The 57,671-nt window shown below is 52.8% G+C and carries 40 protein-coding genes (2 of these 40 cut by a window edge); 25 read left to right on the forward strand and 15 right to left on the reverse strand.

Going from position 1 to position 57,671, the window contains the following annotated elements:
• From SH668x_RS12390 to SH668x_RS12405, 4 genes are all read left to right on the forward strand, one after another.
• Nucleotides 1-421 carry the 3' portion of a hypothetical protein gene (locus tag SH668x_RS12390; RefSeq protein ID WP_437185375.1) on the forward strand. 158 nt of this gene lie to the left of the window's left edge, so the window shows 421 of its 579 coding nt (coding positions 159-579); its start codon lies off the left edge, out of view; its stop codon occupies nucleotides 419-421.
• 381 nt (nucleotides 422-802) lie between these two features.
• The gene (locus SH668x_RS12395; RefSeq protein ID WP_437185376.1) at nucleotides 803-4,147 is read left to right on the forward strand and encodes a hypothetical protein; all 3,345 of its coding nucleotides are present in this window, start codon (nucleotides 803-805) and stop codon (nucleotides 4,145-4,147) included.
• A 342-nt stretch (nucleotides 4,148-4,489) separates the two neighbouring features.
• The gene (locus tag SH668x_RS12400) at nucleotides 4,490-4,933 is read left to right on the forward strand and encodes a hypothetical protein (RefSeq protein WP_437185377.1); all 444 of its coding nucleotides are present in this window, start codon (nucleotides 4,490-4,492) and stop codon (nucleotides 4,931-4,933) included.
• Nucleotides 4,911-5,213, forward strand: a complete 303-nt coding sequence (locus SH668x_RS12405) for a hypothetical protein (RefSeq protein WP_437185378.1) — start codon at nucleotides 4,911-4,913, stop codon at nucleotides 5,211-5,213. Before SH668x_RS12400 ends, SH668x_RS12405 begins: the two co-directional genes overlap by 23 nt.
• Nucleotides 5,214-5,421: 208 nt before the next feature.
• Here SH668x_RS12405 and SH668x_RS12410 read toward each other — a convergent pair whose 3' ends face one another.
• From SH668x_RS12410 to SH668x_RS12425, 4 genes are all read right to left on the reverse strand, one after another.
• A complete protein-coding gene (locus SH668x_RS12410) occupies nucleotides 5,422-6,807 on the reverse strand; it encodes an NAD-dependent succinate-semialdehyde dehydrogenase (RefSeq protein WP_437185379.1) in 1,386 nt (461 codons plus the stop codon).
• Between the two features lie 146 nt (nucleotides 6,808-6,953).
• The gene (locus SH668x_RS12415) at nucleotides 6,954-8,675 is read right to left on the reverse strand and encodes a hypothetical protein (protein ID WP_437185380.1); all 1,722 of its coding nucleotides are present in this window, start codon (nucleotides 8,673-8,675) and stop codon (nucleotides 6,954-6,956) included.
• Between the two features lie 274 nt (nucleotides 8,676-8,949).
• Nucleotides 8,950-9,225 carry a hypothetical protein gene (locus tag SH668x_RS12420; RefSeq protein ID WP_437185381.1) on the reverse strand — a complete coding sequence of 92 codons (276 nt, stop codon included), beginning with the start codon at nucleotides 9,223-9,225 and terminating at the stop codon, nucleotides 8,950-8,952.
• Between the two features lie 179 nt (nucleotides 9,226-9,404).
• Nucleotides 9,405-10,547: a formylglycine-generating enzyme family protein gene (locus SH668x_RS12425; RefSeq protein WP_437185382.1), complete on the reverse strand. Its 1,143-nt coding sequence runs from the start codon at nucleotides 10,545-10,547 to the stop codon at nucleotides 9,405-9,407.
• A 172-nt stretch (nucleotides 10,548-10,719) separates the two neighbouring features.
• On the opposite strand from SH668x_RS12425, the gene SH668x_RS12430 reads away from it, so the two are divergent.
• The 3 genes from SH668x_RS12430 (at nucleotide 10,720) to SH668x_RS12440 (ending at nucleotide 15,619) form a co-directional block, all read left to right on the forward strand.
• Nucleotides 10,720-11,931 carry a HEAT repeat domain-containing protein gene (locus tag SH668x_RS12430; protein WP_437185383.1) on the forward strand — a complete coding sequence of 404 codons (1,212 nt, stop codon included), beginning with the start codon at nucleotides 10,720-10,722 and terminating at the stop codon, nucleotides 11,929-11,931.
• 71 nt (nucleotides 11,932-12,002) lie between these two features.
• A complete protein-coding gene (locus SH668x_RS12435; RefSeq protein WP_437185384.1) occupies nucleotides 12,003-13,382 on the forward strand; it encodes an amidohydrolase family protein in 1,380 nt (459 codons plus the stop codon).
• Between the two features lie 485 nt (nucleotides 13,383-13,867).
• On the forward strand, nucleotides 13,868-15,619 hold the full coding sequence (locus tag SH668x_RS12440) for an isochorismatase family protein (RefSeq protein ID WP_437185385.1): 1,752 nt from the start codon (nucleotides 13,868-13,870) through the stop codon (nucleotides 15,617-15,619).
• 187 nt (nucleotides 15,620-15,806) lie between these two features.
• Here the strand turns inward: SH668x_RS12440 and SH668x_RS12445 are convergent, their stop codons facing one another.
• The 5 genes from SH668x_RS12445 to SH668x_RS12465 all read right to left on the reverse strand — a co-directional run bounded on the left by SH668x_RS12445 (nucleotide 15,807) and on the right by SH668x_RS12465 (nucleotide 20,461).
• Nucleotides 15,807-16,592 carry a (Fe-S)-binding protein gene (locus SH668x_RS12445; protein ID WP_437185386.1) on the reverse strand — a complete coding sequence of 262 codons (786 nt, stop codon included), beginning with the start codon at nucleotides 16,590-16,592 and terminating at the stop codon, nucleotides 15,807-15,809.
• Nucleotides 16,593-16,782: 190 nt separating this feature from the next.
• Nucleotides 16,783-17,232, reverse strand: a complete 450-nt coding sequence (locus SH668x_RS12450; protein ID WP_437185387.1) for a hypothetical protein — start codon at nucleotides 17,230-17,232, stop codon at nucleotides 16,783-16,785.
• Entirely contained in the window at nucleotides 17,229-17,699 is a 471-nt protein-coding gene (nrdR, locus tag SH668x_RS12455) for a transcriptional regulator NrdR (protein WP_437188545.1), read from the reverse strand. Before nrdR ends, SH668x_RS12450 begins: the two co-directional genes overlap by 4 nt.
• Before the next feature lie 179 nt (nucleotides 17,700-17,878).
• On the reverse strand, nucleotides 17,879-18,670 hold the full coding sequence (locus tag SH668x_RS12460; RefSeq protein ID WP_437185388.1) for a hypothetical protein: 792 nt from the start codon (nucleotides 18,668-18,670) through the stop codon (nucleotides 17,879-17,881).
• A 21-nt stretch (nucleotides 18,671-18,691) separates the two neighbouring features.
• Nucleotides 18,692-20,461 carry a DUF1598 domain-containing protein gene (locus tag SH668x_RS12465; protein ID WP_437185389.1) on the reverse strand — a complete coding sequence of 590 codons (1,770 nt, stop codon included), beginning with the start codon at nucleotides 20,459-20,461 and terminating at the stop codon, nucleotides 18,692-18,694.
• A 318-nt stretch (nucleotides 20,462-20,779) separates the two neighbouring features.
• Between SH668x_RS12465 and mutM the strand changes: the two genes are divergently transcribed.
• Nucleotides 20,780-21,631 (forward strand): bifunctional DNA-formamidopyrimidine glycosylase/DNA-(apurinic or apyrimidinic site) lyase, encoded by an 852-nt coding sequence (mutM, locus tag SH668x_RS12470; RefSeq protein ID WP_437185390.1) that lies wholly within the window; start codon nucleotides 20,780-20,782, stop codon nucleotides 21,629-21,631.
• A 123-nt stretch (nucleotides 21,632-21,754) separates the two neighbouring features.
• Here mutM and SH668x_RS12475 read toward each other — a convergent pair whose 3' ends face one another.
• Together SH668x_RS12475 and SH668x_RS12480 are read right to left on the reverse strand one after the other, a co-directional pair.
• Complete coding sequence (locus tag SH668x_RS12475) at nucleotides 21,755-23,572, reverse strand: GTPase (protein ID WP_437185391.1); 1,818 nt, start codon at nucleotides 23,570-23,572, stop codon at nucleotides 21,755-21,757.
• 201 nt (nucleotides 23,573-23,773) lie between these two features.
• On the reverse strand, nucleotides 23,774-24,877 hold the full coding sequence (locus SH668x_RS12480; RefSeq protein ID WP_437185392.1) for a Gfo/Idh/MocA family protein: 1,104 nt from the start codon (nucleotides 24,875-24,877) through the stop codon (nucleotides 23,774-23,776).
• Between the two features lie 327 nt (nucleotides 24,878-25,204).
• On the opposite strand from SH668x_RS12480, the gene SH668x_RS12485 reads away from it, so the two are divergent.
• Nucleotides 25,205-26,422, forward strand: a complete 1,218-nt coding sequence (locus tag SH668x_RS12485; RefSeq protein ID WP_437185393.1) for a PQQ-binding-like beta-propeller repeat protein — start codon at nucleotides 25,205-25,207, stop codon at nucleotides 26,420-26,422.
• Nucleotides 26,423-26,480: 58 nt separating this feature from the next.
• On the opposite strand, the gene SH668x_RS12490 is transcribed toward SH668x_RS12485, so the two are convergent.
• Both SH668x_RS12490 and SH668x_RS12495 read right to left on the reverse strand, forming a co-directional pair.
• Complete coding sequence (locus tag SH668x_RS12490) at nucleotides 26,481-27,449, reverse strand: prepilin peptidase (RefSeq protein WP_437185394.1); 969 nt, start codon at nucleotides 27,447-27,449, stop codon at nucleotides 26,481-26,483.
• Between the two features lie 151 nt (nucleotides 27,450-27,600).
• Nucleotides 27,601-28,719, reverse strand: a complete 1,119-nt coding sequence (locus SH668x_RS12495; protein WP_437185395.1) for a serine hydrolase domain-containing protein — start codon at nucleotides 28,717-28,719, stop codon at nucleotides 27,601-27,603.
• Nucleotides 28,720-29,006: 287 nt separating this feature from the next.
• Between SH668x_RS12495 and SH668x_RS12500 the strand changes: the two genes are divergently transcribed.
• The 9 genes from SH668x_RS12500 (at nucleotide 29,007) to SH668x_RS12540 (ending at nucleotide 47,556) form a co-directional block, all read left to right on the forward strand.
• Nucleotides 29,007-29,978 (forward strand): glycosyltransferase family 2 protein, encoded by a 972-nt coding sequence (locus SH668x_RS12500; RefSeq protein ID WP_437185396.1) that lies wholly within the window; start codon nucleotides 29,007-29,009, stop codon nucleotides 29,976-29,978.
• A gap of 206 nt (nucleotides 29,979-30,184) precedes the next feature.
• Nucleotides 30,185-31,720: a SpoVR family protein gene (locus SH668x_RS12505; RefSeq protein WP_437185397.1), complete on the forward strand. Its 1,536-nt coding sequence runs from the start codon at nucleotides 30,185-30,187 to the stop codon at nucleotides 31,718-31,720.
• Nucleotides 31,721-33,257: 1,537 nt separating this feature from the next.
• On the forward strand, nucleotides 33,258-33,668 hold the full coding sequence (locus tag SH668x_RS12510; protein ID WP_437185398.1) for a hypothetical protein: 411 nt from the start codon (nucleotides 33,258-33,260) through the stop codon (nucleotides 33,666-33,668).
• A gap of 227 nt (nucleotides 33,669-33,895) precedes the next feature.
• A complete protein-coding gene (locus SH668x_RS12515) occupies nucleotides 33,896-34,720 on the forward strand; it encodes a hypothetical protein (RefSeq protein ID WP_437185399.1) in 825 nt (274 codons plus the stop codon).
• 250 nt (nucleotides 34,721-34,970) lie between these two features.
• The gene (locus tag SH668x_RS12520) at nucleotides 34,971-40,343 is read left to right on the forward strand and encodes a PVC-type heme-binding CxxCH protein (protein WP_437185400.1); all 5,373 of its coding nucleotides are present in this window, start codon (nucleotides 34,971-34,973) and stop codon (nucleotides 40,341-40,343) included.
• 75 nt (nucleotides 40,344-40,418) lie between these two features.
• Complete coding sequence (locus tag SH668x_RS12525) at nucleotides 40,419-41,483, forward strand: prenyltransferase/squalene oxidase repeat-containing protein (protein ID WP_437185401.1); 1,065 nt, start codon at nucleotides 40,419-40,421, stop codon at nucleotides 41,481-41,483.
• A gap of 904 nt (nucleotides 41,484-42,387) precedes the next feature.
• A complete protein-coding gene (locus tag SH668x_RS12530; RefSeq protein WP_437185402.1) occupies nucleotides 42,388-42,750 on the forward strand; it encodes a hypothetical protein in 363 nt (120 codons plus the stop codon).
• 120 nt (nucleotides 42,751-42,870) lie between these two features.
• Nucleotides 42,871-44,310 carry an efflux RND transporter periplasmic adaptor subunit gene (locus SH668x_RS12535; protein ID WP_437185403.1) on the forward strand — a complete coding sequence of 480 codons (1,440 nt, stop codon included), beginning with the start codon at nucleotides 42,871-42,873 and terminating at the stop codon, nucleotides 44,308-44,310.
• Nucleotides 44,311-44,451: 141 nt separating this feature from the next.
• Nucleotides 44,452-47,556 carry an efflux RND transporter permease subunit gene (locus SH668x_RS12540; RefSeq protein ID WP_437185404.1) on the forward strand — a complete coding sequence of 1,035 codons (3,105 nt, stop codon included), beginning with the start codon at nucleotides 44,452-44,454 and terminating at the stop codon, nucleotides 47,554-47,556.
• A gap of 103 nt (nucleotides 47,557-47,659) precedes the next feature.
• Here SH668x_RS12540 and SH668x_RS12545 read toward each other — a convergent pair whose 3' ends face one another.
• Together SH668x_RS12545 and SH668x_RS12550 are read right to left on the reverse strand one after the other, a co-directional pair.
• Nucleotides 47,660-48,214 carry a hypothetical protein gene (locus SH668x_RS12545; RefSeq protein ID WP_437185405.1) on the reverse strand — a complete coding sequence of 185 codons (555 nt, stop codon included), beginning with the start codon at nucleotides 48,212-48,214 and terminating at the stop codon, nucleotides 47,660-47,662.
• 100 nt (nucleotides 48,215-48,314) lie between these two features.
• Complete coding sequence (locus SH668x_RS12550) at nucleotides 48,315-49,736, reverse strand: flagellin (protein ID WP_437185406.1); 1,422 nt, start codon at nucleotides 49,734-49,736, stop codon at nucleotides 48,315-48,317.
• 573 nt (nucleotides 49,737-50,309) lie between these two features.
• Here SH668x_RS12550 and SH668x_RS12555 point away from each other — a divergent pair.
• The 7 genes from SH668x_RS12555 to SH668x_RS12585 form a co-directional block, all read left to right on the forward strand.
• Nucleotides 50,310-52,607: a chemotaxis protein CheA gene (locus tag SH668x_RS12555; protein WP_437185407.1), complete on the forward strand. Its 2,298-nt coding sequence runs from the start codon at nucleotides 50,310-50,312 to the stop codon at nucleotides 52,605-52,607.
• A gap of 11 nt (nucleotides 52,608-52,618) precedes the next feature.
• Nucleotides 52,619-53,083 (forward strand): chemotaxis protein CheW, encoded by a 465-nt coding sequence (locus SH668x_RS12560; RefSeq protein ID WP_437185408.1) that lies wholly within the window; start codon nucleotides 52,619-52,621, stop codon nucleotides 53,081-53,083.
• 122 nt (nucleotides 53,084-53,205) lie between these two features.
• Entirely contained in the window at nucleotides 53,206-55,080 is a 1,875-nt protein-coding gene (locus SH668x_RS12565; RefSeq protein ID WP_437185409.1) for a methyl-accepting chemotaxis protein, read from the forward strand.
• 216 nt (nucleotides 55,081-55,296) lie between these two features.
• On the forward strand, nucleotides 55,297-55,677 hold the full coding sequence (locus SH668x_RS12570; protein WP_437185410.1) for a response regulator: 381 nt from the start codon (nucleotides 55,297-55,299) through the stop codon (nucleotides 55,675-55,677).
• A gap of 167 nt (nucleotides 55,678-55,844) precedes the next feature.
• Nucleotides 55,845-56,321 carry a response regulator gene (locus SH668x_RS12575; protein WP_437185411.1) on the forward strand — a complete coding sequence of 159 codons (477 nt, stop codon included), beginning with the start codon at nucleotides 55,845-55,847 and terminating at the stop codon, nucleotides 56,319-56,321.
• A gap of 47 nt (nucleotides 56,322-56,368) precedes the next feature.
• Nucleotides 56,369-56,902, forward strand: a complete 534-nt coding sequence (locus SH668x_RS12580) for a CheB methylesterase domain-containing protein (protein WP_437188547.1) — start codon at nucleotides 56,369-56,371, stop codon at nucleotides 56,900-56,902.
• A 78-nt stretch (nucleotides 56,903-56,980) separates the two neighbouring features.
• A protein-coding gene (locus SH668x_RS12585; protein WP_437185412.1) for a CheR family methyltransferase crosses the window boundary here: on the forward strand, nucleotides 56,981-57,671 show its 5' portion. It continues 128 nt past the right edge of the window; the window shows 691 of its 819 coding nt (coding positions 1-691); its start codon is at nucleotides 56,981-56,983; its stop codon lies off the right edge, out of view.

The following is a 57,671-nucleotide window of genomic DNA, read 5'->3' on the forward strand; positions in this document are numbered from 1 at the left end:
CCATGATCACCACATGACGGTGACGATGGAGGAGTACCACGGAACATCGGTCAACGTCAGTGTGCTCGACAGCGCGACGATCGATGGCCTGTATTGCCGAAAAATTCTGTTGTCACGTTCTGATAACGGAAAGCCTGTGCAATTCGGACTGATTCGGTTCAATTTCGACTACGTGACAACTGCAGTCAGGGACGCGATTCTCTCAGAACAAATACCATTGGGACGCGTGCTGATCACCCACAATGTGCTTCGCCATATTGACCTGGGAGCGATTATCAAAGTCGCCGCAGGGCCAGAATTGGCCAGGTTGCTGCAGATGGAAGAGAACGCAACGACCTACGGGCGAATGGCCACAATTTTTTGCAACGGTGCCCCCGCGGTCGACCTACTCGAGATCTCTTCTCCTCTGGAAGCTCAATAAAAGCTGCATTCCGCATCAACAAAAACTGAGCTATTCCCGACGGAGTTCGCTCCAGTTTGCCGGGGATCTTGCATATTTCAGGGAGAGATATTCAATCGTTGTAAACAATCAATTCTGACGGATGTGTTTGACTAGATTGTGGTTCCGTCGCTCGAATCGTTTTCTGGCAATAGCTATGATGACTTCACAATCGAAAAGCGCCGATTTGAAACCTCAGGTTAGAAAACACTTTCCACTATGGATGTCCAGCTTTCACTTGGTTTTCATTCGTTTCAGTCAGCTGATGATCGCGAACGTCATCGCAGCGAACTCCGCCGGTATGTGAATCTCAGATTGGCGTCAAAGGGCCTGCCAATTGCCCCGAGTGCTGGAGGGGCAGAGATGGTCCATCTCGCCTCTGGACTTCTCGCAAACTTTCGAGAGAAGTCGCGTCTCCTGGAATCGATTGAAGGGTGCCCGGTCGATACGCGAATTGAACGCTTCCTCAATTCTCACTTCGCTGACCTGAATCTCCGAAATCCCATCCGCCTGCCTGATAATTCCTTGATTCTGGACCGTCACGGCATCGCCCGCGAACTTTCTCTCCCTGCGGACAGCGACCTCTACGTTTCCGAGTACGTGAATTCCTATCGAATCCGAAACGGTGTCCTCCACAATCCCCGTGCTGACCGACGCACAACAGAAGGAACATTTCACGTCGTGGAAGGAGGACTTCCAATCCCTGGCGATAAGCGTGCAGTTCCCCGAAATGCATTCGTCAAGATGCTGGAATGTGCGTTCAATCCGCCTGAATCTCTCCTTCAACTTCCATTTACATCAGAACAGGCGGAACAAGCCCGCACGTGGGTTTCGTTGTTGTTGCGTCCGCTCGTTTCTCCGGAAGTACCAGGCTGGAGCCCTGCGAAATCGATGGAAGTTCGCTTCTTCGCCCCGGGATCGCTGGTCAGCAATTTGGACTTTGTTGAGTCAATCTTCGGCAATGCGGGTGATCCATTCATTCCTTCGAATGACGCTGCGTTGGATGTCGAGCACTGGACAGGTCACACTGGCTGCGTGATTCTCGCTCCACATGTTCTGCAACTCACCAAGAAAGAGTTGGGACTTCCGCACATCAGCGAGGCGACAGAGCGCCAGAAACAAGACAAGATGTGCTGGGAAAAGGAAACCGAAACTTACAACAACGGGGATGCGTTCAAGGTCACCTGCCGCACACTCGAAGGAGTGATTGTGACTCTGATTGCAGATAACTACTACGGTTACTGCAAAAAGGAAGTGAAAACCCAGATCAGCTTTTCCACCAATCTGATGGGAGGAGCGGAAGAGGAACACGCAGGGGGAGCTTTCGTTGCACCAAGCTGGAGTCTGGGAGAAAACTTCCAGTTCGACAGTCAGCGATACAATGGCGCTTCGTTCGCAGACATCCAGCGCGACTACGCGGATCTGATCGACTTTCAGCCTGAAGGGTACGGGATTGATAGGCAATTCCCGGACCTGCTTTATATTCCAGAGAATGCGCGGGCAGACCTGCGACAGCAGAACATCACTTGGAAACAGGGAGATCAGCAGCAAGAAATCCCCCTTCTCCCCGGTCAAATCTATATGGGACCGAGTGGATACCGCGTTCGTATGGAGAAGCACCCGTCAGCTCCTTCCTGGCGTCTCATTGGGACCGCCGGGGAAGGGATCGTCTGTCACAAGCCATGCACCGTATCTGGGGGTGGAAAGAGCGAAATCAGCAAATCGCTGACAGACTACATGGAATACGGTTCCATCTTCATCTCCGACTACACGACAGACATGAAGCTGGTACAGGAAATATTTGATCGCGACTACAGCTCACGATGGCACAAGGATTCCACTGGTGGTGCCCATTACTCACAGACTGCCAGCCGTCCAATATTGAGCCCGCGTCGCTCTCTGGGAAGCGTCATTAAACTCCTGACCCCCTCAGACGAGTACAACGACGAATACAACGGATGGCTGGCAACGATTCCGAGCCACGTTTACGCAATTGTCTTCGCGATTAAACGATTCCAACTGCCCGACTGGGGAGACGACTGGAAGTCTCACTTCACAGTTGACTTCATGAATGGCAGCCCGGGTCATGAACTCAAATTCGATAATCGAAAGATCGTCGGAACCTATCTGCGAGTTGGATATGGGAACCAACAGCAGTGGAGGCTCTTCAAAGTTCGACAGGACTTCGCAGCGGCATTCAAAGTTCAGACAGAAGACGACATCACCGCTTCGACGCTTGTCCCGACTCGAAACGTGCAAGGGCTCCCTGCCGATGTGCAGGGAAGCGATACACTTTCGGTGAAGTTCCTCGAGAACTGCGAGTTCCGTCTGTTCCAGCGTCCAGATGATGCCATCCACCGCGGATTCGATAAGCAAGCGGAAGCTGACCTCGCGCGGGAAGGGGTGAACTTCGTTTCGAACTTCGAGCCTCTCGGGATTGAACAAGTCAATGAGATGCTGGAGAAAGTCGTCGATTTCGACGCCTTCACCGCTCCCATGAAGAAGTTGATTCGATCGGTTCGTAAAGCGGACAAAGGCTACATCGTCTGTTCTGACAACCCGCGCCGCGTCGGTGGCCTCCCCAGCAAGAATCCTCGTTATCTGCAGGATCGGCCAGATATGGTCAATCCGATGTCCAAATATGTTGCTCAGATGGGAACACGGCTATTCCGCCGAATTCCTGCTCACGAGTTTGTACCGACTCCTGTCACAGCAATCATGTCTGGTCGGCGCAACAATCCGCCAGAAGCGGAAAGGGGAATTCGTAGCCTCGCGGTCTACAATCCAATTCACTATCAGGAACTTCCTGAATTGTTCATGGATTATACCTGCTCTCTCACTGGCAAAAGTCCATCTACGACTGCGGCCGGAACAGAAGGGGCGCTGACCAAAGGGCCATTCAACGCTCTGCTGACCACCGCAGACTTGAACACCGCCCTCGTAAGCATGATTCTCTCGGGACTTCCCGGATTCTCTTCAGCCGCTGGTCACATTGGTCCAGATTGGAGATTCGACCACGACATCTCCCTGCTGATTCCTGAAGTGTGGTGTCGCTTGAGCGCATCAGAGCGGGATCCAAATTTCCTGATTCAGGAGCGCCTTCTCGAACCGGTCGCGGACATTCCTCAAGCCGATGGAACAGTCATTCCTGCCCGTCGTCTCGGTTATCGAATCACGAAACGATTCGTTCGCCGTTACTTCGGTCGAGTCTTCGACAACCCCGCTACTGTGTTCGACGAATCGATTCTCAAGCCAGAAACACAGGATCCAGCTTCCTACGCAGATGGAATCAAGTACATCATGGAAGCCTACGAGCGGGTTGCTCGACGCTACTTTGATGACGGTTCAATCGAGCAGGCGTGTCCACCGCTCAAGGTCCTCCTCCACATCATGGCGTATGGGCAATTCGAGGGGAAAGACGAGCGAGACCCTGCGATTCGCGCCATGTTTACTCGGGAATCCCTGCTTGCCAGCGACTGGTATGCAGCTCGATTGAAGACAAAGCAACGACGCGATATCGCCACGTGGGAACGCCATCTGTCGACAGTCCGAAACTACCTCGAAACACAGAAGTTCCTCCCCCAGGCGTTTGTCAGCGAACTCAAATCGCGGGAAGCCATTGCGGAGCAGAAACTGGCAGAAGTCTCCAGCCCTGAGTATCTCCAGACATTGGTTGGCACACTGGGTGCCGACCCAATGGGTGAATAATTTGGATTGTTACCGAATTTCGGCCCGCATCGGCACAGTCAGTCGATGCGGGCCGTTTTCATGGATCCAGACCTCTCATCGATTGAGGATGTTTCAATGCTCCGAATGGACTGCTGCAATCTGCTCTCACCAAAACAAGTAAGCATAATAGGCTGTCGCACGTACCTTGAGACGCTTGCAGACTCTCGCTGACGACCGAAGCCGATCTGGGGCGATTGCTTCCTGAATTTTAATGAAATGCGATCTCGCTCCTTCATTTTTGTTCTTCTGTTCTGGAAAATTGACCGGTTCAATGCAAGAATTTCCAGAGAGAATTCCCTGACTCCTTGAAGAGTGTGATTTATGGACAATCCAATTCCAGCAATTGCATTCGGCTTAATACTTGTCGTCATCGCAGTGACAATGATGCGGTCGCTACGGGGGAGCCGACAGGAAGCGGAAAACAGTCTCAATAAAGATGAACGACGCTATCTGCTCAATCGTGCTCGCAGACGTTCGCAGGTTGCGGGGATGATTCTGATCATTGGAGTGATGATTCCTATTGGGGATTCGCTCATCGATTGGAAGGAAGCCCCTGGAACATTCGCTGTGTATTGGATCATCGTCATGACTTTGGCCCTGTGGGCGGGTCTGCTCGCCATCGGCGACATGACTGCCACACGTGCGTTCATGGCAAGAGAACTCAATCGCTTGCACCGCCACCAGATGGATTTGCATGAAATGGCAAGACAGGCTGCTTCTGCTCAGAATGAGACCGAATCCAATGGAAGCTCCACGCATGGATGAAGCTGCCCTCCCCATGCCTGAACCAGAAAAGCCCGCTGCAGTTGAAGATTCCAGGCTTTACGTTCCCGAGACTGAGCAGTGGACGGCCCACATTTTGAAAAGCTGGGATCGATTCTATTGCTTCTCAAAAAATCCCGGGGAGGACTACTACCACCTCGTGATGCACGGTGAAATTTACCTGCAGCGGGGCGACGAGGTTTATTGCGTGAACTGCGCACTTCGCGACGGCATCATCACCAGAAATCGTCTCTACTGGCAGAACAGATCCGGCGGATTTTAGCCCCCTGTCTTCAGGGTGGGTGATAGCGAATGATGCCTAAAATTCGTTCAGCCGGTGCCGTTATCAACGCCAGAACGCCCCACTTTCGTGAGAGGCGCTCTCTGTCAGCGTTTCGAATTTTGCTGACGCCCATCGAACGTCAAAAGCAATCGTAAGCAGCCATCTGCACGGTCAAATCCTCAGGAGCAACATTCGCGAGTAAACAGTCTTACTTCTTGAGTGAAACCGTTTTGATATTCACGAACTCGTGGATTCCGAATTCGCCCAATTCTCTGCCGTAGCCTGAGCGTTTGATCCCTCCGAACGGGATTTCCGGTGACGATTTGGTGTAGTCGTTGATGAACACCATTCCTGATTCGATTCGACCTGCCAGTTTTTCAGCGAAGTCCAAATCAGTGGACCATAAACTGGCCCCCAATCCAAACTCGGATGCATTCGCAAGCTGAATAGCCTGCTCGATGCCGGAGAATTTCGTCACACTCGCGACTGGGCCGAATGTCTCCTCATCGAAAGCGGTCATCCCCGGCATCACGTCAGCAATGAGTGTCGGTTCGTAGTACCACCCTTTTCGATCCACAGCTTTCCCACCAGTGCAAAGGCGTCCCCCTTGTTCAATGGTCTTCTGCACCTGTTCGTGGATCTCGTTCCGAAGGTCTTCACGGGCGAGAGGTCCGAGTTGCGTTGCCTCCTCAAGCGGATCTCCGACTTTCATTTCCTTGAGAGCCGATTCCATCCCGTCAATAAACGCGTCATAGACCGATTCATGCACCAGAAATCTCTTTGCAGCGATACAACTTTGCCCGCAGTTTTGCATTCGAGCTTCGACTCCCTTACTGATCGCCAGTGGAAGATCAGCATCAGCAAAGACAATGAACGGATCTGATCCACCGAGTTCCAGCACGGATTTCTTCAGGTTCCTGGCTGCGACTTCAGCAATTGACCGCCCAGCCTGTTCGCTGCCCGTTAGCGTCACCGCTCGGATTTCCGGCCGACTGATCAGTTCCGGAAGCTTTTGAGAACCGACGACAAGCGTCTGAAAGACCCCGCTTGGGAAGCCAGCAGCAGTCATCAGGTCCTCAATTGCCAGCGCGCACCCAGTGACATTGGAAGCATGCTTCAGGAACCCGATGTTCCCCGCGAGTAACGTCGGCACAGCGAACCGAAACACCTGCCAGAACGGATAATTCCACGGCATGACCGCGAGCACACCGCCGATCGGATCGAAACGCACCGACTGACGAATCGATGGAAGATCTGAGATCTGGCGTGTGGCCAGTTGGTCCTCTCCGTGCAGCGAGTAATAGTCACAAAGTACAGCGCATTTTTGTATCTCTGCCCGGGCTTGAGCCAAAGGCTTCCCCATCTCGTTCGACATGAGCAGCGCGAGGCGCTCCTTTGAGTCTCTAATGACCGCCGCCAAGCGATGCAATCGCTCTGCTCGAAATTGAATTGGCTGACGAGACCAATCTTCGTAAGCAATCGCGGAAACGTTCAACGCTTGCTCGATCTGCACGCCGGACATCGGCTTAAATGTCTCGATGACCTGTTCGGTCGCTGGGTTCACAGACCGAAATGACGCTGCGTGATTTGACATGGGTCCCGCCTGGGAGAAAAAGAGTCGACCGTGAGTTCAGCCTCGGTCATCATATCACACGAGAGATCGGTGCAACAAAAGTGGGGCGACAGTATCGCATCCTGTCGCCCCACTTTTGACTTGTCGTGATTCGGATTCAAATTCGTCTAGAGTTGCGATTCATCGTACACAGTGCCGAGAATGCCTCCGAGAACTTTCACAAATCCGTCAGCGAATATCAGCGAGACCCGTACTCCGTTTTCGGTTGGAACCATTTCCAGTCGGATCTTGTCATTCCCGGCATTTAAGGTTTCTTTAATCAGCGACAACTTCGGGTCTTCCAGATCCTTTTCGTCCGCAAACTTGAGCCACTCTGAAGCGTGTAGCGAGATTTGCATCGGTGCCGCTGTACGTTCATCCCCGGAGGGTGGAGTCGCATGAACCTTATCAATGGCCCCTTCCATCGTTGTCAGAACGGAATCCCCTCCGAGGCCGATCCAAAGTGCTTGTGAGTCCGTCCCATAGTAGAAATCCGGAAGTCTACCAAAGACCCTAATAGCGCCTTCGTCGTCGTTGTCCTCCGGGAGCAACTTATGGAGCGTTGCCCCGTTGTAGGTGTGAGCATTGACCACCAATTTCGCGGTCGGATTCTTCCCTTGAATCTCCACGGTCAGATCACGAATCGCCGCACCGACGGCGTCTCCTCCTGTTACTTTGATCCCACCTAGCAGCACGAGATGGTCACTTGGCTGTTTGAGAAACTGAACGAACAAATCGATGTGTCCATCTTTCACGGTCGCTTGGAGCGCATCGATCAAACGGTCGGACGCGACGCCGCCAAGTTCTTTTTGGAGTCCCAGGCGCGCAGCTTTGAGAGTCCCCATCGCGGCCTTCTTCTCCCGTTTGTCGAGGTTGTAAGAAATTGACGCCTGAATCGGGGCCCCTTCCGAGAGGAGCGCGTCAAAGCTGGATTTTGTTCCCGGCATCGCCTTCAGGAATTCGGCGTATTCGCTATCAGGTGTCGCTTTGATGTCCATCTCGATCACGACATTTCTTCCGTCTTCGGTCGCGTCGAGTCCGAAGGTCACAATCTCAGCATCGCGGATGAATTGCTGAATGCCTTCACTCGCGCTCTGGTTATGGGCGCGCCTCATCTGGTAGGCGGCATCCGGTTCACGATCCCGTTGCTGCAACTGGGCAGTAAACTGCTGAGCCAAAAATGAAGACAGGACCTCTCGAATCAGAGGGGGCACACCACGCATGCGGGCGGAAAGTGCGACGTCGTATCGCTGCGTCAAATCGCTGGCGATGGTTTGAGGATTCGGAAGCAAACCTTCATTCAGGAATGTTTCGCCATTGGGAAACATGTAGGCAAAATCGTCTTGAAAAACGAGCGGTGTCGGTGACCGCTGTCCGGGATTGGCGATCTCGTAGCGATGCTCTTCTACCTCGGTAATGGGGGCAGGCCCTTTGCGCAACGTCTCGACGAGTTCAGCCTCGTCTGCGACAGGAAAATAGAGAACCATACGCGGGCGAGGCGGAAGCGATGGTTCCAGAAACAACATGTAGCCCATCGGACGCGTGCGATCGAGCCCAGCTAAGTCGCGGACGTGATCCTGCAGGATCGTATTGACAAACTCGATCATGTCCGGACGCCCCGCGTACTCGAACATATTTGAAATGTCTTTGAGGCTGCGTTCCGCACTCGCGATATTGAAGATGACCACCGGAATCAAGTCCGCTTTGACCGGCTTGTCGGGCACAGCAGCATCTGAGTCCTGGGCGGTGAGGGTGCGAGTCGCCCCAAAGCTCAGCAACAGTGCGAGTGCAAGGAAGAGAGTCTGAAACCGCCGGAGTGCGATGGGGGAGAGGTGCGACTGCTTTTGCATTGCGCATTCCATACTTGATCCGAGTTACGGACTGGTAACCGGACAGAAAGGGAATTCACTGAATCCGGTCAGCGAAAGTAACCGGAATGACTTCCAGAAATACCCCTCTCAGACGGACAGAGTTGCAACAACTGATGTTTTTTTGCGGAATTGTCTGAGACAAGAGAAGTGCTCAGCCAATTTAGATCGGCCTTGTGTCGGAGTCTGAGAAAACAAGGCGATCCAGCACAGTAAATACTACTGAGGGAATCCTCAAACACTCAGGAAATTCACACTAATTGACAACTTGCACATCGGAAGCGGGCAAGCAGGCCATGGTGTACAGTAGGCCCTGTGAATCGCAGTGAGCCTGGTAGCTTGCGGGGATCAGGGCAGCTGTCGCTTCATCCCACTCCAGAATGATCTTCAATTTTGCCCCTGTTCCGGAGGTTTCCAGAACAGTTCCTTTCCATCCACCAATCGGAAGGTCATCAAATTCTGGCATGTTCACACCAGCTAGAACTTGCACAATTTGACCAGCAGTCGGCTTGGGAGTCTTTCCCGGAGGCATTCGAAATCCTGTAACGAGAACTAGATGTGTGCAAATTGAATCAGTCTCAGCGGCGAACCGCTACAGCAGGGTAGCGTTCGCCCAAACCATACGTCAAACGGAGAACGGTTTTTGAATATGAAATTTCACAAATCCATTCAAGTTTCAAGACTTCCGTCTCGCTGAAGCTCTTTGCGTTACTACTTCCCCTTCTGCTCCAACTGGGCAGCCTCATATTCTGCAATCATCGTTGAATCGAGTACACAGCGAAATCCGTTATGGTAACTGCTGGAAGCCACATCACCATGACCTCTGGCCTGAGTGCGATATCCAGTGCAGTTGTTGACATTGCAGAGGAAAGACCCCCCACGCTGCACACGCTGCACGATCCCCGGTTGATAGGGATCGAAACTCTCCGCAGGACCTTTGGGGTTCCGACGCGGAGATCTCGAGTAGTAGTCAGGTGCGTAGTAATCGGAGCACCATTCCCAGACATTCCCAGCTAAGTCGTAGATTCCGATTTCATTCGGAGGAAATGACTTCACAGGAGATGTTCCAAGAAATCCATCCTGATTCAGCCTGTTCAAAGGGAACTCCCCCTGCCAGTAGTTGGCGAGGTACTTATCATCGTGGATCAATTCTCCTCCCCACGGATATTTGAGTTCTTTCCCGCCACTGCGTGCTGCGTATTCGAACTCAGCTTCCGTTGGAAGACGCTTGCCTGCCCATCGACAGTAGGCGTTCGCGTCTTCCCAGGCGATGTGAACAACAGGGTGGTCCATGCGATCATCAATGTTAGAATCGGGTCCATCGGGATGGCGCCAATCTGCGCCATCCACGATCTTCCAAACCTGATTTTCCCACAGCGGGCCATCCTGCACGAACTGATGTCGATCAAACTCCGGATTGAAGCAGAGCGACCCAGCGTTGATCGGTCCATCAGGCATTCCAGCGATGCTCAAGCCGCGATCTGCAAAGTCCTGCTTCGTCAGTTGTTTCTCAGCGAACGTGACATATCCGGTCTGCTCAACGAACGTAGCGAATTCGCGATTCGTGACCGGAGTGGCATCCATAAAGAATCCATCAATCTCGACGACGTGCGCGGGAAATTCGTCTTGCTTGATGCGATCGGGATTCGGTTTATTCGGATCAGGGATGAAGTCGGTCCCCATGACAAATTCGCCTCCTCGGACCCAAACCATGTTGGGGGGAGCAGCGATTGGGGCCTTGGTAACCAGCTTCGCGGCCCCCTCAGATGCTCCATCAAACGAGATGAGAGCGACCCCCACGACTGCTATGACCAGTGCGAGTGAAGCAACTACAGTAGCAACAGTTTTACTCATTCGAACAATTCGGGAATCAGCGTGAATTTGAATGCTCTGAACGTGTTGGGAACACCCCGCAAGCTTACGAAAAACACCACCCGTCTGGCAATTCTCACTGGCTTGCTCTTCTCGGACAATACGGCACTTCTCCTCTAAAATTATTCGCAACCCGCGAGGAATCTTGGATACAATGGGGACTATGAACGACGCTGTCCGTTTTCTGTTTTTTGCCACCCTTTGGTGTTCGACACTTAGTCCCTCAAGCTCCATTTTGGGGGGAGACGCTGCCTCATTAAAATACTATGGAGGGAGATCGCTTGCGGATTGGCGGATTTTCGTGAAAGAGCACGCCCTCTCCGACCTGGCGACCCCACAGACACTCAACGGGATGATCTCCGTTGTTCAGGACCCACAGGCACCTTGGGCAGATCGCAAACAATTTGCCGTCACTCTCGGAAGAGTCGGGCCGGCTGCTGCCTCCACAGTTCCGATCTTCATTCAACTGCTTGGTAACAATGAGTCCGATCGCGAGTCTGTTCAGAGTTTCTCGCTGAAGGCACTCGGACTCATCGGCGTCTCCGGCAATGCTGCGTTGCCAGAAGTACTCCACTTGGCGACAGACGAGCATTCTTCGTTTCTGATCCGTGCGACCGCGATGGAGACCGCAGCTCGAATTGGCCCGGATGCCCCTCAGACACTGTCATCGCTGATCCGAGTGATGCAGTCCGATCTGGAGCATCCAGTACCGCACTCAAAAAACGAGGTTCGTCGAGCAGCGGCAGAAGCAATTGCCTTGCTCGGTCCCATCGCAGGCCCTGCTCTCCCTGAATTGATGCGTGCTCTTCAAAGCGATTGGCCTCTTTTGCAGCGGAGTGCAGCGACTGCGATCGGGTCTCTCGGACCTCGTGGGGAGCTGGCGACACAATCGCTGACTGACCTCGTCCTCTTCGGTGAAGATAACGATGCACGAGAAGCAGCGGTCGACGCCCTCGGGAACATTGGCCGCCCTGCCATTTCAAGCCTCGAATTGCTTTTGAACGATCGCGAGTTGATTGTGCGTCGATTCGCCATTCGAGGTCTTCGCCAATCAGTCGATACACGAGGCGCGGTTCTGCTGCTGAGTCCTCTGCTATCCGATGATACGTCGATCATCCAAACGGAAGCAGCTGCAGCAGTTCTCAAACATCAACAGCAAGGCGATGCTCTCGACGTCCTTTTCAAAGGGCTGCAGAGTGAAGATCGGGAAGTCCGGATGACGTCATACCGCGGGCTGAAAGAGAATATGAATCGACTCAAACCACTTCAGCGACGTCTCGAAGAGGCTTTGGCATCGCCGGACATCCACCCGCAGACCAGAACGAGCATGAGGCACCTCGTTTCACAACTTGAAGACGACGAGTAATCCAGCATACGTGCTGGCGAGCCTGAACGCTCACTGAGAATTCCGTTCAACCAGATCGAGAGGGTCCATTCATGAAAATCGCCACGCCGCAAACGATGAAAAGTTGTTGCCTCTCGCTGATCACTCTGCTGTTGATGTCGCCGACGATGATTCAGGCACAAGAAAAGACGGTACTCAGCGGTGCCACGATTATCGATGGGACAGGTGCTCCGCCGCATGAAAACATGGTCCTCGTGATCAAGGGGCAGAAGATACTCGGGATCGTAAGTCCCGAAGAGGCTCCGCAAGACGCCATCACAATCGACCTTTCGGGCAAGACGATTATCCCGGGCCTGATTTCTGCTCACTCTCACGTGGGGCAAGTCAAAGGGGCTACACGTGCCAATGAAAACTACTCTCGAGACCTGATTATCCAACAACTCAAACAGTTCGAAGTGTACGGGGTCACAACGATTGTTGCACTGGGGATGAATCAGGATCTTTTCTACGCTGTCCGAGAGGATTCGCGCAACGGAAAGATTTCCGGGGCAGACCTGTTTGGGGCCGATCACGGAATGGGAGCGATCGAAGGTCAGCCAGCGATTCCTCCCCTCCCAAATGGTGACAGCATCATCGACAGGCCCCGCTCAGCGGAAGATGGCCGAGAGCGGGTACGACAGGCCAAACTTCGCGGTGCGGATTTCATCAAAATCTGGGTCGACGATGCGCAAGGGACATTGCCAAAACTTGATTTTGAAGTGTACTCAGCCATTATCAATGAGGCCCATCAGCAGAATTTAAAGGTCGCGGCCCACGTGTTTACCCTCACAGATGCACAGTCTCTGGTGGATGCTGGGGTCGACATCATCGCTCATGGTGTGCGTGACCAACCAGTCGGTCCACACTTCATCGCCTCAATGAAGTCCAAAGGAGTGTGGTACATTCCGACGCTGTCGCTCGATGATTCATTCTTTTTGTACGCAGACCGACCTGAAATTTTGGAAGACAACTTTATTCGAAATGGACTTAGCCCCGAGTTGCTCAAGCAATTTCAGGATCCGGACTGGCGGGCAAAAACCAAAGCAGCCCCCGCAACCCTCAGGGCACGCCAATCACTCGAAATGAACCAGAGAAATTTGGGCTTGCTGAACGATGCGGGGGTAAAAATCGGCTTCGGTACCGATTCTGGCGCGAATCCATTGCGTGTTCCAGGAATGATGGAGCACCGAGAACTGCAATTGATCGTTCAGTCTGGAATTTCTCCTCAGGAGGCTATCCTGATGGCGACCCGCAACAGTGCAGAACTTCTGGGTCTGAGTGATCGTGGAACAATAGCGACGGGCAAGCTCGCGGATCTTGTCGTCCTCGACGAGAACCCGCTCACCGAAATCACTCTCACTCGAAATATTCACTCTGTTTGGCATCGTGGGAAGAAAGTGAACGAACACATTTCTGACCTTCAGCGACGATAGGGCAGCTACTGAAATTTCCGGGATGACTCGATCGCCACGAACGCCTTCATTGCAGGGGAAATTTCAAATTTATCAATCCAGCGTGTGCGATGATTTCGATGACGCTTTTCCGCAACCGTTTTCCGAATGCAACATCCTAAGGGGACTGGCACCCTTCCCCGCAGAGTACAGCATCTTCGACGAATCAGTCTTTCGCTAACGATCACGGAAAACCGTCGTTTTCTTGCGTTTTTCTGCGGTATCCATGGCCAAATCGATGCCACGAGACTGCTCGTTTCCTCACTGATCAAAACCGGGAAACTCCGAATTTTCGTTGATGGAATTGGTGCTGAACGGAAAATTCCCCGGAATACTCCTCGGAAGATTCCAGATCTCTCGTTATAACGGATCCAAAGAATTTCCTTCCTGAAAGCCTCTCCTGAGAGACCATCTCGAACACCCTCGTGGTGCTCCAGGCTGATCGGGCTCGATCTGGATCACATGGAATGTCGAATCTCATACAGCGACTTATGACGAAGGACGGCACGCCCATGATTGGGAAAGTGCGTCTCATTCGGGAATTAGGAAGCGGTGGGATGGGGGTCGTTTACGGTGGCTGGCACACCGTTCTGGATATTCCTGTCGCTGTCAAATTGCTGAAAGCGACCGCTGGAAATAAAGCTGCAAATTCCCGCTTTCTTCAAGAGGCGCGCATCTGCGCAGCCATCGATGATCCCGGGTTAGTGAGGGTATTCGACTTCGACCAAATCGATGTCGGTGCCTATTTGATCATGGAGTATGTCGCTGGTCGCAATCTGGAAGAAGTCGTCAATTCCATCGGGCCAATGAGCGAATCGGAAGTCCTGTCTTTGCTCCGAGACATGGCTGTCACACTCATTGCTTTGCACAAGATTGATGTTGTCCATCGAGACATTAAGCCATCCAACCTGATGCTCCGAGCGGAAGATGGCCGAACAAAGCTAACCGATCTGGGCATCGCTAAAGTCAACAGCGCTGACGCTGCACCACAGTCAACAGGTGTTGCTGGAACGCCTTCGTTTATGAGTCCGGAACAGTTTCTGGACCCAGCGAGCGTCGGCTCTGCCTCTGACTTTTTCTCATTGGGCGCTACAGCCTTCTTCTTGTTGACAGGACGCCGCCCCTACGACAGCGAGACGCTGGTGGGGACGATGAAAAAAATCTGCGAGCAACCGCTTCCCATCGCGGAGCTTCAACAAAGTAGTATCAGCGAATCGACGATCAAGCTGCTGATGGACCTCACAGAGAAGTCGATTTCAAAGCGAATTTCCACGAGTCGCCAGCTACTCACCAGACTCCCTCCTACTTCGATTCCGTTCCGAACAACGACGCTCAACGGCGCCCGCCCGCGTAAGAAACTTCAACGCGATGACGTCGCTTCATTCAGGACGGACGATCAATCAAGTTCTCCGCTGAATCGAACAACTCATTCACAATCGAATGAGCACGGGCAAACAACCATCTCGTCAGCGACTTCACGATCACTCTTGATCTGTAAGTGTCTCCAGAACGACTTCATCGGCCCGATTAAAGAGAACGATCCGCTCCCCAATAAGCTCCATATCGGCCGTCAGGAATCGTTGCGAATTGTTGGCGAAGATCCCGCCACGGGTCCACTTGTCACCGCACTTTCCGCGTGTGCTGCGACTGAACAGATGCGAATTGTGCACATCCGTGATTGGCATGACCCGGATGACCCCAAACAACAACCAGAACTTGAATTCTTTGGACCGCACTGCATTGTTGGAACGCACGGCGCGCAATTCGTCGATGCGGTCGAAGCATTCAGTCGTGATCGCGGACGATCTGCCGTCGTCGACGCGACCGGAATCAACGACTTCGAAGACACTCCGTTCGAAGCGACTCTCGATGCGCTCGTCGAAGATGCAGATCGGGCAACGATGCCCGTGGGGGTAATCGGAGTCTGGACGAACGTAAAAGTTCACTACTTGCTTTACGACCTCAAAACGCGAGCCGGATTTCAAAATCTGGCAACATGTTCGAAATTGGTCGCAGCCCCAAACATGCAAGAGCACGAAAATGCTCTTCGTCAGCTACAAACTGTCCTTGGGGTGAAAGTCTTCGATGAAGTCGAGGACTTTTTGAAGTTCCTGAACGCCGGTCCCGCGACCAACATTGAATCAAATTCTTCAGACGCCAGCTTTGCAGACGGGATTGACCTCGCTGCAACGCTCGTTGGGGAAACAATCAGCCTGTAAGCCCCCAGACGAGGGACATCTGAAATTCTCTCCTCGTCAGCAGATCGGCAAATCTTCGGACTCGGCAATCTCGTTGCTCAAGCGCTGCTCGAGTACGCGACTCTATCGGAGGAGAGACCAGTGGGCCACACGCTCCGCTGAACGACCAACATGGTTGTACCGCGCCTGAGCGAATGACTTTCCACATCTAACTACCGACGGCACTTTGAGCGACCACCAACCCCGCCGACGGTGAGCGACCTGCCAGAATTTGAGCCAGGTGCATCACGGCAATCGGCTTTTTCTGGCGGCGCAACAAGCCTTCCAGGTGCATTAAGCAGGACATATCGCCCGCAGTGATGATCTGGGCTCCAGCCTGTTCGTGATCCTGAATTCGATCATTCCCCATCATGCAGGAAACAGCCTCTTCAGCGACGGCGAACGTTCCCCCGAACCCGCAACATTCATCAGGCCGGGTTAACGGAACCAGCTCCAGGCCTTTCACGAGATTCAGAAGGGTGACCGCTTTATTCTCGCGAACTTCCATGCGCTCGGAACAACCTCCAAGTCGCAAATCACGCAATCCGTGGCAGCTATTGTGAAGTCCGACACGATAGGGGAACTCAACTCCGAGATCCTGAACCTTCAGGACATCGACCAAAAACTGCGAAAGTTCCCACGTCTTCTTTTTCACGCTGAGATAGCCTGCATCGTCTTCAGGGAGAAGTGTTTCGTAGTGATGAGTCACCATGGAAACGCAACTTCCGGAAGGACAAACGATGTGATCGTACTGCTCGAAAATGTCGACGAACTTTCGAGCAAGGGGGGCTGCATCCGACCAACATCCCGTATTGGCCATCGGCTGACCGCAACATGTTTGCGCTTCTGGGAACTCGACTTCGCAACCAAATCTCTCGAGCAGGTCGACCGTCGCCAACCCAACGTCTGGATAGAACTGGTCAACGTAACAAGGTATGAATAATCCAATGCGCATAGGAGCAGTTCAGTTCGCAAAGTCACCGAGTACACAACTTTTACTCACCGGAAATTTTACAGTCCCGAGAGTGGCATACCGAAAATCGACCAATGTAATTTAGCGAAATGTACGGATCGAAAAACTCAGAAGCGAAGAATTCCCGGTCAATCTGGAAATTCTCCCTGAATCTGACCCGACGGCCAGTAGTTCAGCCAGCACCATTTGGATCTTCAGAGAATGGAGCCGTAACAGGTTCAGCGAAATCAAAAGCAAAAATCTCATCAATACCGGCGGTCCACGGGAGCGGTGCCCGCTTCCCTGCGAGCACTTCGAATTCTTGAGCGATACGACGTTGTGCTGATTCCGCCGCCACACACATCGCAGCTGGCCAATACTGACGTGTTCTTCGATCGGAGACTGACCACGGTCCCTGAGAGACAACGACCCTTGCGAGAGGGAAAGTTTCCAGGAGTCCACGAATCTCTTCCGGAGAATATTCATCAGACCAGTGCTGAAGCACTAGAAGCAGTTCTGCTGGGAGATTGGACTCAATCGCAGCGCCGATCGACTCGAATCGATGGGATGAATCGACCTGCGTTTCAGCTGAAGCCACAATGTGCTCGACTCCTTCCGTCCGGCCAATCACCAGAAGCTTCAAGATTCTTCCTTGTGTTGGCTACGTTGACGGAGGAGTTGAAGCTCTTCGACAAAATCGTTGACATCCTGGAACGATCGATAGACCGAAGCGAAACGGACGAATGCAACTTGATCGACCCGGCGTAGCTGCTCGCACACTTTTTCCCCAATGAATCGGGATGGGACTTCCCGCTCAAACGTCTCGTAAACCGAGGCTTCCACGCCGCTCAAGATCTGCTCGATCTGATCAGGACTGATCGGGCGTTTGTAACAGGCTCGCTCCAAACCAGTACGCATTCTTTCGCGATCGAACGGCACACGACTGCCGTCTTTTTTGATCACCTTGAGCGGAGACTCTTCCATCTTTTCGTAAGTCGTGAACCGTCGACCACAATGCAAGCACTCGCGGCGGCGGCGGATTACGAATTCCTGACTTCCTCGGGAGTCGACAACTTTGCTTTCACCCTCCCGACAAAATGGGCACATCATGAGTTTGATTCGCTCCGTGAAGAGTATCCGCATTCGACTGAATCAATTGAAAGATTGCCCGTTCTCTCAATCATCGTTCCAATTCCGAAGTTCGTGGGCAGCAGCGTCGATCATACCAGATTACTCGAAATTTACCTGCTCCGGGTCGACGTCGATCTGGAAACCGCGTCGTTCAGCGCCTATTTTCCAAGTCCGTCCAGACTTTTCTGCAACTTGGTTTTGATCTTGTCTTCCTGTTGCTGCATTACGTTCTCGACCGCTTTCCTTGAACCGTCCCCGAGAACCTCGACGACTTTCCCTTCAAGCACGCCGACCTGCTTCACATCCAAGTCCTTCAATTTGATCTGAACGTCTTTTACTTTCGGCCGAAAATCAATGCCGGGAAGCGGACTGTTGAGATCAAATCGGACAGTCGGGGAGGTCTCCAGAAGGAGCTTCATCTGGATTTTGGCGTTCGAAACCGAAGTCCCGTTGACTCCTTTCACGCCATAGGTCCACCAGACGAACGTTGCCTCGCACCGCGCCTTGAGATTGATGACGATTTCAAAGGGAATGCTTCCTGACTCAGTCGGGTCGAGTTGATTGATTTCAACATCGAACGTCTCTTCAGGGCGAATCAGAGAGACTTTGTAGCGGTGCCAGATACCGTGCGGGACTTCTCGCTCCCGCTTCGAGATCCTGGTTCCCCGAATACGGAAACCATCGAAACGGTCCACAGTCCCCCGCCAGTTGCGGTTGTCTTCGTATTCCTCCTTCATACTTTCGAGAAGGAGATATCGAAGAATCTCCCCAAAAGTCTCAGCAGAAGCGGCGGTCTTTACCTTCTGTTCTGTAGATGGGAGCTGGACCACTTTCAATTCGGAAGCGGAAAGTTGCGATGCCTGACCGGAGACCATCAAAACCACCCAAACTAAATAGCGAAACGGGAGAGCAAGCTCTCCCGTTCGATGATGTAGGGATTTCATCCTCATCAGAATCTCGTTCGTGGGCCGCTAGTTCGCATCCCACCACCAGCGACCGACTGGCAGTTCGGGTGCTTTCGCATTATCGGCGACACCGACGATTTCTGTCGACTCCAGATTCAGGGCTGGGTCTTTCGCAATAGTAGCCAAGTCGGCGCGGACGCCACCTGCCACTTGCAGCACAACGTCCTTACCATTGAAGACACGGTGGTTTACGACCGATTCAGTCTTCTTTGGAGCGGGGCGTCCAAACGGCTGGTATTCTCCGTCCGCTGCAAACACGCCACGATCCCAGTTCGCTTGAACGTCAAGTTCATTCTGCTGAATGATCGCTGCCACGAGAGCCAGATCGAAAATTCCCTGAAGATCGGCGAACACAGGATCCTGTTTCGCCAATTCCTGATAGTGCTCTGTGAAGTTGGCTGCAAACTTACGATTCACGGGCTCAGAGTTGCCTGTCGCAATTCGCTCTCCACCAGCATTGAGGAACTGATTTTCAGACAGACATTTCACGCCTGATCCACAGATTTCATAGGCATTGCGGTCGGCCGAATGCTGAACCGACTCATACTGCATTGTCATCCACCAGCGAAGTGCATCCAGGCTTCCGGAAGCGAGCGATGGATCTTTTGCAAGGAGTTCGAAGTAATCTGGGATATTCGATCCCCCTTCGAGTTTGCCAATCCCAATCAACTTCATGCGGTAGTCTGCTTCGACCATCACGCGAGCAATGCGGCTATCTCCCGGAACTCCGAAGACGGTGATGTCCTGAGTTCCAAGGACGTTTCCGACTTTGGTCGCCCAGCTGCGAACGCCAGCAGGACTGAGTGGTCCCTTGGCCTGCGATTCAGCGACGAACTCCATGACCTTCTTCAGATTTTCCTGTTTCGGGTCAATTGAGCATCCGAATACAGACTGCCCTTCAGGGCTGAATGTTCGAAGAACTGTCACCAAGTCTTCGAGTTGCAGAGTAGGACGACCGGATACCTCTGAAACGGGCATCCCCTGTGAGTTGTAGGTCCAACCAGAGGCAGGACCACCGATCACGATTTCATTCTGCTCAGGGTAAACGAAAACGTATTGAATTTGTGACAGGCCAGCGAGTTGCTTCATCGACTCGACAACTGGCTTCCCTTCGGCGACGCGTCGAGCCACTTCACGCTCGAGGCGAGTTAGAGAAACCAACCGGAGTTCCGATGGTTTAGACATTTCCTCGTTGAGTGCAGCGACACGAGCCTTTTGCTCGACCGCATTCACACGACCCGTGCGGTCTTCACGAGACTCACGCGTAAGAATTCCGTTTGGATCGACTTTAATACCACTTGTGAACTGTGAAAGACTTCCCCCTTCACCATCATCCATTTGCCAAAGGACGTCGTCGCCTCCCGTGGTCATGATGAGGTTGATCAATTCACTGAAGTTCGCTCCCCCGCTGACGGTCTCTTCTCGAGCCATTTGTGTCGCGGATTCAAGGCGCGAACGCCCAGATGTCATCTGGTTGAACAAACCGACTTGCTGTGCGACTGGAACCTGCTTCTCTTCTTCAAACTTCGCGAAGAGAATTCGCTGGAGCATCTCATCTCGCTTGGCGTCTTCTGACTGAGCAGCGAGGTCGGTGGCTGCTCCAAATTCACCAGAGGCGAGAAATGCCTCGAAGTCATTGTTGACAGCTGCTGTTTCAGCAGCGTGAGCACCAGTCGAAGCGAAGAGTGCTGCAGTTCCCAGCAAACCCATGCACAGGGATTTGATTGACCGCTGCCCGGCGGAAACTGGCTGCATTGCGCGACGAACCTGGAACATTATCAGATGCCTCCACAGAGACCGCTATTGATGAGTATAACGGACCCTCAACACATCATGTGTGCGAGAATCCATCACTCTTAGGATCGTCTTCTGGACTCTCAGCGTCAAGAAGATTCAGAGTTTTCCCCCCTGTTACATTACGGAGTGCTGTTCTGGTCGAAAGAATACGAACAGCCGGTAAAATAAACCTGTCAATTGTCTGGATCGCGCCAATCACGCCGATCAAGCCTACAATTTGGACTCTTCCGTCTGTGCGAAACAGACCGGTTATACCCCCTTCAAGTAAACTCCCTGAGACCAAGTCGCCCGTAATCAATGCCAGAACTCCCTGAAGTGGAAACGATGGTTCGTGGAATTCGCTCCCAGATGGAGGGCGCACGAATTGAAGATGTCATATTGCCGGAATGCAGTTGCCGTCCCATTCTCATGCAACCGGAGTTCCCGGAAATCCGGAATCTCGTTACTGGTTCTTCGGTAAAGCGTGTTTTCAGACGAGCAAAACGGGTTGTCATCGAACTGGATCATGGCCTCAGCTTTGTCATTGAACCGCGAATGACAGGCTTAATGATCGTCGACTCTCCTCCTTCCCAACAGCACCTGAGATTTCAATGGAAATTACGACGGGGCAAGAAAAAGGGGGCGGTTTGGTTTTGGGACCGCAGAGGACTTGGAACGCTTCGACTCCTATCGGATCAGCAAATGCTCGATCTGCTCGGCCCCCATGTTCTTGGCCCCGATGCACTTGAAATGAATATCGCTCACTGGCGTGAGCGCCTGAGTCGAACCCATCGCCCTGTGAAAGTTGTCTTGCTTGACCAGAAGATGGTGGCGGGGATTGGGAATCTTTACGCCAGCGAAATTCTTCACAGGGCCGGCATCCACCCCGAGTGCGTTGCCTCTGAAATCTCTACATCCAAGATTCGCAGGCTTCACGCTGCGACACTGGAAATTTTGTCGGAGGCGATCGAGTACGAAGGATCCACGCTCGGGGACGGCACCTACCGGAACGCACTCAACAAAGATGGGGGATATCAGAATAAACATCGCGTCTACGCGAAAGCAGGAGAAACCTGTCCGACCTGTTCGCGTGGAAAAGTTCAACGGATCGTCCAGGCCCAGCGCAGCACTTTTTTCTGCGGGATTTGTCAAAAGAAATCGCTTCGATGAAATAGCAATCAGAGCGACTGACACAAGTGGCGCCTACGAGTGTATGGCGTTGTGGCGCCGATAAATGCAGCGTTTGAAAGAGATTTTGCCACCACACGCCGGCACACACCCCTCAAACAGGGGCTAGGAGTTCGTTTTTGATGCTGGGAGTGTTTGTCGCCCCCCTAACGTTCCGATTCTCGCAATTTCCTGTCGGAGACGTTCTGTCTGAACCATCATTCTTGCAAGATCGGCGCGCTGATGCTCGAGTTGCCGCGTCGCTGCTTCCAATGCGGGAAACAATCCTTGCCCGAGTCGGGATTCGACAAGACGGGTGATCATTTCATTGACACTCGAGGAGAGCCCACACTGAACCCGGCGCGTGAAACTTGCCACCAGTCCCCCGCAAATCAACAGCAGAAACAATCCTGCAGCGAGGTAGAAGTCGGTGGTGAGCAACGGGATCGAGTAAAAAAACGAATCAAAAAAGAAGTTCTTCCCGACTCGATAGAGCACAAACGCGAGGAACGAAATCAGTATCAATTCATACCAGATACGAACTGAGAATCTGGAATTCTTAAGAGCCAGATCCTTGATCGTGACGTCGATTTTCTGACTCGCATCACCGGCAAACTGATCTTCGATCAGCACAGCTTGTCGGCGAAGATCCTCCAGCGAGTGTCGGAGATCGCCTTGAAGTGCCAGTCCTGCGGCCGAAACGTGACCGTTCATGACAATTTCGGCTTCTCGAAGCATGGCGTCGGTCAACCCAAATTGACTGACACGCTGAAGTGACGCGGCACTGGCTTCCTCTTTACGACGCCCTTCGAGCCAGCGGACACTTTGAACAGTTCCCAGAATTGCCAGTTGGGCAGTGCTGCGGACCCTGAACAGTGCCGTGGAAGCCAAAATGCTCCCAAGGCCGTTATAAGCGCGTAGCACGGTCGAAAACGGACTCATTCCCCAGAGATCGATCACTTCACCGATCAGCCGACGCTCCCACAATCGATGGCTGTTGAGGAGCTCTTTCTGGAACTCCTTCGCCATCTTCTGGCCCATTTCCGCGCGCTGAGACACGAGCGCACCCTGAAGTTGGGTGATTGCCGGTTGCTTTTCGTTCAGTAGTTCCTGACAGCGTCCAAGTCCCGCGTGAAGCAGTTCCAACAGATTCAGTCGACGGATGCGAACACGCTCGGATGCTCCCAACTTGTTCCGCAACAGGTCAATCAATTGCCCCATCTCACCGGAAGCCGCGCGACCTTGTTGCTGCTCTTTTAATGCCCGTTGAGAGTCGACGAAGAAAATCTCCGGAACTTCGAAATCGTTGCTGAGAGTCGCCTTCCAGTCTTCCCGAATGTCTGAATCGAGATCGGCATGTGTCTGAACAAAAATGATCCGACAGCCGTTCGCGGCGCTCTTTAATTCATCTGCGACGCGCGCAGAGCGATATTTCTGTTGTGTCGAGACGTACAGCAACACGTCGCAATAGGGGAGCAGCGCTCTGAGCCGATCAACATTCGTCCCCGGGGAATCTTCTTCATTTGTATCGGGGTCGGGGCAGTCCAGAAGAATGACATCTCGCAGTAAATCCGCATCCCGATGAACGATTTCTACTTCGCTGAGCGGAAGCCCAGTCACAGTCAGATCTGTTTGAGGATGTGCAATCAAGACGGGACGATGGGTCGTCGGGCGCTGGCGTCCAGAACGACTCACTTCTTCGCCAACCAGCGCATTCACCAGTGAGCTTTTCCCTGTTCCGGTTCCTCCGAACGTCGCAACGACCAAAGGGGTTTCCAGCCGGTATTGCAACGACTCCACGCGCGAAAGAACTCGTCGCAGCAGAGATTGACCGAGCCGCACCTGTTCCCACGACGAGGTCTGATCCATCCATCGATCGGCCTGATGACGCAGGTCATCAATCGAGGAGAGCAATTCGAGATGAAGAACTTCTGACTTTAACATCAACGCTCTTTACCGTTGGAAAACGAAATTGCCCTGCCTAAATGATAAACACTTTGCCGCACGAATTCGGAGTCGATCCAGTTGTCTACGCTTTGCGCAAAAAGGGAGAAACAAGGTTTTGTTGCACGAATTTTATAAGATTTTCCAGAATGCAACTCGACGCTCGGTTCTCCCTCTCATCTCGCCGTTTTGTCCTGGAGATTACCCCAGATTCAGATCGAGTCGAACCCATTGTTCGGTTTCACTCGACTCCAACACTGCGTCAGCGACCGCCTGAGCCTTTGCTCCATGATCGAACCCTGGAACGGCAGGTCGGTCTTCCACGATCGCAGAGACAAGTTCGTACACGAGGTCGTAACGGAACACGGTACTTGGAATTCCCTCATGTGGTGCACGTGGGCTGCCGGGAATGACCAGAAATTCATCTGGGACAGGCATCGGCTCCATCGACTGACCGCTCTTCCCGACCATAATCACATTGGGATCCTGAAGCCGATACACTGCGGACCCTTCGGTTCCGTTGACTTCCGCCCATTCAGCCCCCACACCATTGTTGTGGTAGCCTTTCATGACGGTGCTCCCTTCCCAGACTCCGACTGCACCGTTTTCGAATCGTCCGATCAGAGATGACCAATCGTCAACTTCAGAAGGAGCGCATTGCTTCCCGTCCGCAGTTTCGGTTCGTGGACAGAACTGAGCGACCGCCCCGCAAATCGACTTCAGCGGTCCCATCAGGTCCATTCCCAGATCGATACGGTGAATCGTCATGTCGAACAGGTCACCGGCTCCCGCACGTTCCTTATACTGGCGCCATCCCCAACTTGTTTCCGGCCAATCGAGAAATCGTTGGCTGCGGAAATGTCGCGGCTCGCCGAGTAGCCCTGACTTCACAAGGTGACGCAGGTACCGCATCGAAGGAGCAAACCGGTAAGTGAACGCAGTCATGTGTTTGACGTTGTTCTTTTCAGCTGCCTGATACATTTCTCGCGACTGTTCATAATTCAATCCGAGCGGCTTTTCGCACATGATGTGCTTGCCAGCAGCAGCGGCCGCCAGAGCAATCTCGTAGTGAGTATCGTTGGGAGTGGCGATAATCACCGCGTCCACATTCGGGTCAGCAACAAGATCGTTGTAATCAGTATAGAGTCGGTCAATTCCCCAATCTGCACGGCGTTTCTGGAGAAGTTCGTTGTTCGGATCACATGCCGCGACCAATTCGGCGCGTGGGTCCACCCGAATTCCCGGAACGTGATGAAAGTCTGAAACCGCGCCCGCACCAATGATACCAAAGCGAACTTTTTGCATGACCTGCTCAGAGCAAGAGGAATTAGTCGATTCATGAACTGTGATAATCTGTAGTTATAGATTCCATCCGCTCACGACAGAAGCGACGACCGATTTGAATCCCGATCTTTGTTGCCCTGAGGTTTGTTCATCGAAACTCCCCCGTTTCAATGGATCTCTCCAGATCTCCACAGAATTGTTTCATCGCTGTCCGATGTTCGGTGGATCGATTTTCTGGCCAAGAACCGACATAATCAGATTTTCGTAGACTGATTCCTAGACTGATCTGTTATGAACTTTCATCGCGGTGTCGAAAGTAGGACCGATTCCCCAAGTCGAGGCAACCTCATGATGACTCTGACAAACTTCGCCAAGTTAATCGCTGTATTGGCCGTTTTGGGAACAACAGCGACTGCGAACGATTGGTCACAGTGGCGCGGGCCGAACCGGGACGGAAAAGTGGCTGCAGCGACGGCCGTTACGAATGATGCGTCAATTGAGGAACTGTGGTCAGCGGAAGTCGGGACCGGGTTTTCCTCCATCGCGATCTCAGGTGATCGAGTCGTGACAAGCGGGAACGTTGATGATGAAGACACGATTTTCTGTCTGAGTCGCGCCGACGGGTCAGCTCTGTGGAAGCACTCGTACCCTGCCCCGCTCGATCCGAATCTCTTCGAAGGAGGACCGACTGCAACACCGACCGTTTCAGGAGATTCTGTATTTGTCATCAGCCGCAAGGGGGAGATTTTCTGCCTTGAGATTGGGTCTGGCGAGGTCCGATGGCATACACAGGTTCCGGAGGAAGTTCGTGATCACGTCCCAGCCTGGGGCTTTACAGGTTCTCCACTTGCCCATCACGACACCGTCATTTTCAATGTCGGAAGTCACGGGCTGTGTCTGAAAAAGGAAAATGGGGAAGTCGTCTGGAAGTCGGACACCTCTGAACTTGCGGGCTACACCTCTCCGATTCTGATGAAGACTGAGAACGCAGAACTGTTGCTGATCGAATCTGAAAAATCATTGAAGGCTGTCGATCCTGCGACAGGTGAACTTTCCTGGTCTCATCCCTGGATTACGCGTTACGGAATCAATGCCGCCGATCCTTTGGTCGTTTCCCCAACTCAGGTGGTTCTGACATCCGGATATGCAAAGGGGGCCTCGCTGCTGAACATCAAAGCGAATGGAGCGGACGAAGTCTGGCGAAGTCGTAGCCTCCGCTGTCAGATGTCCCCCGGGGTGTTGGTCGACGGGTTTATTTACAGCAATGATGGTGACGCCGGGCAGGAGTGCAAACTCGTCTGTGTTGACGTATCGACCGGGAAACCAACCTGGACTCAGGACGGGTACGGGTCCTGCTCCATGATTGCCGTTGGACAGCAACTCTTTCTTCTCTCTGAAGGGGGAGAACTGGCGATCATCGAAGTGAACTCCAAGGAACACCAACTCGTCGCCAAGTTCCCGATCCTCACAGGAAAATGCTGGACCCCTCCTGTCTATCAGGATGGCACCCTCATCGCCCGCAATGCGGTCGGTCAGGTTGTGTGCGTCAAAATCAATCCGCAATAGGTGACATCGGCTGCAGGAAAATTCGACGCATCTTGACCTGGCGAGCACGAACAATCTGTCAGGATTCGGATTTGTTCAACTGAATGGATTTGAAAACTCGGATCACGCTGAGCAACGCGACAAACAGTCCCAACGACAGTCCTGCGATGATCAGCATGGATATCGGATCTCCGAAGAACCGACGCACCGCAAATGAAGCGGCGCGATCTCGAGTGTCGCTCGCAGTCATTCCGAATTCTGCCATCCAGATGAATCGCCAGCTGAAAAGCACGATCATCGAAGCAAAAGCGAGAAAAGGTCCGTAGGGAAGAGCAGCCCGATTTCCGCGCAGTCGTTCGAACCCGCCGATGCCGATTGCGAGAAGTGGAGCGAGCAGCACAGCGACAACTGTCGGTTGCCATCCCATATATGCCCCGACCATTCCCATCAGCAGGACATCTCCGGAGCCGAGTGCATTCATTCCCAGAATTGCAGATCCAATCCAGCGAATGAGCCAGGTGCTGATCACTCCAACCGCCAGTCCAGCCAAACTCCACGCCACCCCGTGAAGCTGAGGATAAGACGCCAGCCATGCTGGAATATCGGGACCGCGAAGTTGCGGAATTTCCGCATTCCAATCGACCCAGACATGGGCCAATTGAAACTGTCCAGAGACTGCCGCGCCAATAATCGCAATGGCTCCCCCGATCCACCAACACCAGTCGAGAATGAAGTAGGTGCGGAGGTCCGTTGCGGTGATGATTAGCAAGAGCGTGATCATCGAGAGATAGTAGATCACTCGAAGTTGTCGCCATCCTTCTGCCGGGATGACCTCAGGCGTGCTGAGCGTTCCCAAGGCAAGACTGCACCACACGAACAACGCTCCGACGAACAACCCGAGAATGCCGAACGTTGTCGGCCAACGGCCTGCAGGAAGCTCAAGATCCCGCATCGCCCTTCGAGTCCCCCAGAAAGTGAAGATTCCAGTCAGCGCACCGAGGACCGCAATCAACACAGGGACTGGAATGTCACTCACAAATTCCAACAACGCGGTCGACTCCAAAAATTCGATTTTGTATGTTGCGAAAAATCTATGTCAGACGAAGAGAGCGATTCAACTCCCAAGCTCGCATCGATTTGGCAGCGACTGATGTCTGTTAGCGTTTCACCACTGTTACGACATGTCGACTCAGCCAAAATCAGACAAGTCCAAGGTCTTCATAGATTGCCGAATTAAAATCGCGGAACCGGGCATTGTGAACATCATCTCCGGGCATCCCATTCGCAATAGCCGTGACGACCAGTCTCGCTTCAGGATCTGCAAAACCGATTGAGGATTGCGATCCCCCGTGGCCGAAAGAACTCTCTGAGGCGTACCGCCCGAATCCGTAGGGAATGGTGTCAGCCCCATATCGATTGGAGTTGATAATCAGTCCAAGTCCGAAATCGACAGTATGCTGAAAAGTAGCATCAAACTCGCCATCGCGTTGACGATAGGTCATCATCGCAACAGTTTCCGGAGCAAGAATTTCCTGTCCCTCCGCCGATTCTCCTTCGCGAAGCAACATTTCGTAAAAGAGTCCAAGTTCGCGAATCGGCCCTCGCATTCCCCCGCCCGGGTTGGGGTGCACACAATACTCCGGAGTCATTCTCGGGACTGGAGTCAGCACCCCGCCTTTTGATGTGTAAATCGTCCCCAGCATGGGTAAAGCCTGGTAAAAGTCGTGCTCGGAAATTGCCATCCAACTTTCATTCATGCCAAGCGGCTGAAGAATGTCTTCCAAGACAATGCACTCGATACGGCGACCTTGAGGGTCGACCCGCTGTAAGATCTCTCCGAGAATAAACCAACTGCGTGCTGGATCGTAACCAGCGGTAATCCCTTCGCCTCGATCTCGTTTTTGTGGTGATTGACAGATTTTCTGAACAATCTCATCCCACGATTTCTGCGGCCATCCGGTGGCGATTGGCTTAAGACCCGCGGTGTGCATCAGCAAGTCTTCGAGTGTGATGGCCTCTTTTCCGGCCGCTGCGAATTCCGGAATGACATCCGCGACGGGTCGATCCAGTTGCAGAATTCCCTTCTCCACACGCTGCATGATCGCGGCAGCGGTAATCGGCTTTCCTGCGCTGAACCACGGGAGAATGATATCGGGTGTGAGCGATTGCCCTGGCTGATCCTCACCCCACGCAAACTGAGCAACCGTCTGAAAATTTTTAGAAATGTAGACTTCCATTCCCAAGTGCAGGCCAGAATCAATCCCTTTCTGAATCTCTCGGCAAGTCTGTGGGAGGAGTTCTTGAGGAGGGTAAATCATGGTCGAGGACTTCAGTCAAATTCAAAGGGAGTTCGCGAACTCAATTATGTTCGCCCGATGAGGGGGCTGTCGACTTCAACATCGGGAAATGAATGAAGATTCCTGCGAAGCATCAGATGATGCATTGATTTGCCCTGAGGCGTTGTTAGTTGATCATGCATTCCAACCGGTGCTCGCCGAATTTGCCCACCATCCTTTCTTCACTGCAGTGATTCCAGCTATCCTTTCCAGCAGTAGACATTCTCCAACCCGTCATTCAAAAACCTCACTCCTGACCGACTTGAACTATGCTTTCCATCGTCATCCCTGTATTCAACGAAGAGGAAAGCCTGCAGGAGCTACATCGTCAGATCCGACAGTTGGGAGCTGAATCGAAACTCGAGATTGAAGTCATCTTTGTCGATGACGGCTCGACTGATAGTTCATGGAGCGAGATCGAAACAATTTCGCGGGCTGACCAACAAGTCCGAGGCATCCGCTTCCGGAGAAACTTCGGTAAGGCATCCGCCCTGACTGCCGGGTTAAAAGAGGCCCGAGGCGAGTTGATGATGATGATGGATGCGGACCTGCAGGACGACCCTGCGGAAATCCCACAATTTATTCAAAAACTGCACGAAGGGTTCGATGTCGTCAACGGCTGGAAGCAGCGTCGCCTCGATCCGTGGCATAAAGTTTATCCGAGCAAAGTATTCAATTGGATGGTCAGCCGAATGACCGGCGTGCCCCTTAGTGACCACAACTGCGGGATCAAACTGTTTCGGTCGGAAGTCGCCAGGGAATTGAGACTGTACGGGGAGCTGCACCGGTTTATTCCGGTACTCGCTGCCTCGAGGGGATTCCGCATCGGGGAAGTTCCGGTGAACCACCGCAGTCGCCAATTTGGGCACTCGAAGTATGGATTCAAACGGTTTCTCAGAGGGTTTCTGGATCTGCTCACTGTTTCATTTCTCACGACCTTCGCCCATCGACCGCTCCACATGTTTGGGGGACTCGGATTGGCGTTCTTCGCCCTCGGATCGCTCGGCCTGACATACCTGGCAGGATCGTGGGTGTTGATGAATGTGTTTCATTTCTGGCCGACTCACCCAATTGTTTCTCGACCGCTCCTGATCTATTCCGTCGCTGCCCAATTGCTCGGGGCGCAGGCCATGTCGGTCGGAATTCTCGCAGAGCTCATCGTCGCGAACGCCAGCCACAACCGGAGCCCTTACAGCATCCGAGAAACAACTGCTGAGACTTCCTTGAGCAAATCGAATTGAACTGATTTCCCCACCTTCTCAAAAACTCCTCTATGGACTGTCCACGACTTGTCGTAGAATTCCGCAGGCAAGTCTGTTCTTTGGATAGTGAACTTCACTCTCAGAGACGCTTCATCGACGGAACTGGTTGATTAGTCACACAATCGCCTGACCGTCGTTTCTCCTGAGTGAAAGCGGTTCGCTGAATTCGCGAGTCAGGAGTTCTCATGCCGGTTACGACACATCGCGCACTGCCCCCTGAAATTCAGGACATCCAGATGCAGATGGAGGAAATCGCTGCGGGCTATGGTCTCGACTTCTTCGAGACCATTTTCGAAATGCTCGACTATGAAGAGTTGAGTATGTTCGCTGCGTATGGAGGGTTTCCGATCCGTTACCCGCACTGGAGATTCGGCGCGGAATACGATGAACTTCTGAAGAGCTATTCGTATGGTCTCTCTAAAATCTATGAGATGGTGATCAATACCGATCCCTGCTACGCCTACCTGCTATCGGCTAACGCCCTTGCCGATCAGAAACTGGTCATCGCTCACGTCTACGGTCACTGCGATTTCTTCAAAAACAATGCGTGGTTCTCCCAGACAAATCGCAAGATGCTCGACCAGATGGCCAACCACGCCGCCCACGTGACACGGTACATCGATCGTGTTGGTTACGAGCAGGTTGAAACGTTTATCGACGCCTGTCTTTCTCTGGAAAATCTGATCGATCCACTCTCTCCCTTCATTCGCCGGTCACCACTGGACCGAATGCCTGTTCAACCCAAGCCTTCCGAAAACAGTGAAGAGGAAACAGGACATGATCGAGAATCTCAAGGGAGATTTTCATCAAAGTCGTACATGGACCCATACATCAATCCTCCAGATGTCCTCCGACGCGAGCAGGAACAGCGACGATCCCAACAGGAGGCCCGCGACGCCGCCAGATCCTTCCCGGAAAAGCCACAACGCGACGTTCTTCTGTTCTTACTGGAACATGCTCCTCTCAGAACCTGGCAACACGACATCCTCGCGATGATCCGTGACGAAGCTTATTACTTTGCTCCACAGGGCCAGACGAAAATCATGAACGAAGGATGGGCCAGTTATTGGCATTCCACCATCATGACCAAACATGGACTGACGGACTCGGAAGTGGTGGACTACGCAGACCACCACTCTGGAACAATGGCCATGAGCCCCCAGCGACTCAACCCCTACAAAGTGGGCATTGAGTTGTTTCGAGACATTGAGTCGCGATGGAATCGAGGGCAGTTCGGTCGCGAGTGGGAGGAGTGCGAAAACGAAGAGCGGAAAAAACGCTGGGATACCCAAGCGGGCTTGGGGCGAGAAAAGATCTTCGAGGTTCGCCGGATCCACAATGATCTCACGTTCATCGACTCGTTTTTAACAGAAGATTTCTGCAGGAAACACAAGATGTTCTCCTTCGCTTACAACGAGAGCAGCGGGGACTACGAAGTGGCATCGCGAGAGTTTAGAGCGATCAAACAACAGCTACTCACCAGCCTGACAAATCACGGTAGACCGTTTATTTACGTCAAAGACGGCAACTATTCGAACCGTGGAGAGCTTTACCTGCAGCATGATTATCAGGGAATCGAACTGAAGCAGGACTACGCGCAGGCGACTCTGAAAAACCTGCACATGATTTGGGGACGGCCAGTCCACATCGCAACATTCGTCGGGGACAAGCCAATCGCGCTCTCTTACGATGGACATTCGCAGCAGTCGCGTTCAGCGTAAGTTGATGCAGAGTTCACTGACTACACCCAAGCGGGGCACCAGAGTTTCAAAGCAACTGCCCCAAAAGCATTCGACCTGAGCAGAAAAACGCAAACGTCTAATGACACATCAAAAAAGTGTGCCATTAGACGTGCAGAGCGAGACAGATCGTCACTAAGAAGCGATCTGAAAACAGCAAGGGATTTGAAACTGCGAGATGGGCGATGCCTCGATCCCGACGAATTCCAAGTGGCGATTAGCCCTTACGATGTCGAATCTTGGCTCGCATACGACGCTTCTTACGACCCAGTTTACGACGTCCCTTACCTGTTTTCTTAACTCCCATTTCCCTGCACTTTCAATTTCCGGTCATCGCGGCAACCCAACCCGATTTGATAACGGTGAGCGTTTCTGCCGAGACGAAAACTCTGACGGTAACTTCATCCCCACTGTTGAGATGGAGAGTGGTCAGGCAGACATGCCTGCGGTAAAGCGACACCGCTTCATCCGTTCCACAAGAAGCTTCAGCACTTGCTGATTGACCTCATCTTCGCCCTTCTCTCCAGATTGACGGAGAGAATGGGGAGATAACAGGTTACTGCAATGATTTCGATTATGCAAGGGGTCTCGCCTGCTTCCTGCGTCGAGGCGGTTCATCCCCTCCCTTGACTTCGCCGGCAGCGATATGAATCGAATCTGTAGACACCTCAAGTACTGAACACAGACCTGCTTCCTCTGGTTTCAGCTCAAGGTTGAACGGTGTCATTCTGACTGTGCGCATCACGTCACCGTCTAAACCCAGTTCATCTACAGGCAGCGAATCTTTCAAACTGACGCCGCTACTTCGGAAATCGAATCGGTTCGAACTCGAGTGCCATTTCACTGCCATCAATTCCAACAACAATCGTCTTAATCGGGGAATTTCACTCAATCGCGACCATCGACTTGATCAGCACAATTGGCGCATTCATTAACAAATCGCTAACCCCACCAACCACTACAACCGGAATATTCTAATCAATCTCTTCCGACGAAACTGATCCATCTCGACTCATCCCACTCGCTATTCGGCACTTACAGCAATTAACAGGGGCGGGCACAAAATGTCGCCGTGTGAATTGGTATCGATTGTGCGGATTCTTTTGATCAGTTGGAAAATACTGATCAAAACAAATCCGCTGATTACAGCAGATCTATCGATACAAGAAGCTCCGGAGGCGAAGAACCCTTTGCGGGTTCATCCAACACTTGCTGATCCCAAGTGAATTCGCGTTCCGGAATCCCTGTGATGGGGGATCGATCCAACCGACCGCTGGCGCAACATCGGTCGGTTGGACCTGAAACAACGCAGCAGAACGCCGTCTTTTGCGATCTCGTTGTCGTTCTTTCACCGGGTGAAGCGGGCAGCACCCGGTGACCGCAATAACAGGCTGGGAGTTTTGATCGCCTCCAAAGCCAATTTCGCAAGCCAGCCTCCTTTCCCATCGTCTCACGGGAAACCGGCTCGGACTTCAACTGACGCAGCGATCAAAATCTTTTCATATCAGGAATCCATGCCATGAAACCGCTGCAAATGCTTCTCCGGGATGAAACGGGCTTCATTGTCTCTGCCGAACTTGTTTTGATTGCGACACTGCTAGTCCTCGGAATGATTGTTGGCCTGAGTCAGGTCCAACACGCTGTCGTCGAAGAAATGAATGACGTGGCACACGCGATCGGCTCGCTGAATCAGTCGTACTTCTATAGTGGTTTTCGAGCAAGAAAATGGGGCGGCTGGATGAAGTCAGCCACAAATGGGTCTGCTTTCCACGACTTCGCTGATACCTGTGATGCATGGGGATGCCAAATTGCTTGTGCGGGCGCACAGGCTGAAGGGGGCGTCTACGGCGGATATGGTTACGGAGGTGGGGCTGGAGGCGGTTCAGCATCTGGAAGTTGTGCAGCGGTCCCGGGTGTGATCGCTCCTTAATTTCACTGAGTCGACAATTCAAATTTCGGATCCGGACGGGAGTTCAACCGTCCGGATTTTTCATTTGAATCGCGAAATGATGTGCCGTTCTCGCGACAGAATCGACTCGAAATCAGAGATTGCCCTGTTTTGCAAATTTCGCCATAGTTCAGCGATCTGAGTCCGGCAGCGGAATTTTGCTGCCAAACACGTCATCGTTTTCATGTCCCCGATTCCACGGATGGAATGTGGCTCGTTTTCAGCGTTGTCATCCGATCGTCACCCTGTTGCTCCTTTCCACGGGAGTCGTGGGGGGATTAGTGCACCTTGCGAGCCTTTCAAACGGACCGACAGCACTAGTCGGGGGCTCTGCCAGTTTGCTCGTCGTCTGTCTTTGGCTGTTTCTTCCACGCGATCGATTTCAGCAAAGCTGGCCCCTTTTTGTAGCCACTACGTTTCTCGTCTCTTTTGTCGTGGCGTTATGCGGCCCCTCTTCACAATCCGTCGGCAATGCACTCTGCTGGTCCGTGGTCGCTGCGATGGGAATCGGCTTTGTGTGCATTTCTACTCTCGAGGAATCCCTAACCCCGGTCAGAGACGATCTCGTCGTGCCGGTCTCGCGGATGCCCCAATCAGTTTCCATTGAATCTGGTGCCTCCACCGCCCCTCATCCACACCCTGCCATCCAACTTCATACTGAGCTCGATGATGCCGATGAAGATGACATCGAAGGTGAATTGATCGATGGGGAAATTGATGACGAAGATTCAGTTCAAACCTGGTCGCGGCACCTTGGAGACAACGAAGATCGACTCGAAGGTTCCATTGTCATTCAGCTGGCATCCGGTCAACGTCACGGCTACTTCCACTTTCCGTTTGTACCGTTCTTCTCCTGCATCCCAGACGGGTACTGCGAATCTGTCTCTGACGGGGATATCGTCGTTGAGATCGACCTCCTGCACGTCTACGGGGCACGCCTGAATTTCCGCCGCCGCGGGCGTATTGATGAACCTCTCGAATCGCGACTGAATGTCGTGTTCTCATCGAAGAGTGTGAACGCACGAGCTGCTTAGCCACAATTATCACCATTCGCAGTCAGTCTTCACATGCGCCTGCTCACGCAAGAATTCCGTGAGCCATCGGAATGAATGAGCTGCGATTTCAGGTGACCGTGTCCTGACAAAAATCTTGACTCAGACGATTGCATCCATAGCTGCCCATGGATTCAAATACAGCTCACGGGGAAGGGACTTCTCGTTTCTCTTCTCTCGTCGCCCCCCCGCTTAATTTCTCGAAGCTGTGATTCCTCAGTGAAGGCCCCTTATGTCGCGCTCACCAAAGATCATTTGCTATAGCGTCTTCACCTCGACTTTGTTCCTATTTTCGCCGCTGTTTGCTCAGGGAATCAACGTGCCGGAAGGGGATCCCGGCCGGCTCCCGAAAGATGACTCCGGGCGGTTTTTGAACCTTGATTTCGAAACGGGCGATCTCACCGACTGGACAGCGGAGGGAGAAGCCTGGGCCAAGCAGCCGCATCGTGGTGAAATCGACCAGAACAGGAAATACGGTGCTGGACTTAAGAGCGATCACACCGGTGATTATTGGCTAGGCGGTTATGAGTTTTTGGAAGACGTTCCGACCGGAACATTAAAAAGCGCCAGCTTTCTCGTAGACGCCCCGTGGTGCAGCTTCCTGATCGGTGGAGGGAGTCTTCCGAATACCCGCGTCGAACTGGTTCGCGATGACACAAATGAGGTCATCTTGACTGCGAGAGGGAGTAATCGCGAAGAGATGCGCCCCTTCGTGTTCCACCTCAATCAACAGCAGGGAAAAAAGATCTTTATCCGTGTCGTTGATGGGGAAACTGGCGGGTGGGGACATGTGAATTTCGATGATTTTCGATTTCACGACAAACGCCCCAAGTTCGAAAACGTCGTGCCAACCCTTTCAAAGACGATCGCTGTCGAAATCTATCCTCATCAGAATCTGGACGGAAATACCGCGGCCTCTGTGATGCAGGTCCCTTCTGGATTCCAAGTTCAATGTGCAGCATCTGAGCCGGAAATCCGCCAGCCCATCGCAATGGCAATTGACGACAAGGGACGAGTCTGGGTTGCTGAAGCGTATGCTTATCCTCAGCGGGACGACGAGGGAACCGCGAAAGACCGGATCCTGATTTTCGAAGACACCGATCTGGACGGAATCCTTGATAAACGGACAGTCTTCATTGAAGGGTTGAATCTGATCAGTGGATTCGAGATTGGTTTTGGCGGAGTTTACGTCGGGGCCGCTCCTTACTTGCTGTTCATTCCCGATCGTAACCAGAATGACATTCCCGATGGACTCGAAGAGGGGGCAGAAGTCGTTGCAGTCGCCCCGCATCTTCAGTTTTCGAAGGACATCCCGAATGGCGTTGAAGTGCTGCTGGACGGATTCGGCTGGCAGGACACACACGAGACACTCAACGGATTTGAATGGGGACCGGACGGTTGGCTCTACGGCTGTCACGGTGTCTTTACGCACTCCAAAGCAGGCCCTCCGGGGACGCCTGACGAAAATCGAATCCCTCTGAATGCCGCTGTCTGGCGATTCCATCCGGTCACGAAGAAATTCGAGATCTTCGCAGAGGGAACAAGCAATCCCTGGGGGATCGATTTCAACGCGACGGGAGATGCATTCATCACAGCCTGTGTCATCCCCCACTTGTATTACGTCATCCCAAACGGACGGTATCAGCGACAGGCCGGGAATCACTTTAATCCTCACACTTACGAGGACCTCCAGACTGTTGCAAGACACCGCCACTACACAGGAAACCAGTGGAACCAGTCTGACCAGCACTCTTCCGACAAACTTGGCGGGGGTCACGCACACGCTGGCGCAATGATTTATCAGGGGGGAGCCTGGCCGGAAGAGTTCAATGGGAAACTCTTCATGCACAATATTCACGGAAACCGGGTGAACATCGACCAACTCATTCCCGAAGGTTCGGGTTATGCGGGGGACCGATACCCGGACTTTCTGCTGACTGGTGACAAGTGGTCACAAATGATCGACCTACAGTATGGACCCGATGGGCAGGTCTGGATGATCGATTGGTACGATCAGGAACAATGCCACCGCAACGAAGAAGCGGTACACGACCGCACTAATGGCCGGATCTATCGGGTCTCGTACCAAAATGCGAAGCCCGTCCGAGTCGATATGAAGTCACACTCAGACCAGGAATTGATTGAACACGCCCTGACTGCACCGAACGAGTGGTACGCACGACATGCACGACGAATTCTGCATGAGAGGGCCGCTTCTGGAGCTTCGATCGACTGGACTTTTCAACCGGGATCTCTTGGCCAGGAGCCAAAATCAGCATTACGCAAGCTCTGGCTCGCGAACATTCTTGGAATGATCGACAAGCTCTCAGACCAGCAAATCAGAGGACTGCTGCAATCGGATCATCCACATGTTGTCGCATGGGGAATCCGGCTTGTCGGCGAGCGGTCAGAGAACCATCCGATATCGAAGACGATTCTTGAAACATTTGGTCAACTGGCAACAACGAGTCCTTCCCCCATCGTACGTTTGGCACTGGCCTCTGTCTGTTGTGAACTCCCGTTCGAAGACCGATGGGCGATCCTGGAAAAATTGGTTGTCCACAGCGAAGATGCGTCAGATCACAACATCCCGTTGCTGCTCTGGTACGCAATGGAGCCGCTCGCCAGTGCGAATCCGGAACGAGCATTGGCCCTCGGTATGACCGCGGGAGAATCCTTCCCAGCACTTCGAGAGAAGATGATTCGCAGACTCGGAAGCGAAGATTCGAACAGCGCGCTGGCACTCCTCATCGCAGGTCTGAAGGATGCAACGACCGATGAAGTTCGACTCACCTTCCTGAAGGGGATCCGCGGCGCAATGATCGGGGGTGGAGACGTTCAGCTTCCTGAAAGTTGGGGAGCCATTTACGACTCCCTCAGCACTTCGGACCAAACGTCTCGCAATTTCGATGTGTACCTATATGCGCTGGGGATCGGCTCTCGAGTTGGTGATCAAGCGGCTTCAAACAAACTGGAAGCGGTGATCGTGGATGAAGCTGGCCCCCCCAAAGAGCGACAACTGGCACTGGCCTTTTTGATCGACAACCGCTCCCCCAAAGTTCCGGAGATCGCTGCACGTTTGCTTCAGGGAACAACGCTGCGCGCAGATGCAATTCGCGCTGCCGCAGTTCAGGAGCAGGCAGAACTGGCTCATTCTATCGTTGAAAGTTACAAGTCGCTCAACTCGCAAGAGAAGCTGAGTGCCCGGAATACGCTGGCGAGTCGAGCAAGTTACGCGCGAATCTTGTTGAAGGCGATCGAGGGAAATCGTATCCCCAAAGCGGACCTCTCGGCGGACCTCATCCGGCAATTGCATTTCCTCAACGATTCAGGAGTGACCGAGGGACTGGAAAAGGTCTGGGGAACCGTTCGTGAAATCGATGCCGATACAAAATCACGGATGGAACAACTGACAGCGTTGATTCTAGACCCGAATGGTCCGGAACCGCAGCCAGAACTGGGGCGTGCTGTTTTTGTAAAAACATGCCAGCAATGCCACACGCTCTTCGGAACCGGTGCGCAGATCGGCCCTGATATTACGGGTTCGAACAGGACAAATCTGGAATATATACTGTCCAATATTGTCGACCCAAGCGCTGTGATGGCGAAAGAATATCGACCGACCATCATCGCGACAGAGGATGGTCGTCTTCTGACTGGTATCCTGAAAGAGGAGAACGCCAACACTTTGCAGGTGCAAACGACGACTGAGCTGATGACGGTCCCGATTAATTCCATCGAAGAGCGTCGGGAAAGTGAAAAGTCGATGATGCCGGATGGGCTATTGAATCAGCTCAGTCCAGTCGAAATCCGTTCACTGATCGCTTATCTCGCTAGCCCCATGCAAGTACCGGTTCAGGCGGATTCCAATACGGTCGCTAACTTTTTCAATGGAACCGACCTCACCGGATGGAGGACGACTCGCGAAGTCGACGCCCCTCTTTGGACAGTTGAGAACGGAGAGATTGTCGGAAAATCGGGTGGGTTGAAGCACAATGCGTTTTTGGTCAGTGAATATTCGTTATCGGATTTCCACTTCAAATGCGAAGTCAAACTGACCCCCAACGAGGGGAACAGCGGAATTCAGTTCCGCAGCCAACCGCTCCCGGATGGAGAAATGAGAGGCTATCAGGCTGACATCGGGGCTGGCTGGTGGGGCAAGCTTTATGAAGAGAGCGCCCGTGGCCTGCTCGTCAATAACGACTCCGACTCCATTGTTCGGTACGGAGAGTGGAATGTTTACGAGATCGTTACTGTTGGAAGCCGCACTCAACTTTATTTAAACGGTCAAAAAACGGCAGAAGTGAATGATCCTCAAGCGGCACGCAAAGGGGTGATTGGATTGCAGATTCATTCTGGTGGTCCAATGGAGATCCGTTTTAGAAATCTTGAACTCAAGTTGCTCGAAGCGCTCCCGCCGCATGCAGCGGCTGGAGCACCTCCGCAATCCTGGCCGGTCTCCGTCCCAGTTGATGGCGAGATCAAATGGAAGAAAACCGTGCTCGATGGAGTATTCCGTTCTGAAGGATGCTGCATTGCAGATTTCGACAATGATGGCGATTTGGACATTGCGTCAGGATCGGTCTGGTATGAGCATCCAGACAAAGGAAGCGATGGAGTCTGGAAGCAGCATTCAATTTTGGAATCGCCTGCCGAGTTCGACCCCAAAGGTTATAGCAACACCTTCATGAACTACGCTGACGATCTCAACGGCGATGGATGGTTGGACCTCATCGTGATCGGTTTCCCTGCACAGACGACCCGGTGGTACGCAAACCCGGGCACACGGGACGGACAAGTCATTAACAAGGCTTGGGAAGAGCATTTAATGATCCCCGTCACGAGTAACGAAAGTCCTCGCTATCTCGACATTACCGGAAGTGGTGAGCGGTCTTTGCTGTCGGGTATTGCCAACAAAGTCATGGCAATCTCGTCTCGGACTTCTTTCCCACAAGGTCCTTGGCAAATGAAGGCCATCTCCCCGGAAGGGGCACCGAGTGCCGACATGTTTTCTCACGGTCTGGGGATCGGTGACGTCAATGGAGATGGACTCAATGACATCGTCGTCACAAATGGGTGGTGGGAGCAGCCATCCAATGCGAAAAATCAGGCACTTGTCTGGGAGTTCCATGATGCTCCACTGGGCGAGCCTGCGGCACAGATGTACGTTTATGATTTTGATGGAGATGGCGATGCAGATGTGCTCTCCACCTCGGCTCATCGCAGCGGAATCTGGTGGCATGAGCAAATTCGTCACGAGGATTCCGAGTCGAGCTGGAAGACTCATGTGATCGATCAGACGCTCTCGCAGACGCACGCCGTCGAGTTTGCAGACATCAACGGGGATGGGCTTCCAGATTTTGTCACCGGTCGACGTTGGTGGGCGCACGGCGGAAACGATCCTGGTGAAGATCAGCCTCCTGTCGTTGCATGGTACGAATTTGAAAAGACTCCACAGGGCCCGAAGTGGACGCGTCATCTCGTCGATTCTGACAGTGGGGTGGGAACTCAATTCGAAGTCGCTGACATCAATGGAGATGGACTTCTTGATATTGTGACCAGCAACAAGCGAGGAACTTTCCTTTTTGAACAGGTCAGGGAGTAATTGGCCTGGAGAGGCATTGGTTCGACCGAAACAGTACACTCAACACAACGTCGAGTTTTGTTAAGGTTCCACTGAATGCCCTGCTCTTCATTCAAATTCACGTTCAACTGGTTCATCAGCGGAGTTGTTGCTGCGCTGTTGCTGTGCAACCAAAATGCGGTCGCGCAGATTTCAGTGACTCGTCAGCGGGAAATTGATGATTCGGTTGCGCGAGGACTGGCGTACATCGCGGCGCGTCAAAACGAATCAGGATCATGGTCTACAGAAGCGTGGGGGGAATCGACCGCGATCACTTCCATTGCAGTCATGTCCTTCCTGGCTGCTGGTCATGTGCCGGGGGAAGGTCCCTATGGAGAGCAGATCAGCCGTGGAGTCCGCTGGGTCGTTTCACAGCAACAACCCAATGGCATGTTGATTCGCCACGCCCAAAGTCACGGACCAATGTACGACCATGGGATCTGTTCACTGATGCTGGGGGAAGTTTCCGGCATGCTGGACGGAGCAGACGCGGTAATTGTTCGACGGGCGCTTGAACGAGCAATTCTGCTCATCCTTGAAGCTCAGGTCGTTGAGAAATTCGATCGACATCAAGGTGGATGGCGTTATCAGATCGACAGTCGCGACAGTGATTTAAGCGTCACTGGCTGGCAGGTAATGGCGCTGCGGGGAGCAAAAGACATTGGCTGCGACGTCCCAGTGGAAGCGATAGATCTGGCGGTCAAGTACGTAAAGATGTGTAGCGACCAAAAGGAGAATGGCTTCGGTTATCAACCCGGAAACAGCCCGACTCCGACCTTGACGGGTTGCGGAATTACGTGTCTGGAAGTCTGCGGCGACCATCATTCTGACGAAACCTTGAAAGGTGTGGAATGGTTGAAATCGCACCCCATCGTCGAAAAGTCGGCATACTTCTATTACGGGGTGTACTACACCAGCGTCGGTGTTTCCAAAGTCGGAGGGGATGTGGCAGACAAGCATTACATTCACATCACAGACACGCTTCTTCCACTTCAGGATACTGATGGTAGCTGGCAACCGAACCACGGAAGCGAGAAGCAGGCAGGTCGAATTTATTCCACCGGCCTCTCCATTCTGGCTCTCACGGTCGAGTATCGGTACCTTCCGATTTATCAGAGGTAACAGCGATCCGCTCCGCCCGGAATAACTGGTACAATCCGGAAGTTGCGAACGATCGGCGGAACTCATTCGGCTCTTGAAAGCCCACGCCATCTTCTACAGCGATCGTTCCCGGCCCGCGGAAGCTTCGAACCTTCTCATTACGCCGCAATGACGCGACAAACAGACAGTCTATAGAATTCGCCGCCGATCTTCGGGTTGCGTCGAAACACCTATTCGGGTTTGTCGGGTCGTACAGCCTGTGCCAGCAGTTCTCGTAATTCTCGTTTCACCACACCTCGACGACGATACCTCCCAGTACACGCTATTCAGGGAGGAAACGTGACCAATCGACCGCAAATAATTTCGATGCAAGATCGTCTGAAGTTCGGAACGGCACTGCAGGTAGCAGCAGTCAGTCATTCCATTACATCAGCGCATCTCAAGGGTCGGCTGCAATCGGCAGCGTCCGAAATGCTCGAAATGGCAATCAGGAATCATCGTGTTCCGGTCGCTCCACGATTTTCGAAGCAAGAGAACTAACCCCTGTCTCAAGGGACAGTCTGCCGACAAAATCTCGTGGAAGAAACGCTGAATTTTTCTCCACCGGAGCGTCTCGCTCTCCTCAGCGACACTCACAGGCAGGTTGACAAGAATCCGTTGAGTCCGGCGGATTCCTAAACTCGGCGAACGCTCAAAATCTGCCAATGAGATTGACGTGCAGCCCTGGGAAGTAGAATAATTATTCTTCCTACCACCGCTAACGTCGACTTACTCCATGTTACACCACCTCCCTCGCCGAGTTCTGCGCCCACAACCGGGCTCGCGGTTCGCGCGGTTTTTGGTGGTGTTGGTCTGCATTGCCTCTTGGCGCGGTCCCGTTCCCTGTGTTCATTCACACACTAATCAAGGGAACGGCAATGAGCGGTTGGCGAAACATTTGCAGTCATACCACGGCGGCCAGTCAACCAGCGACTGCCTTGCGTGGCACCTGCATCTTTTGTTGCCGTGGCAGAAATTTGATCGAGATCTCCAGCCAAACGATGCCCCGATTCAGGATCCTCTCTCCGATACCGGAGTGATTGATTCAGCGAACGGGAGCGCGAGGTTGATCTCACAAATCAATCCAGTTCAGACCGAAGCTCGACTGTACGACCAGGTCGATTTCGCGACGCATCGCTTACGTTCGTTGCTCGAACTGAACATCCCAGCACCACGGTTTTCGTGGTCTGGAGAGTCGCTCTTTCTACACGCTGGGATGTCCGCACTGAACGGCGTCACCCTCTGCTAATTGCCCCGTCACCGCTTGTTGATGGTCAGGATGATCCCCGCAACTCAGGTTTGAATAGAAGCCTGTGATGCAGCGTTAGGACATCCTTGTTTCGAAGCTCTTTCGATTCAGGCAGTTCTCATGAATTCTCTTCTCAACTCTCAAGCATCGTATTTCGTTGGATGTGTTCTGATCCTCACCATGATCGCGGGATGCCACCACCAACCGGATGTGGACCATTCTGAAGAAATCGAAGCCTCTGTGGAAATTGTTCCGCAGCGGTTCGCGTTATCTCAACAGAAACAGAAGGCAGCCGGAATCGAGACCTCAACGCTCCAGAATCAGGCGATTCAGGAATTCGTCACCGCCCCTGGCCGGGTGCAGTATGACGATACCAACCATATTGCGATCAAAGCTCCTACTGCGGGCGTCATCGCAGAAGTTCGTGTTCTCCCGGGGACTCAGGTCGCTGCCGGAGATGTCCTGGCCGTGATGAGCAGCCCGGAAGTGGGAGCGGCCCGCGCTGATATTCGGAAACGGCAGGTTGAGTTCGAACTTGCTTCCAGGCAGTACGCTTGGCGTGAAGCGATTCATGATGGACTCAAGACGTTAGTCTCAGGAATCAAAGCTCGCGAACTTCCGAATCAACTTTCTGAAAAGGTCGTGTCGCTGAAGCTCGGAAGTTACCGGGAACAGGTTTTTACAGCTTACACCCGTTACCGCCTTGCAGAATCACTGGCGAGTGCTGTCAGTGATAGTACAAGCGGCGGCGCCCTTTCCGGGAAAATGGTGCAAGAACGAATGAGTGAGCGGGATTCATCTCGGTCAGCACTTGATTCAATCATCGAGCAATCTTTGTTCGAAGCGACACAAGATGCAGCTGAGGCAAGACTGCAACTCGATGATTCAGAACGACGGCTCAAAATTAGCCAGCAGCAACTTCAATCTCTGATTGGAATCGTCGATACATCCGCGCTGACTATCAACGAAGATGAACTTTCGCTGCTGGAAATCCGAGCTCCATTCGCCGGAACCGTAGAGTCTCGTACGTATTCGAAACTGGAACGGATCGATGTCGGAGACACGCTATTCATTCTTGCAAACACGAAGTTCCTCTGGATCTCCGCTGATATTCGTGAGAATGCCTGGAGTGCACTGCAACTTGCCCCCGGCGAAACCCTCTCCTTTAGTTCTCCTGCAATTCCAGGAGAGACGCTGAGTTGCACGCTGAAATTTGTAGGACGAGAAGTCAATCCGCTTTCCAATGCGATTCCATTAGTTGCCGGCGTTCAGAATGATTCGGGATTGCTACGCCCTGGGCAGTTTGTCTGGGTACAACTCCCGATCGGGAAGCCGCGTCAAGGAATCGCAATTCCCGAATCAGCGATCGTTGAGCATCAGGGGCAGACTTTTGTATTTCGTCCGGATGGGGACGACCAGTTTGAAAGGGTCGATGTCAAAACTGGTATCCATCAAGGAACCATGGTGGAGATTCAATCGGGCCTCGCGGTCGGTGATCGAGTCGTCACCAAAGGGGCCTTCTCACTGAAATCTGAGATGTTGCTGGAGAGAGAAGAGTGATCGAGACGGATTGACTTTCTGGCAGCCAACTGACTGTCAGGTCATTTGAACGCTGAACGAGCCACGACGTGTCATTCAGCCCGACTCTGCTCTTTTTCCTTCCCTGCTTCGTGACGACTTCTCCAGCCTCAGTGGTTTCCAATGCTCGCCAACATCATCGACTTCTCTCTGAAAAACCGGTTCCTTGTGATCATCGGCACGCTGCTGATGGCTGCCGCAGGGATGAACGCTGCCCTGCATCTCCCTATCGATGCTGTCCCGGACATGACGAACGTTCAGGTCACTGTCATCACCGAGGCGGGAGCCCTCTCCCCGGTGGAAGTGGAACGCTACGTCACCTACCCCGTTGAATGGACGATGGGAGGGCTGCCCAATGTTCAGGAAATCCGAAGCGTCTCCAAATTCGGAATCTCGGTCGTCACAATCGTGTTCGAAGAAGGGACCGATATTTACTGGGCTCGGCAACTCATCGCTGAGAGAATTCCCGCCGCCGCCGAACAGATTCCGAATGGCTATGGTCAACCGCAGCTCGGCCCATTGACGACGGCACTGGGTGAAATTCTTCAGTTCGAAGTTCGAGGGGACGCCTATACCTCGATGGAACTCCGCACCATTCTTGAATGGGAAGTCGCCCCGCAGCTTCGATCGGTTCGCGGTGTCACGGAGATCAATGTCCACGGAGGCTATTACAAGAGCTTTGAGGTTCGCCCCGATCCGAGTCGACTCTCCAGCTACGGTGTAACACTGGAAGAGCTGTTTGCAGCGATTGGTGAAAACAACGCCACTGCCGGTGGAGGTTATTTCGTTCACTTGGACGAACAAAGATTCATTCGCGGACAAGCGTTGATGGAAGGGATTGATGACCTGCAAAAAATTGTGATCAAGCGATCTGAAGCCGGTACTCCGATTTTAATTGGTGACCTGGCAGAAGTCACGATTGCTCCATTGGTGCGTCAGGGGGCTGTCACTCGGGATGCGCGCGGTGAAGCTGTCGTCGGCTTGGTCATGATGTTGATCGGAGAGAACTCGCGGGAGGTGGTCGAGCGGGTCAAAGAGCGCATTGGCGAGATCCGCACAACGCTACCAGAGGGAGTCAAACTTGAAATCATTTATGACCGGGCGGCCTTGATTGGACGAACGCTGAAGACCGTTGTCACGAATCTGATGGAAGGGGGAACGCTGGTCATTATCGTTTTGCTGATCATGCTGGGAAGCCTTCGCGCCGGTCTGATCGTTGCATTAGCAATTCCACTGTCAATGATGTTCGCGACGAACATGATGTACACCTTCGGCGTCACTGCGAGCCTCATGAGTCTGGGGGCCATCGACTTCGGGCTCATCGTGGATTCATCAGTGATTATGGTGGAAAACTGTATTCATCGCCTGTCTCATAACACTGAAAACAAACCTCGCCTTGAGGTGATCCGCGATGCAGCCATTGAGGTGCGTAAACCGACACTGTTCGGAGAGCTCATTATTGCGGTTGTCTACCTGCCGATTCTGATGCTCGAGGGAATGGAAGGAAAACTCTTCCGCCCAATGGCATTGACGATCCTCTTCGCGCTCGCAGGTTCTCTCGTACTGTCAATGACGCTCATGCCTGCAATGGCTTCACTGGCACTTCCAAGAAACCTCAAAGATAAAGATGTTTGGCTAGTAAGACTGATCAAATGGGTGTATCGGCCCGTCGTAACAAGGGCCATCAGGGCGCCTTGGATCACCGCAGCCATTGCGCTCATCATTTTTGGAATCAGTATTCCAGTGGGCGCGCGATTGGGAGCAGAGTTCATGCCCAAACTTCAGGAAGGGGACTTGCTGATTGAAGTCAATCGATTACCGAGTGCAGCCCTCGAAGGGTCAATCAGTCTTTCAACCGACATTGAGAAAATCCTGAAACAGTTCCCTCAAGTCAAAACGGTCTTCTGCAAAACAGGCCGTCCGGAAATTGCAAACGACGTGATGGGCGTGCAGCAGACGGACGTCTGGGTGATCCTGAAACCGATTCATGAATGGCCCACTCACCATGATCGGGAACTCCTCGTCGAAGAGATTTCCGAAACGTTGAACGAGGCGATCCCAGCGTGCACTTTCGGATTCACTCAGCCAATTGAAATGCGAGTCGATGAACTCGTGGCGGGTGTGAAGGCGGATGTCGCTGTGCTGCTCTATGGGGATCGACTCGAAGTCCTGGGAAGCAAAGCCAAGGAAATTGAGAGAGTGTTGAAGGGGATTCCCGGCGCCGTCGACGTGAAGGCAGATTATCAGGGAAATCTGACCACACTCACAATACTCCCACGTCAAGATGCGCTGGCTCGTTACGGCGTCAGTGCCCAGAAAGTACTGGATGTCGTTTCCGCAATCGGGGGGAATCAGGTTGGGCAAATTTTCGAGGGACGGGCGCGATTTCCGATCCTCGTCCGTCTGCCGGAAGAATGGCGGGGGAACATCGAGTTACTACGACAACTGCCCGTTTCCGAAGCAGGAGGGAAGCCGATTCCGCTTGGCGAACTCGCAGATGTGAAGATTGAAGAGACCCCGCCAAGTGTCGAGCATGAAGACGGTCGACGTCGAACATACATCGCGGCCAACGTTCGTGGTCGTGACGTGGCAGGCTTCGTTGCCGAAGCACAGGCAGCGATTCGAAATCAAGTCGACATCCCTCGTGGGTACGAAGTCCGCTGGGGGGGCGACTTTGAAAACCTTCAGTCAGCCAGCTTGCGATTGATGATTATCACTCCGATTGTTCTGCTTCTGATCTTCATTCTGCTGCACACGACCTTCAATTCAATCCGACTGGCATTGCTGATCTTCCTGGCAGTCCCCGTAGCAGCGTCCGGCGGCGTCTTCGCACTTGCACTACGGGGACTCCCATTCAGTATTTCAGCCGGAGTCGGATTCATCGCACTGTTCGGAGTCGCGGTCCTAAATGGACTTGTGTGGGTGAGCGCTGCGGAAAACCTCCGTGCGAAAGGAATGCCACTTCGAGAGGTCACGCTGGAGACCGCCATCTCCAGACTCCGGCCAGTGTTAATGACGGCACTCGTTGCGGCCTTTGGATTTTTGCCGATGGCACTCTCTCATGGCGACGGCGCGGAAATGCAACGACCGTTGGCAACTGTCGTTATCGGAGGATTGATCACCGCGACTCTGTTGACAACATTAGTGGTCCCAGCAACGTATCCCGCTTTCGTCAGCCGGTCTCCTGTACCAAAGCCTGAGGAAACCCCTGCGGCGCCAACAACGTAAGCGGTAGTAACGCTCAAGACAAGATGACGTTCCGCAGGCGATGAAAACAAGGTTTGAGCAGGCTTCCTCCAGCATTCGCCGGCGCGATCCGAAGAGACAGCGGCTACACCGCTTCCCGGACGAGAGCACGTTGCCGGATTTCATCGAAGACCGCATTCACTGTGCCATCGGCAGATTGATGGGCAGCGTTCCACAACAAAAGTTCGTTTTCAATCAACTGATTGAGCACCCCAGGATGCCGACGCCCTTCGAGAACGTCTGGGCCACTGAAGTGATTACACAATGATTCGAGACAGAGGAAGTATCTCAAAACAGACTGTTCCGCTCCTTGATGAAGCTGCGATCGTACTTGAACGAACGGATACGCAGTGATCCCCTCACGCAGAGAAATTCCCCACCAACCGTTGGTGTGACGCCATTCACCCCCAAGTTGGTGGAGAATACACTCCCCTACAAACGCTCCCAAAGTTGTGACCGTGTTCTCCTCTGCCTCTTGTGAAAGTGGCGACATCTCCCGCAAAATTTCAATGTATTTGGAGATCTGATCGACAGCGAATGCGTTCTGTTCAAGGTGAACGCCGAACTCTTCGGCGAACACCTTGACGACAAGTTGCGCACAGACTCGCATCCCGTTTAGAAACTCTAGTTGAGCGTCCATTTTCTTTTCCCCCCGAAAAGAATCGCAACCACTTCAAATGTGGAATCGTGTGTGAAAGCCTCAAGGCGACGTCGTCAATCAGGTGAGATAGCCATCCGAATCAGTTGTTGAGCAACGAGAGTACTTGCTGCGGAATCTGATTCGCGTTGGACAAAACCGAAGTGCCCGCCTGAACGAGGATTTGCTGCTTCGTGAAGTTGGCAATTTCAGAAGCAAAATCTGTATCTCGAATAGTCGACTCCGCAGCCACGGTGTTCTCGAGAGTCGTTCGTAAATTATTTGCCGTTGACTCGAGAGTGTTCCCCTGGAAGGACCCAAGCTCTCCTCGGAGGATCGTCACATCCGAAATGGCGGCGTCGATAATGCTGATCGCGTGTTGAGCCTTCGCCGCTGATGAGACATCGATTTCCCCGAGATTCCTGAATTGATTTCCAGCGACTCCAACCCCCAAAGACTTCGCGTAAATCTGGGGCACCGTAATTTTGGAAGATTGATTCGGATTGGGACCGATCTGAAAAACCAGAGAGTTGTCATGAATGGCGATATTTCCGCTCGCGATTGTCGCTGTCTGCAGCGCGTTAGTCGAACTTGACGCGATCTGTACGACAAGTCCCGACTCTGTTCCGGGAGGCGCCTTCAGCATGTTCCCAATCCCAATCGCTGCGACACCGTCAAACGTCCCTGCGATGTCCGCTCCCGGAACGATTGTGGGCGTCATGCCGAGACCAGTTCCGTTTGCTGCTACTGCTTGATTCGACGTCACCGTCAACTTTGCAGCTGAACCGTATTCTAGTGAGTACAGTCGCAGCGTACTCCCTGCTCCTCCGGCATCAGCAACCACGCCAGTGGTCGAGGTAAATTCATTAATTCGGTTAATGACATGCGACTGCGTGGCTCCGGACTCCAGGGAGATACTGATCCCGTTCACGACCAGAATCTCTGAAACCGCCATAGTATCAGTATTATCCATGGCGGCCGCCACGACAGGGCGCCGGGCGGCCGATGTCACCGCAACCGTGTGGACCCCCGGACTGATATCACTGCCCGCTTTGAGAAACGTGACATTCGGATCTGTCGGAACCCCAGAAATCCCACAGCTTCCATCAAGCAGGTTCTTTGTCCCGAATTGTGTGTTCGTCGCGATACGGTCAATTGTTTGAAGAGCGTTAAAAATTTCCGCCTGGTTAGCTGCCTGTGCGTCGGCATCGTTCACCCCAGCGTTTGCGGAATCAATCGCAAGACCGCGGATTTTCACCAGCAAGGTGTTGATCTCGCTCAATGCCCCCTCAGCAGTCTGAACAAGCGACACCGCTTTGTCCGAGTTCTGGATTGCTTTTTGAAGGCCCGAGATCTGCGCACGCCGTCGCTCGGAAATTACCAATCCAGAAGGATCATCCGCACCGCGATTGACTCGAACCCCAGATGATAATCTCTCAATCGAACGTGTGAGTCGAGCAGACGATTTATTTAACTGATTTTGAGCAGTTAACGATGACACGTTATTAGCAATGGTCAGTCCCATCGCAGCCTCCCTTCTGCAATTCCGTCCATGCACTACTGATCAACCAGACCGGTCTGCTAAATCAGTCGAGAATCGTTTTCCAGAACCTCAAAGAATCAACCCCTCGCCTGAGAAGTCCGATGGTCGATCTGAAGTGTCCGTTCCTCACAGGGTCATTCATCCCGTGATGATTCCTGTCACTAGAGATCGGGGGATAGCACGCAGATTCTATTGCTTGGCTGCTTTGTTGAGGTTCAATTCCGCCATTTGAGTGTGAAACACTCACAACGCGGTGTAGCAACTCACAATGGCGGTGAAGCCGAGTATTTTTACTGCTGACCACACCGCGGACGATGTCTTTCTACACCGTGCTGCACCATTTCACTGTGCCATGCAGTGCAAATCCATTGCAGTGAAATTGATAGTGAAGTTAAGCACCATCCTTAACGTTCAACTATGTCACCGCTCTCTGGCAGATTCCGCAGATTGACGAAGCATTTCATTCCGGTTTGATTCAAAAAGTGAACGACAATACTACATCGAATCGCTAAATCGCATCATTTAGATGCACGACATCAATAGCAGAGCGGGCTCATGGAACAGATTGACGACATTGTGAAAGAGTTCCTCGTTGAATGTTACGAGAACCTCGACCGATTGGATCGTGATCTGATTGAACTGGAAACCTCTCCAACAGATCGCGAGCGTCTCTCCAGCGTGTTTCGCACGATTCACACGATCAAAGGGACAAGTGGATTTCTTGCTTACCCGAAGCTCGAACACATCGCCCACGTTGGTGAAAATCTTCTTGTTCTTCTTCGCGACGGTCAGATTCATCTGAACCGTTCAATCGCGAATGGACTGTTGGCGATGGTTGACGCCATTAGAAATATCCTCGAATGCATCGAAGAGAATGGAACAGAGGGCGAAGCAACATACGATTCTGTCATCTCCATTCTCGAACAACTTCTCATCCCAGGCGTCACTGCGAACGCACCGAACTCCTCGCACACCGATTCCGAGAGTAAGGTAGGAATCCCTCATGAGGATGTCCTGGAAATCAAAACGACAATCCCATCGATTCTGGACAACACAGAGTCCAGCTTTGCGACTGACGCGGATAAGCCCGAAGTTTCAGTTCCGATGGCTCATCGAGAGGTCGCTGCAACCCGCCCCGAGCAACATGCAGACGCGGACATTGACCTTCATGATCGCTCGGTCAGTATTTCGGATACAACGATCCGAATCGATGTCATGCTGCTTGACCGGCTGATGAACCTTGTCGGAGAACTGGTGCTCGCCAGAAATCAGGTTCTGCAATTCAGTCGATCCACTGAAGACTCTGCGATTGTGACCGCCTCACAACGTCTCAACCAAATCACAACCGAGTTGCAAGCGGGAGTCATGAAAACACGCATGCAACCCATCAGCAACGCGTGGAGTAAACTTCCGCGTATCGTCCGCGATCTCGCTGCCCAGTGTGGTAAACGTGTGCAAATCAAGATGGAAGGCGCGGATACAGAACTCGACAAGACAATTCTGGAAGCCATCAAAGATCCACTCACGCACATCGTTCGCAATAGTGTGGATCATGGAATCGAAACGCCTGAGGTCCGAGTTTCCAAAGGCAAGCCCGCGGAAGGGACGTTACAGCTTCGAGCCTTTCATGAAGGAGGCCAGGTCAACATCGAGATCACCGATGACGGAGGTGGAATCGACATTGATCGGGTTCGAAACAAAGCGATCACCAAAGGAATTCTCAAGCCCGAACAAGCTGCCTCAATGAGCGATCGGGAGTTAACCCAGTTGATTCTGCAACCGGGATTCTCGACTGCCGAGAAGGTGACCAACGTCTCCGGGCGTGGTGTCGGTATGGACGTCGTCAAAACCAACGTCGAAAAGATTGGCGGCACGCTCGACATCTGCAGCGTCCATCATCAGGGAACGACGCTACGAATCAAGATTCCGCTCACGCTCGCGATTGTCCCAGCCTTGATCGTCGACTGTTGGGGAGAACGATTCGCAATTCCTCAAGTCAGCCTTCTGGAACTGGTAAGACTTGAAGGGGATCGTGCGAAACGTGACATCGAGTTAATTCACGATTCTCCCGTGTATCGGCTGCGAGGAAAACTGCTCCCAATCGTGTATCTCGATGAGCAGTTGAAACTCCGGTCACGTCGGACGGTCGACGAGATTCGCAGCAGCGAAACAGCGAACATTATCGTACTTCAGGCTGAAGATCATCAGTTCGGGTTGATCGTCGACCATATCCGCGATACGCAGGAAATCGTGGTCAAGCCGCTGGGACCGCATCTGAAATCCGTTCCCGCTTACGCCGGTGCAACCATCATGGGAGACGGTGCCATCTCCTTGATTCTGGATGTGTTAGGACTCGCTCAACACGCCAACATTCTGACTGCCGATCGGGACGTCATTCTGGGGGATCATGGCCAAAATGCTGATCGCCGCCGGGAAGAGATTCGGTCCTGGCTCGTTGTTGACCCAGGCGATGGGACTCGCGCTGCGATTCCACTGGCGAGCGTTTCGAGACTCGAAGAAATTGACGTCAGCTCAATCGAGTTCGATGGTCGCCAGGAAGTCGTGCAGTATCGCAGTCGCATTATGCCGCTGGTGAAACTGATTCAACCTCACGAACGTCTGGGGCAATCCAACAGCAAGAAGCTCCCGGTTGTTGTTTTCAGTGATGAATCCAGAAGCATCGGTCTCGTCGTCCGCCGCGTTGTGGACATTATCGAAAGCTCTGTCGACGAGGAATTCTCGACAACGCATGTCATCGCTGGACGTGTCACAAGGATGATCAATCCGGGGTCATTCCTTTCGGGCCCTCACCATCCCGAAATGGCCTCCTCAAGCCATTCGCGAAGCCGTTAGAAAGATCTCAAATGGAAAAAACTATGACCTACTGCACCTTTCAAGTGGCGCATCTGCTGTTCGGTGTTGAAGTCCGACACGTTCAGGAAGTTCTGCGTCATCAACGCACAACGACAGTTCCGCTCGCTCAAAACATGGTGCATGGATTGATGAATCTGCGCGGGCAGATCGTGACAGCACTTGATCTCCGTAAACACCTCAGTTTGTTCCATGCTCGCATCGACCCAGACCGACTTCCGATGAACATCGTTCTTCGAACCGCTGACGGGCCAATCAGTCTTCTGGTGGATGAAATCGGAGATGTCATTGAAGTGAGCAGCGACGAATTTGAAACGACTCCAGACACCCTGCCGGGAGTCATCCGGAACGCGGTTCAAGGTGTCTACAAGCTGAACGGACGCTTGATGCTCGTCCTCAATCCGGATTGCCTCGACGCTCGCAACGACCTGTCCACGGGGCTGCACTGGGCCGGTTAAATGACTGTGGACATCTGTTGAAATCCGCTGCTCTTACGCACTCGACCCCTTCGACAACTTTTTAAAAACCGTTTCCCCTTATTCCAAGCCCGAGTCCACTTCGCACCAGGGAGTTTTGCAACATGGTTACGACTGTCAAACAACGTAAAACAAAATCGAAAGCTGCACCGCGTTCCGCCGCTCCAGCCACAGGAAGCAAAGCTCGCTCCAAAACCGGATCACCAAAAGTAACGGACAATCACAAGAGTTCAAAAGCGACACAAGAACGCATACTCGCCGATTACGCTGGGCAAATCAAAGCCATTCATAAATCCCAGGCAGTCATTGAGTTCGATGTCGATGGAACAATTCTCACAGCAAATGCCAACTTTCTAGCGACTGTCGGATACACGTTAGAAGAAATCCAGGGGCGACATCACAGCTTATTTGTCGACGAAGAGGCTCGGCGAACCCCGGAGTACCAACAGTTCTGGACGAAACTCGGCCGAGGAGAGTATCAGGCGGGAGAATTCAAACGGATCGGAAAAGGAGCCAACGAGATCTGGATTCAAGCGAGCTACAATCCGATCTTCGACCAAGCTGGTGTCCCGTTCAAAGTTGTAAAATACGCGACTGACATCACCCAGCAAAAGTTCCAAAACGCGGACTACGCTGGGCAGATTGCTGCGATTCGAAAATCTCAGGCGGTGATCGAGTTCCGAATGGATGGCACCATTCTGGATGCGAACGAGAACTTCTGCAAAACGATGGGGTACTCCATCGACGAAGTTCGTAACAAGCACCACCGCATGTTTGCTGAAGAGAACTTCAGTCGAAGCTCGGAATACCGCGAGTTCTGGGCAACGCTGAATCGCGGAGAATTCTTCGCGGGCGAGTTCAAACGGATTGGCCGAGATGGAAAGGAAATCTGGCTTCAAGCCAGCTACAACCCCATTCTCGACGCAAGTGGTAAACCATTCAAAGTCGTCAAGTATGCGTCGAACATCACGGCACAGAAAGAACTGCTCCAGCAACTCGCGAATAGCGAAGCACGTGAACGAGAACGAGCTGAAGAAGCTCGCAAGGTCGAACTTCTTCTCTCTGTCGTCGATGCAGCCACACTTGGTGATCTGACACGCAAGATCGAAGTTTCCGGCGCAGATGCACTCGACAAGATTGGGGAAGGTTTAGAGAAGTTCCTTAAGGATCTGCGGAACAGCATCTCGGGAATCACCGAGAACGCACAAACTTTGGCAACAGCTTCCAGCGAACTGGCAGCGGTCAGCAACGAAATGCGATCAACAGCCGGAAGCACAGCTGAGCAGGCAAATGTCGTATCGAGCACATCGGAACAGGTCAGCCAGAATGTGCAATGCGTCGCTGCCAGCGTTGAACAGATGAATTCATCGATCCGGGAAATCGCTCGGAGTGCGACGGAAGCCGCCTCCATCGCAACCAGCGCGGTGAAAGTGGCACAATCGACCAACGACACCGTTTCCAAACTCGGCGCCAGCAGCGTCGAGATTGGTAAAGTCGTGAAAGTCATTAACTCGATCGCGGAGCAAACGAATCTTCTCGCCCTGAATGCCACGATCGAAGCCGCACGGGCTGGCGAAGCTGGAAAGGGCTTCGCTGTTGTTGCCAATGAGGTGAAGGAGCTGGCGAAAGAGACAGCGAAGGCGACAGAAGATATCAGCCTCCGCATCGAAGCCATTCAGAATGACACCCACGGTGCGGTCCAGGCGATTAAACAAATCACGGACATCATCAACCAGATCAGTGATGTCTCTGGAACAATTGCAAGCGCGGTAGAAGAACAGACCGCAACTACAGGTGAGATCGGTCGCAGCATTCAGGAAGCGGCTCAAGGAAGCTCAGACATTGTCCGGCGTGTTCTCTCTGTCGCGAAAGCCGCTGATGGAACAATGCAAGGAGCTGGCAACACCCAACAGGCTGCCGATGAGCTCTCAAGAATGGCGATCGCACTTCAGAATCTGGTCAGCCGATTCAAGATCTAGTGGCTGCAATCGAAGCCGATTCGACAAGACATCACTTGGCTACGAGTTGGCATTACTCCACCCAGGGCGCTGTCGCGGTATCTGGAATCACGCCAGGCACGTCATTCCAGGTACCGGGCAGTTTCTGAATTTCCTGCTTCGTGAACAGTCGGCGTCAGTCAACCGCAAGCAGGTTCGCAAAACAACAACCTACCGCAATTCCATTGGACACTGAAGATGCACGTACTCATTGTTGACGACTCCCGGGCAATGCGAAAAATCCTGCAGCAGATCGTCGAACCATTTGGCTTTCGGACCTCGCAAGCCGGCAACGGTCTGGAGGGTTTGGAAGCTCTCGAGGCCTATTCTGACATCAGCCTGGTTCTTGTTGACTGGAATATGCCAGTGATGAACGGTCTGGAGTTCGTCAAAGCTGTCCGTCAAGAGGATCGATTCAACTCCCTGAAGCTGGTCATGGTCACGACAGAAACCGAACCGACACAAATGGCGAGAGCGCTCTTCGCCGGAGTCGATGAGTTCGTGATGAAGCCGTTTACACCAAATATTCTGATCGACAAGCTGCGTCTGATCGGAGCAATGTTCTCCGTCAGAACCTGAATCTTGTCGTGCTCACTGCTGCCTCTACTGCAGTGTCGGAGTGGCCTGCTTCCCATTCCAGAATCCGCGATTTCGCTCCATCTCCCCGACTCAACCAGGGCCCCAACGTGCCACGCCAACTTCGCATTTTGCTCGCGGATGATTCTGCAGTGATCAGACGAATTCTGATGCAGACGCTGACTCGTCATCAGGACTTAGTGATTGTCGGTGTCGCTCGCTGGGGAGGCGAAGCTGTGACGCTGATGGAGCAGGTCGCACCGGATGTCGTCCTGCTGGACGTCGAGATGCCGGAGATGAATGGTGTTGAAGCCACCAGTCGGATTCGCAAGCAGGACAGTGATATACCAATTATCATGTTCAGTTCGTTAACCGTTCAGGGGGGCAACGCAACGTTTGAAGCGCTGGCCCGTGGCGCGAACGACTATGTCCCCAAGCCAGGGGGTCTGACGAACATCAATGAATCGGTTCAGTTCATTGATTCCGAACTGGTCCCGCGAATCCGCTTCTGGGGAGAGAAACGGCGGCAAAAGACGTTTCCCCCCCCCCTGCCGATCCTGTCCTCTCCCAAAACGCCTCTGCACCGGTCACCTCACGGTTCTCGACAGGGATCACACGTCGAGAACCGGCGCAGGTTGTCGCGATAGGAGTCTCGACGGGGGGGCCCAATGCTCTTGCCGATCTCCTCCCTCGAATTCCACGGAGCTTTCCGGTCCCCATTGTCATCGTGCAACACATGCCGCCGGTATTCACTCAGCTACTCGCCAATCGGCTCAATCAACTCTGCTCCTGCGAGGTCCGCGAAGCGGTCGACGAGGAAGCATTGAACGCTGGCGAGATTTTGATTGCCCCGGGTGATCGACATTTAGAGATCGTCGCGCCGGACGGGATTCCGAGAGTGCAACTGAATGATGGACCGATGGTGAATTCCTGTCGACCGGCAGTTGACATTCTTTTCCGATCTGTTGCGAAGCTGTATGGAAGACAGGTTCTGAGCGTCGTTCTCACGGGAATGGGCAAAGACGGATTGGAAGGGGCCCGGGCGATCAAACAGGCCGGCGGAACTGTCATTGCGCAGGATCAGGAAACCAGTGTCGTCTGGGGAATGCCGCGAGCCGTCACCGAGGCTGGCCTGGCAGACCGGGTTGTCGCGCTCCCGTTCGTTTCAAAAGAGATCCTCAACAGCGTGTCCACTGCCGAGAATCGCGTAATTCCTACGTACTCCTGAATTCAAACCAGTTTCGACGCTCTCACATTGAGATTATGGATCAAAGTTCAGCGACACTCACTCTCCGAATGAACGAAAATGCCAATCACCGCCACGAATCTGAACTACCTCAGGGATGTCGTCTCAAAGCGATCTGGGAATGTCGTCTCCAACAACCAGGATTACTTAATCGAATCGCGGTTGAACCCACTGGCGGAGAGCATTGGTCTGAAGAATGTGGAAGCATTGGTTTCGGAACTTCAACGTTCTCCAACATCGTCACTCCACGACAAAGTCGCTGAAGCCCTGACGATTAACGAAACCAGTTTCTTTCGGGATATCCAACCGTTCGAGTCGCTGAAAAACGAGCAGATTCCACGACTGATCGAACAGAACCAACGTTCGAAAAAGATCTCGATCTGGTCGGCAGCGTCATCGAGCGGACAGGAAGCCTACAGCCTGGCGATGTTGATTCTCGAAGAATTCCCGCAACTCAGCAGTTGGAACGTGGAAATCCTTGCGACTGATCTGAGCCCGGAAATGGTACGTAGAACCTCCGAGGGACTCTACAGCCAGTTTGAAGTGAACCGCGGATTACCTGCCAAATATCTGGTGAAATACTTCCAGAGAAACGGAATTCAATGGGAGGTCTCCCCGGCGCTCAAGAAAATGGTCACCTGCAGAAAAATGAATTTGACCCTTCCCTTCATGAATATTCAGAACGTCGACATCGTGATGCTTCGCAACGTGCTGATCTACTTCGACAAGCCAACCAAAGAATCGATTCTGT

Source organism: Planctomicrobium mucosum (assembly GCF_051466335.1).
In the GTDB taxonomy this organism is placed as follows: domain Bacteria; phylum Planctomycetota; class Planctomycetia; order Planctomycetales; family Planctomycetaceae; genus Planctomicrobium.

What these genes read in the sequence shown, in the direction of transcription:
- SH668x_RS12395 (WP_437185376.1), top strand. Translation starts at nt 803, where the DNA reads ATGGTCCATCTCGCCTCTGGACTTCTCGCAAACTTTCGAGAGAAGTCG.
- SH668x_RS12400 (WP_437185377.1), top strand. Translation starts at nt 4,490, where the DNA reads ATGGACAATCCAATTCCAGCAATTGCATTCGGCTTAATACTTGTCGTC.
- SH668x_RS12405 (WP_437185378.1), top strand. Translation starts at nt 4,911, where the DNA reads ATGGAAGCTCCACGCATGGATGAAGCTGCCCTCCCCATGCCTGAACCA.
- SH668x_RS12410 (WP_437185379.1), bottom strand. Translation starts at nt 6,807, where the DNA reads ATGTCAAATCACGCAGCGTCATTTCGGTCTGTGAACCCAGCGACCGAA.
- SH668x_RS12415 (WP_437185380.1), bottom strand. Translation starts at nt 8,675, where the DNA reads ATGCAAAAGCAGTCGCACCTCTCCCCCATCGCACTCCGGCGGTTTCAG.
- SH668x_RS12420 (WP_437185381.1), bottom strand. Translation starts at nt 9,225, where the DNA reads ATGCCTCCGGGAAAGACTCCCAAGCCGACTGCTGGTCAAATTGTGCAA.
- SH668x_RS12425 (WP_437185382.1), bottom strand. Translation starts at nt 10,547, where the DNA reads ATGAGTAAAACTGTTGCTACTGTAGTTGCTTCACTCGCACTGGTCATA.
- SH668x_RS12430 (WP_437185383.1), top strand. Translation starts at nt 10,720, where the DNA reads ATGGGGACTATGAACGACGCTGTCCGTTTTCTGTTTTTTGCCACCCTT.
- SH668x_RS12435 (WP_437185384.1), top strand. Translation starts at nt 12,003, where the DNA reads ATGAAAATCGCCACGCCGCAAACGATGAAAAGTTGTTGCCTCTCGCTG.
- SH668x_RS12440 (WP_437185385.1), top strand. Translation starts at nt 13,868, where the DNA reads ATGTCGAATCTCATACAGCGACTTATGACGAAGGACGGCACGCCCATG.
- SH668x_RS12445 (WP_437185386.1), bottom strand. Translation starts at nt 16,592, where the DNA reads ATGCGCATTGGATTATTCATACCTTGTTACGTTGACCAGTTCTATCCA.
- nrdR (WP_437188545.1), bottom strand. Translation starts at nt 17,699, where the DNA reads ATGATGTGCCCATTTTGTCGGGAGGGTGAAAGCAAAGTTGTCGACTCC.
- SH668x_RS12460 (WP_437185388.1), bottom strand. Translation starts at nt 18,670, where the DNA reads ATGAGGATGAAATCCCTACATCATCGAACGGGAGAGCTTGCTCTCCCG.
- SH668x_RS12465 (WP_437185389.1), bottom strand. Translation starts at nt 20,461, where the DNA reads ATGTTCCAGGTTCGTCGCGCAATGCAGCCAGTTTCCGCCGGGCAGCGG.
- mutM (WP_437185390.1), top strand. Translation starts at nt 20,780, where the DNA reads ATGCCAGAACTCCCTGAAGTGGAAACGATGGTTCGTGGAATTCGCTCC.
- SH668x_RS12475 (WP_437185391.1), bottom strand. Translation starts at nt 23,572, where the DNA reads ATGTTAAAGTCAGAAGTTCTTCATCTCGAATTGCTCTCCTCGATTGAT.
- SH668x_RS12480 (WP_437185392.1), bottom strand. Translation starts at nt 24,877, where the DNA reads ATGCAAAAAGTTCGCTTTGGTATCATTGGTGCGGGCGCGGTTTCAGAC.
- SH668x_RS12485 (WP_437185393.1), top strand. Translation starts at nt 25,205, where the DNA reads ATGATGACTCTGACAAACTTCGCCAAGTTAATCGCTGTATTGGCCGTT.
- SH668x_RS12495 (WP_437185395.1), bottom strand. Translation starts at nt 28,719, where the DNA reads ATGATTTACCCTCCTCAAGAACTCCTCCCACAGACTTGCCGAGAGATT.
- SH668x_RS12500 (WP_437185396.1), top strand. Translation starts at nt 29,007, where the DNA reads ATGCTTTCCATCGTCATCCCTGTATTCAACGAAGAGGAAAGCCTGCAG.
- SH668x_RS12505 (WP_437185397.1), top strand. Translation starts at nt 30,185, where the DNA reads ATGCCGGTTACGACACATCGCGCACTGCCCCCTGAAATTCAGGACATC.
- SH668x_RS12510 (WP_437185398.1), top strand. Translation starts at nt 33,258, where the DNA reads ATGAAACCGCTGCAAATGCTTCTCCGGGATGAAACGGGCTTCATTGTC.
- SH668x_RS12520 (WP_437185400.1), top strand. Translation starts at nt 34,971, where the DNA reads ATGTCGCGCTCACCAAAGATCATTTGCTATAGCGTCTTCACCTCGACT.
- SH668x_RS12525 (WP_437185401.1), top strand. Translation starts at nt 40,419, where the DNA reads ATGCCCTGCTCTTCATTCAAATTCACGTTCAACTGGTTCATCAGCGGA.
- SH668x_RS12535 (WP_437185403.1), top strand. Translation starts at nt 42,871, where the DNA reads ATGAATTCTCTTCTCAACTCTCAAGCATCGTATTTCGTTGGATGTGTT.
- SH668x_RS12540 (WP_437185404.1), top strand. Translation starts at nt 44,452, where the DNA reads ATGCTCGCCAACATCATCGACTTCTCTCTGAAAAACCGGTTCCTTGTG.
- SH668x_RS12545 (WP_437185405.1), bottom strand. Translation starts at nt 48,214, where the DNA reads ATGGACGCTCAACTAGAGTTTCTAAACGGGATGCGAGTCTGTGCGCAA.
- SH668x_RS12550 (WP_437185406.1), bottom strand. Translation starts at nt 49,736, where the DNA reads ATGGGACTGACCATTGCTAATAACGTGTCATCGTTAACTGCTCAAAAT.
- SH668x_RS12555 (WP_437185407.1), top strand. Translation starts at nt 50,310, where the DNA reads ATGGAACAGATTGACGACATTGTGAAAGAGTTCCTCGTTGAATGTTAC.
- SH668x_RS12560 (WP_437185408.1), top strand. Translation starts at nt 52,619, where the DNA reads ATGGAAAAAACTATGACCTACTGCACCTTTCAAGTGGCGCATCTGCTG.
- SH668x_RS12565 (WP_437185409.1), top strand. Translation starts at nt 53,206, where the DNA reads ATGGTTACGACTGTCAAACAACGTAAAACAAAATCGAAAGCTGCACCG.
- SH668x_RS12570 (WP_437185410.1), top strand. Translation starts at nt 55,297, where the DNA reads ATGCACGTACTCATTGTTGACGACTCCCGGGCAATGCGAAAAATCCTG.
- SH668x_RS12575 (WP_437185411.1), top strand. Translation starts at nt 55,845, where the DNA reads ATGCAGACGCTGACTCGTCATCAGGACTTAGTGATTGTCGGTGTCGCT.